This window comes from Duganella sp. Leaf61, from assembly GCF_001421905.1.
GTDB lineage: Bacteria > Pseudomonadota > Gammaproteobacteria > Burkholderiales > Burkholderiaceae_D > Rugamonas > Rugamonas zoogloeoides.
This window is the reverse complement of the sequence record NZ_LMLM01000032.1, coordinates 229,692-286,257: the sequence shown is the minus strand read 5'-3', so window position 1 is coordinate 286,257 and position 56,566 is coordinate 229,692. Positions and strand designations below refer to the sequence as shown.

Genomic DNA, 56,566 nt, shown 5'->3' with positions numbered 1-56,566 from the left:
TCGCCAGGGCGTTTTGTGCGGACAGGGCAGCGTTGTTGGTGTGAAGGCTCAGCATTTTGTTACTCCTGGGTTGGGGATGTCAGTTTAGAGCATCGAGTTTTTCTTGCTCTCCCCTACACAAGGCGACAACCCCTGCGGCTTCATTAAATGCTTTTCAGAAATTTTCTGAATTTATTTTAAAACCAGTGATCGCAGCAGGAAGAACGGCCGGTTGAGGAATTCCCCCAGGCTGTCATCGCGGGCAATATTGTTGTCGTTCAGGTCATGATAGGCGATACCGGCGGCGCCGCCCGTAGCAATACCGATGTGGTCGATAGCCCAGCGACCGGCGGTGCCATCGCGAATGAAGGCGATCATCTCGGCCTTGGTCCCGCTGTCGAACAACGGCAGCGTGCGGTCGCCTTTCCAGTTGAAACCGAGCTGGAACGCCATGTGCCGGCACGATCCGGCCAGTCGGTTCAGCGTCTCGAGTACGCTCTGGCGGGCGCGCTCGCGCGACAGGCCAGGATCGCCGTAATCGTCACCGATGTGGTGCAATACATTGAGCAGCAGGCACAGGTCGATGGCAGGCGCAAAGTCTTGCTGGAAGTCGAGATAGCGGGCCTCGGTCTTGACGACCTGCGCAAGTCCCAGTTCCTGCGCGGCAGCGTTGACGAATTCTGCATGAGCGGCGTTGCCTTCGAAATACAGCACTTCGGCGGCGCCCTGACTGGCGCATTCGAGCGTGAAAAAGCCGGTGTTGCCGCCGATGTCGGCCAGGCGCAGACCGCGTACCGGCTGGCGCGCCAGCAAGTAGGCGAGGCGTGCTTCTTCGTGGCGCGAACTGATGGCCAACTGATCCTGGGCCAGCAGCGCTCGCAGCGGCCGCGCCAGCACCTGGTAGTTGCTGTGTTTGCTATTTCGGCTGTACAGCTCGGCTAGGGTCGGGGTGAGAATGGTCATGACAGGGCCTGTTCGTGTCGGTAAAGCGGCATGCTGTCATGCCGCTGGAATATGTCGTAGGCAGCGATGGCCGCTTGTTGCGCTGCCAGCGCGGCCGCACTGAAATTGTGATAGCTGGGCGGACCGGCCTGCAAGCCGCCGGACCAGTAGTAACAGGGCACGGCGGCAGTGCCAGCGGTCGCCACTGTGGGCTCTGGCGCGGCGGTGGCAAAACCGTAGTCGGCCAGAAAGGCGTCGAAGATGCCGGTGGGGTGGTCCACCACCAGTTGCATCGGACCCCACAGGCGTGGATTGGCTTCGATCATATAACACGTCCCATCGGCTGCGCGCCGCACTTCGATCATGATCAGGCCATGGAAACCGGCCTGCGCAAGCAGCGCCAGGTAGGGTAGGGCGTCGGCGTGCAAATGAAAATCGTCGGCACGCGCCAGGATCACCGAGCCGCCTTCGGGTTGCTGCACCAGGTTCTCTTGGGAAAACAGCACCGGCGCCCCTGCGCGCGGCAGACAGGCGAGCAGATACAGGCTGCGACCTTCGACGTATTGCTGGTAATAGAAATCCGCGCTGTCTTCCTGCGACAGAAAACGTTCGCGCTCGGCCGGGCCATAAACCAGGTGCGGCTTGAGCTGGCGAGTACCGATGCCGGCATAGCTGCGCGGCTTGGCGACAAACGGAAAGTGATCCGGCAGGATGTTGTATTCGGCCGGCACAGCGATGCCGGCTTCGCCGCACAGGCGGCCGAAGCTGTATTTGTCCGACAACTGGCAATACAACGCCTGGTCCACCAGCGGCACCATGCAACCGGCTTGCTCCAGCGCTGCACGGTGGGCCAGCATGAAGCGGTTGAGGAACTCGGTCGAGGGCAGCAGCAGCACCCGCGCGTAACCGTGCCGCGTGCGCAGCAAGCCGGCCCAGTACAGCACCTGGGCCAAGTCCAGTTTGGGGCTGTCGCGTGTGAGCAGCACCTGGGCGGCGTAATCGGTCAGGAAAATCGGGTCGGACGGATCGCGCGCGACAAGGTGGAACGGCACCCCGCGCGCTGTGGCCCAGCGGCAAAACGCCACCACTGCGCGGATGTTATAACCAGACAGTATCAGCACGCCCTGCGCCATGGTGGGCTCCACTCAGCCCAGCTCTTGAATGCGCATGCGCATGATCTGCACCACGGTGGCGATCATTTCGGCATCCATGGTCTGACCTGTAGGCAGTACGATCACGCGCGCCGCCACCACGCCCGTGTGCGGCAACATCAGCCCTGCATGCGGAAACAGGCTGCGGTACGGTTCCATGTTGTGGCAGCCTGGCCAGAAATAGCGGCGCGCAATCACGTTTTCCGCCTGCAGGGCGTCGATCAGCTGGTCGCGCGAGGCGGGGCATTCGGGGCCGACTTCCACCACCACGTATTGGTAGTTGTGGCGCTCGCCTGTCTCCATCGACAACAGGCGCAGGCCGCGCACGTCGCGCAGGGCGTCGCGGTAGGCGTGATAGTTGCGCTGGTTGGCTTCCACCACGCTATCGAGCGCCTGCAGGTTGACCAGGCCCATGGCGGCGTTGATCTCCACCATTTTGCCGTTGGTCCCGGGATGGATCACGCGGTCGAAGCCGGCAAAGCCGAAGTTGCGCATCAGGCGCATGGTTTGCGCCAGTTCGTCGTCGTTGGTCACCACGGCGCCGCCTTCGAAGGTGTTGAAAAACTTGGTGGCGTGGAAGCTCAGCACCTCGCACGCACCGAAGTTGCCGATCATCCGACCCTGGTGCATGCAAGAGAACGCGTGGGCGGCATCGAACATCAGTTTCAGGCCGTGCTCGTCGGCGATGGCTTGCAGCTCGCGCACCGGCGCCGCGCGCCCCCACAAGTGCACGCCGATGATGCCGGTGGTGCGCGGAGTGATCATGCGCCGCACTGCGTCGGGCGAGAGCAGGTGGGTGACCGGATCGATGTCGGCAAACACCGGCGTGATCGATTGCCATTGCAGCGCGTGGGCGGTGGCGACGAAGGTGTAGGAGGGCACGATGACCTCGCCTTCCATGCCGAGGGCGCGGATGGCGATTTCCAGCGCGATGGTGCCGTTGCACATTGCCACGCAGTGCTTCACGCCGAGGTGGCCTTCGATCTCGCGCTCGAACTGCTGCACCAGCGGGCCATTGTTGCTGAGCCAGCGGCGGTCGAAGATGTCGTTGGCGTACTGCATGAAAGCAGCGCGATCGCCCATGTTGGGGCGGCCCACGTGCAGCGATTCGGCAAACGCCGGAGCGGCGCCGTGGATGGCGAGGTCTCGCGGAGTATTGATGTTCTTCATGCGGCAGGCTCCTCGCTGGAAGGCATGAGGTCATCAAGGTCGACGCGGATGGGGCCGGGGGCAATGTTGGCGCACCAGCGTTGCCACATGATGCGGAAGGCCCGTTCCAGCCCAGCCGCAGCCACCGCAGGCTGGCCGACTACGGAATCGTTGTAGCGCTGGCGCAGCGTGATGCGCAACGTGGCCAGGAAGGCCAGGTTGTCGGCCAGGAAGACCGCGCGCTGCACGAACAATTGCTCGTCCTCTGTTACAAAGGCTTCCAGCCCCAGGTGCGTCAGGTACGAGGCGCTGCCGTGGCTGGGCATGGTGGGGCCGGTCATGGTCAGGGTCGGCACACCCATCCACAAGCCGTGCAGCAACGTGGTGGCGCCCGTGTACGGGAAGGGATTGAGCAGCACATCGACTTCGCTGTGCAACAGCAGGTAGTCCTTCATTGAGCCGCGCGGGCGAATGTCGAGTCGTTCGGCGGCAATGCCTTCAGCGGCAAACCACGCTAGCACGGTGTCGGTCGCGCGCCCCGCGCCCAGGCCACCGAGCAGCATACGGGCGCTGGGCACCGCGTGCAGCACGCGCGACCAGAGTGCGATGACTTCGCGACTGAGCTTGTTGGCGCGGCTGAAGCTGCCGAATGTCATGTAACCGCGCTCCAGCGCTGGCAGGCTGGTGACGGCCGGCGCGTACGGTTCGGGCAAGAACGGCCCGCTTAGCGGCAGGCGCACGATGTGTTCGGTGAAGTGGCTGTCATAACGCCCTGCGGGCATGCGCACGCTGTCGCTCAAGTAGTAATCGACCCCCAGCAGACCGGTGGTGCCAGCGTAGCCAAGCCAACTGGCCTGAATCGGCGCCGGCCGGCGCGCAAACAGGGTCAGGCGGTTGGCGGCCGAATGGCCGGCCAGGTCTATCAGGATGTCGATCTGTTGCTCGCGGATCAGCTGCTCGGCCGGTTCGTCATGCAGGTCGCAGATATTGTGCCAATGTGCAAAGCTGGCCTTCATCCGCAGCGTCATGTTGTCTTCCTTGAACTTGGTATAGAACGCGTGCAGTTCCAGGCCGGGTTCGCGCCCCAGCAGGATTGCCACCGGCTCGAAGAAATTGGCCAGCGCATGATTGTTGAAGTCGCCCGAGACAAACCCCACCCGTATCACGCGGTCGGGGTCGGCCTGGTTGGAGTGGCGCTGCCAGCCCGGCCGCAGCGCCGCTTCGAACTGGTCGCCAAAACGGCAATGCTCCTCGAACAGCAGTTCGGGATCGGTAGTGATATGGCTGAGCAGAAACACCAGGTTGCTGTGCAACGGCGCCGAGTCGGGGTCGCGCACCAGTGCCGTGCGCGCCGCCTGCACCGCTTCGGCGATGCGGCCTTCGTCGAGCAGCAGCGGCACCATATTGGTCAACGCATCAGGATAGCCGGGGTCGAGTTCGAGCGCCCGTTCGTAGGCGTGCATGGCGTCGTCGGACTGCTTGAGATTGCTGTAGCAATTGCCGAGGTCGAAGTACAGGGGGGCTTGGTCCGGTGCCAGGTCCAGCCCGATCCGGCAATGTTCGAGCGCCTCCTGGTAGCGGTCTTGCTTTTGCAAGATGGAAATCAGGTTGCGGCGCGCCGGCAGAAAATCGGGGCGCGTGGCCAGTGCCTGTTCTGCGTGGCGCGTGGCCGCGACAAAGTCGCGCTGGTCGTGGTACGCCGCGCTCAGGTTGGTGTGGGCGAGCGCCAGCTCGGGCGCCAGGTCGAGCGCATGGCGGTGTTGGGCGACCGCTTCGTCGAGCCGGCCCAGCCGGTGCAGCGTGACGCCCATGCTGGTGTGGCCGTTTGGGTTGTCCGGTTGCAGCGCCAGTCCGCGCTGGTAATGGTGCAGCGCGTCGTCGTAATGGCCCGCCTCCTGCAAGGCGATCGCCTTGTTGAGCCAGGCTTCCGGGTAGTCGGGCTGGCGCGCCAGGATCTGGTCATAGCTGCTGGCGGCGCCCACATAGTCGCCCAGGCCTTGCTGGGCGGCGGCCCGCACGAAATACACCTGGGTTCGCTCGGGATCGAGTGCAATGGCCAGCTCGCACTCGGCCAGGCAGTCGTCATAGGCAAAGCGCTGGTAGAGCAGATCTGCCAAGCCCGCGTGCAGCGTCGGATCCTCTGGCTGCAGCGCCAGCGCAGCGCGAAAATGCGGCTCGGCCTGCTGGTGGCGCTGCAGCGAATGCAGCGCCATTGCCACGTTGGCGTGCAAGGCATTGAGCCCGGCATCGAGCGCGAGCGCGTGCAATTGCGCCGTGACCGCGTCTTCGAGCTGGCCCGCGCTTTGCAAGGTCGTGCCCAGGTTGGCCCAGGCTTCGCCGTGCTCCGGCAGCAGTTCCGTCACTTGCCGGTACAGCGGCAGCGCCTCGTCGTAGCGCTGCATGGCGCGCAGGGTGTCTGCCAGGTAAGTCAGCAATTGCGGGTCTTGTGGCGCCAGAGCCAGCGCGGCGCGGTAGCTGCCGGCTGCCTCCTCGTGCTCGCCGCCATCGCGCAGGCTGTTGCCAAGATTGAAGTGGGCGGCCAGGTCGTCCGGATTGACGCTGATGGCGCGGCGGTAGCTTTGCTGCGCCTCGGTGTGGCGGCCCAGCGCATCGAGCGCCGAACCCAGGTTGCAATGGGCGGTGGCGTACTGCGGCGCCAGTTCAATTGCACGCAGGTACAAGGGCAGCGACGCTTGCGGGTCGCCGGCATTTTGCAGGGCGTCGCCCAGGTGGGTGTGGGCTTCCGCATCGTGCGGCGCCAGTGCGATCAAGCGCTGCCAGGCGTCGATCGGGCTCTTTCCTTGCAATTGCAGGGCTGTGCCCAGCACGCTCCAGCCAAAGGTCGATTGCGGGTGACGCGCCAGCAGCGCTTGCGTGGCTTGCTCCATGTCGGCGTGGCGGCCGGCGTTGTAGAGATCGATAATGGCTTGCCGGGCGGCGTCGTTCGGTTCTAACGGCAGGGCGGCGCTGGCCTGCGCCACCAGTTGTTCGATGGTGGGGCTTTGATAACCGCGCGACTGCACGTGGTCAACGATATCGAGCGCTTCGCCCGGCTCGCCCGTTTGCACCAGGCCGCGCGCCAGCGATAACCAGAATTCACCCTCGTCGGGCGCCAGTTGCACAGCCCGACGCAAGTCAAGCACCGCTTGCGCATGCCGTCCCAGCCGTCCCTGCAGCAAGCCGCGATTGTGCAGCACCAGCGCATGGTCGGGCACGCTGGCGAGGATGGCGTCATAGTCTTTCAGCGCCTCCTCGAGCCGGCCGGCCTGGTGGTGGGCGATCGCCTGCGCCAGCAGGGCGTCCGGCGTAGAGGTGGAATCGTATGCATCCATGGGGCGAAGAACGTTAATTTTATGATGACCAATTGTAACGCCTATTCTTTGCCCCAGGATAGAGTATTTCCCGAAAGAATTACGGGGCGTCGTTGGACGCCCCGTAGAGTGTTGTAAGTGATGTTGTAACTGAGGATGCGCTTACATATTCGGGTAATTCGGCCCGCCGCCGCCTTCCGGCGTCACCCACACGATGTTCTGGGTAGGATCCTTGATATCGCAGGTTTTACAGTGCACGCAGTTCTGGGCATTGATCTGCAGGCGGTCGGCGCCGGCGTCGGTCTTAACGAACTCGTACACGCCGGCCGGACAGTAGCGCGCTTCCGGGCCCGCATACTGGGCCAGGTTCACATCGACCGGCACGCTCGGGTTTTTCAGTGTCAGGTGGATCGGCTGGTCTTCGGCGTGGTTGGTGTTGGAGATGAACACCGACGACAAGCGGTCGAACGTCAGCTTGCCATCGGGCTTCGGATACACGATCGGCGCAAACTGCGACGCCGGTTTCAGGCACTCGTGGTCGGCGTGCGAGTGATGCAGGGTCCACGGCGCCTTGCCACGGAATACGATCTGGTCAATGCCGGTCATCAGCGCGCCGATATATAACCCCTTGTTGAGCCACGGCTTGACGTTGCGCGCAACGTGCAGCTCTTCGTGCAGCCACGATTGCTCGAACGCGGTAGAGAAGGTGGCCAGTTCGTCGTGCTGACGGCCGGCGCCCAGCGCAGCGACTGCCGCTTCGGCAGCCAGCATGCCGGACTTGATGGCGGCGTGGCTGCCCTTGATACGGCTCATGTTGAGGAAGCCGGCGTCGCAGCCGATCAGCGCGCCACCGGCAAACACCAGCTTGGGCAACGATTGCAGGCCGCCGGCCGTGATCGCGCGGGCGCCGTACGAAACACGCTTGCCGCCTTCGAGAAACTGGCGGATTTCCGGGTGGGTTTTGTAGCGCTGGAATTCCTCGTACGGCGACAGGTACGGGTTCTCGTAGTTCAGGCCGACCACGTAGCCGACCATCACCTGGTTGTTTTCCATGTGGTACAGGAAGGAGCCGCCGTAGGTTTTGCTGTCGAGCGGCCAGCCGGTGGTGTGAATCACCAGGCCGGGCTGGTGCTTGGCCGGATCGATTTCCCACAGTTCCTTGATGCCGATGCCGTACGACTGCGGGTCCTTGCCCTTGCTGAGGTCGTACTTGGCGATCAGCTGCTTGCCCAGGTGGCCGCGCGAGCCTTCCGCGAACAGCGTGTACTTGCCATGTAACTCCATGCCAAGCTGGAAGTCGGGGCCGGCTTCGCCGTCGCGCTTGACACCCATGTTGCCGGTGGCCACGCCCTTGACCGAGCCGTCGTCGTTGTACAGGATTTCGGCGGCCGGGAAGCCGGGGAAAATTTCCACGCCCAGGCCTTCGGCCTGCTCGCCCAGCCAGCGCACCACGTTGCCGAGCGAGATCACGTAATTGCCGTGGTTCTCGAAGCAGGCGGGCAGGGCGAAGTTGGGCGTCTGGTAGGACTTGGTTTCGGTGAGGAACAGCACGCGGTCTTCGGTGACGGCGGTGTTGAGCGGTGCGCCTTTCTCTTTCCAGTCGGGGATCAGCTCGGTGAGCGCGCGCGGGTCTATGACGGCGCCCGACAGGATGTGCGCACCGAGTTCTCCGCCTTTTTCCAGCACGACCACCGAGGTGTCGGGCGAGAGTTGCTTGATCTTGATTGCCGCCGACAAGCCTGCCGGACCGCCGCCGACGATGACGACGTCGTACTCCATCGCCTCGCGTGGACCGTACTGTTCGATGAGATTCTGGGGCTGTGTCATATTTTTATAGTGTCTTGTAGTGATGGGGAAAATTTTAGCACGAGTGTGCTTCTTTTTCGGCCCGATTGCAATGGTGGCGCTATTCTGAGGGACATTATTAGACATCGCAATCTAATCTGGCATTTTGTGTAATGATTGCGATCAGACAGTGCGAGCAGAAAAGCGCTGTGGATTTCGTGATCGTCATACAGAGGAGCTGCCGTGGGCATAGAAGTCAATTTTGAGGGAAAAATCGCGTTGGTGACCGGCGCCTCGAGCGGCCTCGGCGCCAGGTTTGCCAAGGTGTTGGCCCAGGCCGGCGCGCAGGTGGTACTCGCTTCGCGCAGCACCGAGCGCCTGAAAGAGTTGCGTGCCGAGATAGAAGCCGACGGTGGTGCCGCCCACGTGGTGAGCCTCGATGTGACCGACTACGCCAGCATCAAGTCGGCCATTGCCCATGCTGAAACCGAGGCCGGCCCGATCGATATCCTGGTCAACAATTCTGGCGTTTCCACCACCCAGCGCCTGGTGGATGTGACGCCGGACGATTACGACTTCGTGATGGACACCAATTTGCGCGGCGCCTTTTTTGTAGCGCAGCAAACTGCCAAGCGCATGATCGCGCGCGCCAAGGGCGACCCCACCAAGAAACACCGCATCATCAATATCGCCTCGGTAGCCGGCCTGCGCGTGATGCCGCAGATCGGCGTGTACTGCACCAGCAAGGCCGGCGTGGTGCAGATGACCAAGGCGATGGCGGTGGAGTGGGGCAAATACGGCATCAATACCAATGCCATTTGTCCCGGTTACATTTCCACCGAGATCAACGAAGCATATTTCGCCAGCGAACAGGGCCAGCGCCTGATCGACTTGCTGCCACGCAAACGGCCGGGCAAGCCCGAGGATCTTGATGGCTTGTTGTTGCTGTTGGCGGGAGAAGATGCCAATTTTATTAACGGCGCTATTATCTCCGCAGACGATGGAATGACGGCAATGTAGCGCCCGCTAAAACCGGCGCCAGCTTCGTTGCCGCTCCTTGCCGTGCCAGCGCACTGTCTTCGTCGCGGCGCCTCGCTGGCACCGGTTTTAGCGAGCGCTATCGGCTATTTGCTATTAAAAGCGCATTCCAACTAATTTGTGGACCAGTTCGGAAGATGTTGCCGCTGAAAACTTGCGCATTAATTTGGCGCGGTGCATTTCGACGGTGCGGGGGCTGAGGTCGATCTGGCGGGCGATGGTTTTGCTGGTTTTGCCTTCCACCAGCAGTGCGGCGATTTCGCGTTCGCGCGGGGTGAGGTCGGCGGTGACCGGGCGTTTTTCGCTGACGTCCTCGAAGGTCCAGATGCCGGCGCCCAGCGGTTCTTCGCCGTGCATCGGATTGCCGGTAACGTGGCACCAGAACAGCTCACCGTCGGCTCGGCGCATGATGCGCTCGTCGGAATAACGGCCCCTGGCCGTCATGATGGGGATGATGCGGTCGCCCGTGCGCAGGAATTCGTCCATGGTCGGATACAGTGCCAGGAAGGACATGCCCTGCAACTGCGCTCGCGTGTAGCCGAACATGGCAGCCAGGGTGTCGTTGGCATTCTGGATCACGCGGTTTTCCGAGATACACATGCCGACCGGCGCTTGCAGGAAGATGGATTCGTAGTCGATAACGGTGGATGGATTCATGGCGTAATGACGGACAGATTAACTGCGATCAATTGGCGGTAGTTCTACGGTATTGTGCTTTTATTTAGGCTATTCTATGCTCAGACTCCGTACAACAAAAAAAGTTTAGTATTGAGTCGTTTTGATTGAGCGAATTGAGATAACAAGGGACAATATGAACAAAATCTACCCCGATGCCGCCAGCGCGCTGGCCGGTATCGTGCAAGACGGTCAAACCATTGCCGTGGGCGGCTTCGGCCTGTGCGGCATCCCCGAAGCCCTGATCGGGGCGCTGCGCGACTCCGGCGTCACGGGCCTGACCGCCATTTCCAACAACGCCGGCGTGGACGGCTTCGGCCTCGGCCAGTTGCTGGAAACTCGCCAGATCAAGAAAATGATCGCCTCCTACGTGGGCGAAAACAAGGAGTTCGCCCGCCAGTACCTGGCCGGCGAACTGGAGCTCGAATTTACGCCGCAAGGCACGCTGGCCGAAAAACTGCGCGCCGGCGGCGCCGGCATCCCGGCCTTCTTCACCAAGACCGGCGTGGGCACCATCGTCGCAGACGGCAAGGAAATCCGCGAGTTCGACGGCGAACAATATGTCATGGAACGCAGCCTGGTGGCCGATGTGGCGCTGGTCAAGGCCTGGAAGGCCGACAAGGCCGGCAACCTGGTGTTCCGCAAAACCGCGCGCAACTTCAACCCGAACGCCGCCATGGCCGGCAAGATCACCATTGTCGAAGTCGAGCAGCTGGTGGAAATCGGCGAGATCGACCCGGACGCCGTGCACCTGCCCAGCATCTTCGTGCACCGCATCGTGGTCAACGCCACGCCGGAAAAACGCATCGAGCAGCGCACGGTCCGCGCCAACCCGGCATCGAACTAATAACGGAGAAAAACATGGCATGGACTCGTGATGAAATGGCCGCGCGCGCGGCCAAGGAACTGCAAGACGGATATTACGTCAACCTCGGCATCGGTTTGCCCACGCTGGTGGCCAACTATGTACCGGAGGGCATGGAAGTATTCCTGCAATCGGAAAATGGCTTGCTGGGCATCGGCCCGTTCCCCACCGACGATGAAGTCGACGCCGACCTGATCAATGCCGGCAAGCAGACGGTCACCGCGCTGCCGGGCGCAGCGTACTTCAGCTCGGCCGATTCGTTTGGCATGATCCGGGGCGGCAAGATCAACCTGGCCATCCTCGGCGCGATGCAAGTGTCCGAGCGCGGCGACCTGGCCAACTGGATGATTCCAGGCAAAATGGTCAAGGGCATGGGCGGCGCCATGGACCTGGTGGCCGGCGTCAAGCGGGTAGTGGTGCTGATGGAGCACGTGGCCACCGCCAAGGATGGCACCACGTCGCACAAGCTGCTGAAAAAATGCGACCTGCCGCTGACCGGCGTGGGCGTGGTGGACCTGATCGTCACCGACCTCGGCGTGCTGGAAGTCGGCGACACCGGCCTCAAGGTGATCGAACTGGCGCCGGGCGTGAGCAGGGACCAGATCGTTGCCGCCACAGGCGTGGAACTGGACCTGACCGCATTGTAAGACCGCTTCAACGTCTTGGCAGTCGCGACGCACGCAAACATGGTCGCGGCTGCAGCTCGACGATCTGGCGCACTGGCTGCGCCACTCTGCAACCTCGGCGCCGTCGTGATCGTTAGCTCAGCGGCCAATCGCGCCCTGACTGGCGAGGTAATCGGCCGCTGTTCATGCCAGACTTGCCGGGATGGCAAGTCTCAGTATCCCTTTCTTCATCGGCGCTTTCCTGGCGGGCGCTGTGCTAATTGCCGTGCGTGGTTGAAGGACAGGGGCTGAGCTCGAGGACCGTGCGTTGTCATCAAGTTTGAACACGCCCACCACCTTTGCCAATTGTTCCGCCTGTTCTTCAAGCGCGGCCGTGGCCGCAGCTGCCTCTTCCACCAGCGCTGCGTTCTGCTGGGTGACCGCATCCATCTCCGTGACCGCCTGGTTGATCTGCTCGATGCCCGCTACCTGCTCGTGGCCGGCAGCGGTGATTTCGCTGATGATGTCGGTGACGCGCTCGATGCTGCTGACCACCTGGACCATGGTGCTGCCGGCGTTCGACACGAGGTCGTTACCGATCTTGACCTTGTCCAGCGAATCGCCGATCAGGTTTTTGATTTCCTTGGCGGCGGCGGCCGAACGTTGCGCCAGGTTGCGGACTTCGGAAGCTACCACCGCGAAGCCCCGCCCCTGTTCACCAGCGCGGGCAGCTTCGACGGCAGCGTTGAGGGCCAGGATGTTGGTCTGGAAAGCGATGCCATCGATCACGCCGATGATGTCGACTATCTTGTTGGATGAGGTATTAATCGCTTCCATCGTCACCACCACGTCGGCCACGACGGTGCCGCCCTTGCGCGCGATCTCCGTGGCCGATTGCGCCAGCTGATTGGCCTGCCGAACGTTGTCGCCGTTCTGCTTGACAGTCGAGGTCAGTTCTTCCATGGACGAAGCAGTTTCCTCCAGCGCGCTGGCTTGCTGCTCGGTGCGCGACGACAGATCCAGATTGCCCTTGGCGATCTCGGTGCTGGCCGTGGCGATTTCGTCGGTACCAGTGCGCACCTGTCTGACGATATCCTGCAGGTTGCCGCTCATTTTCTTCAGTGCTTGCAGCAGTTGACCGATTTCATCGGTGCGGGTGGCATCGATTTGCTGGCTCAGATCGCCTGCAGCCACCGCTTCGGCCAGCATGACGGCGCGGTTCACCGGGCGGGTGATCGAGCGTGCCGTCAGTATGCCGATGATAACCGCCGTGACGCAGGCGAAGACTGCCAGCGTCGTCATCAGGACGATGGCGGACTTGCTGCTTGCTTCTGCCAGGTTCCCATCCTGCCGCATACGCTCTTGCTGGAAGTCGGACATGGTTGCCAGCGCGGCGAAGAATTCGTTCTGCGGCGGACGCAATTCCTTCAGCAAATAGGTACCTGCAGCCGCCATCTTCCCTTCCTTAACAAGTTGGACAGTAACATTGCGCTTTGCGGCGTAATTTGCGCGCTTGTCCGTCACGGCCTTGAACAGCTCGCGTCCCTTGGCGGTATTGATCATGCTGTCCAGTTTCTGTCCATAGACATCGTTTTTTTTGACCGACTCCGCAATCTTGTCCAGGAACTCTGTGACAGTGGCCTTGTCGTCGCCAGCGATAATGGCGTTGCGCAGATAACGCGCCTGCACGTTCACCTCGAACTGCATTGAGTGCGCCAGCATTACCTTGACGTAGCGATCATCAAGGATCTGCGTAATGGTTTCGTTGTTGGTGTTAAGTCGGCTAATAGCCAATACAGTCAGCGAGATCAGCAGTACCAGCAGTATGCCGAAGCCCAGCGCGAGGCGGGTGCCCAGTTTCCAGTTAGACGGTTTCATACCATTCCCTTTTTCCGGTTTAGATGGAACATCGAAATTGACTCGGCAGGGGCGGGGCAGAGCAAGGCAAGAATTTATTTCCTGTGGGTAATACCATATCGTTATGGTCACCATGTTGCTATTGGACTTTGGTCCTACGCGCTCGAGCTGCGGCAGGCGCCTACGCTGCGGCGGTAGCGCGCGTCAGTTCAGGCGTGACCATGGCTGGCGCCCGCCACCACGCTGTGGTTGTTGATGTCGGTGGCGTAACTGACCTGGCCGCCCAGGGTGCCGAGATCGACCGGGCCGTGCACGCCGTCGCTGCGAAAGGCGTGGAAAGTGCCATCGGCCGTATCGGCAAATCCCACGACATGGCCGGCGTCGTTGATGGCCGCGCCGTGGCTGCTGCATCCGCCCAAGGTGCCGAGGTCGCGCATGGCGAATGCATTCCCGGCGCGGGCTGCTGGTGCGACGAAAGCGCGCCAGTAGCCGTCGGCGTTTTTCGCCGTGCCGACCACGTCCCCGGCGTTGTTGATGCCGCCCGCGTAGCTGTCGCTGCTGCCGAGCGTGCCCAGTTCGACCATGTCCTTGCGATACAGTACCGCGCGGCGCACGCCGTGTTCATTCTCGATGGTGCCGGCCACCTTGCCGCTGCTGTTGATGGCGACGGCAAAGCTGGCGTCGGTTTTGCTGGTAGGAAGTGTTACGGGGGTGAGGGCCGGCATGCTGTCTCCTTGGTCTTTGAATGACGGGAGCAGCGCAAGAGCCATGCCATGGCGGTGTCAGGGGCTGGGCGGGCCCGGATAAAAAAAACCCCGCACATCGCTGTGCGGGGTTTTTTCGCGACACTACCGGTGATCAGTGTGCTGGTACGGGTACCACCGCAGGTGGCAGGTCGTTCTTGACCAGGGTCGAACCAGGGTTGTTCAGCTCAGCATGCATGGTTTCCATGTTCAGCTCTTTTTCCCATTTCGAGACAACTACCGCTGCCACGCCATTGCCGACAAAGTTGGTCAGTGCACGGCATTCGCTCATGAAGCGGTCGATACCGAGGATCAGCGCCATGCCGGCCACTGGAATCGTTGGTACCACGGCCAGGGTGGCGGCCAGGGTGATGAAGCCGGCGCCGGTAATGCCGGAAGCGCCTTTCGAGGTCAGCATGGCAACGCCGAGGATGGTCAGCTCTTGCATCAGGGTCAGCTCGGTGTTGGTTGCCTGGGCAACGAACAGGGCGGCCATGGTCATGTAGATGTTGGTGCCGTCCAGGTTGAACGAGTAGCCGGTTGGTACCACCAGGCCCACGACTGGCTTGGAGCAGCCCAGGCGTTCCAGCTTGGTCATCAGCGAAGGCAGCGCGCTTTCCGACGAGCTGGTACCGAGTACGATCAGCAGTTCTTCCTTGATGTACTTGATGAACTTGAAGATCGAGAAGCCGGTGTAGCGGGCGATCAGGCCCAGCACAACGAACACGAACAGGCCGCAAGTCAGGTAGAACGAACCCATCAGTTTAGCCAGCGGGATCAGCGAAGCCAGGCCGTATTTACCGATGGTGAAGGCCATCGCGCCGAAGGCACCGATTGGAGCAACCTTCATGATGATGTTGACGACACCGAAGATCACGTGCGACAGCTCGTCGATCAGCTTGGTGATCGGACGGCCACGCTCGCCCAGCAGCGACAGCGAGAAGCCGAACAGGATGGCGATCAGCAGTACTTGCAGAATGTCACCCTTGGCGAACGCATCCACGAAAGTCTTCGGGATGATGTTCATGATGAAGTCGGTGGTAGTCAAGCCTTCGGCGTGCGTGTATTGCTCGATCGACTTGGCGTCCAGGTGGGCTGGATCGGCGTTGAAGCCGGCGCCTGGTTTCAGAACGTTGGCAACGACCAGGCCGATGGCCAGAGCGAAGGTGGAGACCACTTCGAAGTACAGCAGCGCTTTGCCGCCGACGCGACCGATTTTTTTCACGTCCTGCATGCCGGCGATACCGGACACAACAGTACAGAAAATCACGGGGGCGATGATCATCTTGATCAGTTTGATGAAGCCGTCGCCGAGCGGCTTCATGGCGACGGCATCTTTGGGCAGGAATATGCCGAGCAGGATGCCGCACGCAATGGCGAACAGTACCTGGACGTACAGTACCTTATAGAATGGTTTTTTCACGGGGTCTCCTCGCGTTCAGTTGAGGAGGTCATCATCCGTGAAAATAACAGTTATCACTATTGTGGAAAACCGCAGGTGTTGCAGTTCCATCCGTTTTAGTGATAACCCGGTAAGCCGCCGCTTATGAGAAGGGCGTAGATATTACTGCGCGACCCAGCCGCCATCCATATTCCACGCCGCGCCGCGTACCTGGCGGGCCGCGTCGCTGGCCAGGAACACCGCCAGCGCACCGAGTTCTTCCGGCGTGACGAACTCGCCTGATGGTTGTTTATCCGACAGCAATGCCTTTTTGGCTTCGTCGTTGCTGATGCCGTCCTTGGCGGCGCGGTCGTCCACCTGCTTCTGGACCAGCGGCGTGAGCACGAAGCCCGGGCAGATGGCGTTGACGGTGACGCCGGTGCTGGCGGTTTCCAGTGCGCCCACCTTGGTCAGGCCCAGCAAGCCGTGCTTGGCTGCCACGTACGCCGACTTGCCGGCCGAACCGACCAGGCCGTGGGTGGAGGCGAGGTTGATGATGCGGCCCCAGTTTTTCTTGCGCATGCCAGGCAGCACCAGGCGCGACGTGTGGAAGGCCGAGCTCAGGTTGATGGCGATGATGGCGTCCCATTTCTCGATCGGGAAATCTTCGATATTGGCGACGAACTGGATGCCGGCGTTGTTGACCAGGATATCGACGCCGCCCAGCTTGTCGTCGGCAAAGGTGATCATCGCTGCGATGTCGGCCGGCTTGGACATGTCGGCGTTGTGATACAGCACCTGCACACCGAACTCCTTGGCCAGGTCCGCTTGCAGGCGATCGATCTCGGCGGCGTCGCCAAAGCCGTTCAGTATCACGTTGGCGCCTTCGGCCGCGAAGCTGCGCGCGATGCCGAGGCCGATGCCCGATGTTGAGCCTGTTACCAGTGCCGTTTTGCCGGTTAAACTTTTGTTCGTCATGGTGTCCTCTGGAGGGTTGGAGATAGAAGGCGTGCTGCGCTACACTGCGTTAGGATTTAAGCACATCGCCCGGTAAAATGTCATTAGAACCAACTTAAAAAATGATCAAGGAAACCGCATGACCGACGCCACCTCGAACTTTGTCACCTGCGTGTCACCTGCCGGCCTGCACCGGATGGCGTACAAGGAGTGGGGCGACCGCGACAATCCGCGTGTACTCATCTGCGTCCACGGCGTCACACGCGTCGGCGACGACTTCGACCACCTGGCGCGCGCCTTGTGCGATGAGTACCGCGTGATCTGTCCCGACGTGGTCGGCCGTGGCCGTTCCGGCCGCTTGCAGAACCCGCAGTTCTACCGCATCCCCCAGTATGTCAGCGATATGGTGACCTTGCTCGCGCGTGTGACCAATGGCAGAGAGGATCAGACGGTGGACTGGTTCGGCACGTCGATGGGCGGCTTGATTGGCCTGGGCCTGGCGTCATTGCCGGGCAACCCGATCCGCAAGCTGGTGCTCAACGATATCGGCCCGGTGCTCGAGCCGGTCGCGCTGCAGCGCATCGGCGACTATATCGGCCAGGACTTGCGGTTCAACTCTTTCGATGAAGGCGCGCAGTTCATCCGCGATGTGTCGGCCTCGTTCGGCCCGCATACCGAGCAGGAATGGCACAAGCTGGCCACCGACGTGCTGCGCCAGGATGCCGACGGCAAATGGGTGCGCCACTACGATATGGGCCTGGCGCTGCCGTTCCGTTCGGTCACGCCGGAGTCCGCCAAGGCCGACGAGGCCATGCTGTGGGCCGCCTACGACGCGGTGCAGTGCCCGACCTTGCTGGTGCGCGGCGCCAACTCCGACCTGCTCACGCGCGATACCGCGCAGTTGATGACGCAGCGCGGACCCAAGGCCACGCTGGTGGAAATCGCCGAGGTGGGCCACGCGCCCACCTTCATCCACGACGACCAGATTGCGATTGCCCGCGCGTTTTTGCTCGGCAAATAAAATACTAATTAAATACTAAGCAAGCAACCACATAATAATAATTTTTAGGAAACCACTATGGAAATTACACGACTGCACGTCGGCCCCCGCCTATCCGAAGCGGCCATCCACAATAACACCGTCTACCTGGCCGGCCAGGTGCCTGACGACACCAGCCTCGACATCGTCGGTCAAACCCGCGAAGTGCTGGCCCACATCGACCGCCTGCTGGCCGAGTGCGGCAGCGACAAGACCTGCATTCTCAGCTGCCAGATCTACCTGGCCGACCTGGCCGACTTCGACGGCATGAACCAGGAGTACGACGCCTGGGTGCCCGGCGCCCACTCGCCGCCGCGCGCCACCGTGCAAGCCAAACTGGCCAATCCCGATTGGCGCATCGAAATCGTCGTCGTCGCTGCCCAGCGCTAGGAGCATCATGGTTTCAACCACCGCGCTGGCTGGCGCCACGTCCGCCACCACCGATCCCTTGTTGTCGGGCCTGTCGCCCGACGACAGCATCCGCATGCAGTCCGCGCTCGACTTTGCCGGCGAGGCCTATGCCGGCCGCGTCACCAGCAACGGCCAGGGCGCTCTTGAATTTGCCACCGGCGTGGCCGCCACGCTGGCCTATATGCGCAGCGACGTCGAAACCCGCATCGCCGGCCTGGTGTTCGAGCTGACCTTGCTCGACCCGGCCCAGGCGCCGCTGGTCGAGCCGCGTTTCGGGTCCGAAGTCGGCGACCTGGTGGCTGGCGTGCGCCAGCTGATCCGGCTGCGCGAACTGACGCAAAGCCAGGCCCCGGCCCAGTCTGCCACCGGTGGTCCGGCGCGCGGCCGCAACGCGGCCCAGCAGGCCGTGGCGCAAGTGGAAACGCTGCGCAAGATGCTGCTGGCGATGGCGTCCGACATGCGCGTGGTGCTGGTGCGGCTCGCGTCGTGCGTGACCACCTTGCGCTATTTCGCCGACATCAAGCTGTTCAACGACATGACCTGCGCTTACGGGCGCGAGACGCTGGACCTGTACGCGCCGCTGGCCAACCGGCTCGGCATCTGGCAACTGAAATGGGAGCTGGAAGACCTGTCGTTCCGTTTCATCGAGCCCGATGCGTACAAGCGCATCGCCAAGATGCTCGAAGAAAAGCGCATGATGCGCGAAGGGTTTGTCACCAACGCGATTGCCCGCCTGCAATCAGAGATGGCAGCGGCTGGCATCGAAGCCGAAGTGTTCGGCCGGCCCAAGCACATCTACTCGATCTGGAGCAAGATGAAGGGCAAGGAGCTCGACTTTACCGACCTCTACGATGTGCGCGCGTTCCGCGTGATCGTGGCCGACGTCAAGACCTGCTACACGGTGCTGGGCGTGGTCCACAATATCTGGACCCCGATTCCCAAGGAATTCGACGACTATATTTCGCGGCCCAAACCCAACGGTTACCAGTCGCTGCACACGGTGGTGACGGCCGAAGACGGCCGGCCGCTGGAAGTGCAGATCCGCACCCAGGAAATGCACAGCTTTGCCGAGTACGGCGTGGCCGCGCACTGGCGCTACAAGGAAGGCGGCGCCAACTCGGTCGGCCAGAAGTACGAGGAAAAGATCGCCTGGCTGCGCCAGCTGCTGGCGTGGAAAACCGATGTGGCCGAATCGGTGGTGGGCGAGGAAGACCAGCAGCGCGAATGGGTGGAAAAACTCAAGTCGGCCGCACTGGACGACCGCATTTTCGTGCTGACGCCGCAAGCGCGCGTGATCGAACTGCCGGTGGGCGCCACCCCGATCGACTTCGCCTACTATTTGCACAGCGACGTGGGCCACCGCTGCCGGGGCGCGCGCGTCGATGGCATCATGGTGCCGTTGAATACGCAACTGAAAAACGGCCAGACCTGCGAGGTGATCACGGCCAAGGGCGCGCCGGGCACGGCCGGACCGTCGCGCGACTGGCTCAGCGACGAATACACGGTTGCCACCCGTACGCGCTCGAAAATCCGCGCCTGGTTCCACGCAATCGACATGCAGGAAACCCTGTCGCACGGCCGCTCGATGGTGGAAAAGACTTTGCAGCGCGAAGGCAAGACCGCAGTCAACCTGGAGGCCCTGGCCAACAAGCTGGGCTTTGCCAAGGTCGATGACCTGTTCCTGTCGGTGGGCAAGGACGAATTCAGCCTGCGCCAGATCGAACACGCGTTGCACGACAGCGGCGAGCCGGTTGAACCGGTCGATGAGGTGTTCCTCGGTAAAAGCCGGGCATCGAGCACGGAGCAGGGCGCCAAGTCCGGCGTGCTGGTGGTGGGCACCGAAGGCTTGATGACGCAGCTGGCCAAGTGCTGCAAGCCGGCGCCGCCGGACGGCATTGTCGGGTTTGTTACGCGCGGCAAGGGCGTCTCGATCCACCGCGCCACCTGCAAGAATTTTGCCGAAATGCGCGCTAAGGCGCCCGAGCGCGTGATCGTCACCGAGTGGGGCCGCGCCGTCACCGACACGGTCTACCCGGTCGATATTTTCGTGCTGGCCAACGACCGCCAGGGCCTGCTGCGCGATATCTCGGAGGTGTTTTCGCGCGAGAAAATCAACGTCATCGGCGTCAACACCCAAAGTACCAAGGGCTTCGCGCGCATGACCTTTACGGCCGAAATCGGCGCCACGGCCCAGCTGCAAAAAGCCCTGAACGCCATTGCCGAAGTGGCCGGTGTGCAGGAGGCACGGCGCAGTTAACCACGACGCCACACCAGGTTTAGTGGCGGGGGACGTCGGTGGTGGAGCAGTTGTTGCGCGGCCCCCAGGCGGTGTCGTGGGTTACACAGACTGTCAGCCTGTTGTGTGCAGTGCCGTTGTCGACCAGGTTCACCACCGTACCGCCCCCAGCCCAGCCGCATAGTTCGCCATGCGGTATGTTCGTGCACTGACCATCGAGTACGGTGCGCTGCCAGGGTTGGTCGGCCGCTGGCGATGGCTTGGCCAGCGGCGGCGGCAGGCGGTGCAACATGGCGGTCAGCTGCGCATGGTCGCGCACCAGCGTCAACCGGTAGCCGGCTTCGCGTAACAGCCGCAGCAAACCTGGTCCTGCCGGCGTGTCCGGCAGGTGGGCAGCGCCCAGCACCATGAACGGCAAGCGCTGGCCGGCGGTCATCTGCGGCAGGCGCGCCAGCCACTCGCGGTTGCGGGCGGCCAGCAGGTAGCGATCGCTGTCGAGCCGGTTCTGTTCGATGGTCGGCGCATCCGCAGCTGCTGCACGGACCGCGCCGTTGCTCGACTTCACCGCCAACGCGATGCGCTGCACCCATAGCCAGTAGTTGGCATCCATCTTGGCAGCCTTTTCCTCCAGTTCACGGCGCTCGATCGCTGCAGCATCTTCAGGCTTGCCCAGTTGATCGAGCGGCGGCGCATGGCCGGCCTGGCGCAGTCGCATCTGCAATGCAGCCCGCGCCAGCGCAGTGCGTTGCGCCGGCGCCAGCGAGCAATACGCATGGTAGCTGCTGGCCGGCGTATCGACCGACGCAAACGGACGCGGATCGTCCAGCATCAGGCGGGTCGCATAATTGGCGGTTAGCCGGGCAGGCAACTCCGGTGCTGGCTGCGGCTGCCACGGCGGCGTGTTTCGTCCTGTCGAGTTGAAGTAGGCGTCTTCGAATACCAGCTGGAACCGCATGAAGCGGCTGAAGCCGGTCACTGGCGCCGATGGCGGAAACACGCCCCAGTACGAAGTGGGCAGCACTTCGGGCAACGCCGCGTTCAGTGCGGGGTCCACCTGGGCTTCGTCCGGCTGTTCGTCGGGGCAGGCCTGGTAGCGCAGGCTGGACTCGGCCTGGATTGGAGACGAGCGTTCGCTGAGCAACAGGCTGGAGGCGAGGAACGCTGGCGCGATCACGGTCTTGAAATAGCGGTCGTACTGGCTGCGCATGCCCGTATGCGTTTCAGGCAGCAGGAAGATCAACTGGCCGTTGCGTTCGGCAGCAACCAGGCGCGGCGGCAGCGGCCCGGCACCGGTTGCGTGCGCAGCACCAGCAAAGCACATGGCGCACAGCGTTAAAATCATCGACAGATTCCGCACAATGCCTCCTCAAGCATGAATGTGGTTTCATCTTACCGTTGAATTCCGGCATTCGTGTATCGAAGTGTAAGGAGCGACAACGTTATTTGATGATGACCTTCAGGGCTTGTTCGGCCGCCTGGCGCTCAACGTCAGGCAGGGGTCTTGTCAGCAGTAGGCGCAGGGTGGGCGCAAGCGGGCGGGCTGTTGCACCGGCCTTGGCGACGAGCTCAAGGTAGAATTGCAAGTGAGTCATGCCGTCGTAGAGCAACACCGTCGATAGCGCGGTCGCGATTTCTGGCTCGCCTTGCCATACATGGAGCAGGGAGCTGAAAACACCATAGGTTTGGCCGCCAAGCAGCTCGCGCTGCAGGCGCCGCAGCAGGGCCGGGACGGCGGCGTTCGACGGTTCGCTGTCACGCGCAACGGCAAACAGCGCATCGCGGCTGCCGGCATCGATGGCTTTTGCCAGCAGCAGGTTGACTTCGGGCCGCTCGGCCGGCGTGGCCACCTCGGCGAACTGCACAGCGGCGGTTTCCAGCAGCACTGGTTGGCGGGCGGCGTGGCGCAACAGCACGCGCAGGCGTTGGTCTTGCGGTATCAGGCGGGTCAGGGCAATCAGGGCGGGGCGCGCCGAGGGTGCTGGACGACGGCCGGCGGCGATCAGCGCCGGCACGTATGCCTGGCTGTGCTGTGCATGCTGTCCCAGTATCCGCGCCAGCTGATCGGCGTTGCGGTCCCTGCCATCAATGACCACGCCCGCAATGGCGGGCAACATCGGCTGCCAGAAAGCTTCGACGCGCTGCTGGCGCACGGCGATCGGCAACTCGCGCCGGTTCAGCTCGCGCGCTATCCCGGATGCCACCTGATCTGCTGCACCGATGCGCTGTTCGTCACCCGATGCAAAATCCTCGGCCAGGAAGCGGCCCAGGTCGTCCGGTGGTTCGCCGGTTTGCGCCACGATACGCGCAACGCTGCGGGCGATGCATGCGCGCGGCGGCGGCTGTTCGCGCTTGACCAGTGCAAACAAGGCCGATGGCGTGGCCAGTGCTTCGGTGGCCAGTTTTCTCCCCCACAAGTGGGTCGGAAAGCCACACACGACACTGTGGATGCGTTCGGCATCGTCGCTGGCCAGCGCCTCGCGCAACATGCCTGCCGGATCGCAGGCAGCGCCGGCCGCGTTGGCCAGGTCAAGCGTGACCGGTTCGGTGGGTTGCAAATCGTCTTCCACTTCGAGCAGGCCGGCGCGGCCGCGCACTTGCAGCAGCGCTGGTGGCGCTGTGCAGCTGGCATGGACCAGGTCGCGACCGTCGCCGCGCGCGGTCACGCCCAGCTTGCGGCGTTCGCATAACGACGACGCATATTCGATCGCCTCATACGCTGCGCCCGGCGTGCGCGACTGCGATTGGTACATGACGATGCTGCGGTACGGCGCGTAACTGTCGGGCAGTTCGTAGTGAAAATTGCCGACCACGACTGCTACGATGTCGGAACAGCTTGCGCCGGCCCGCATGGGCAGCATCGTGCGCGCCAGGGCGCCGTTCATCGCCAGGGCAATTGGGCCTGGCGCCAGCGGCGTGGCGTCGATGGTGAACTGCGTGGACGTCCGCATGCCTATGGCGGGCTCACCGGTATAGCGTATGGTGTAGCGCGCACCGGGCTTGAAGCCGCCAGCCGGTCCCACCCGAGCCAGGGACGGATATGCACCGTCGTTGTCGTCGAAGCGGGGCCAGGTCACCTGCGCCGGCCGCGGTGCGTCGTCGCGATCGGACGTGATGCTGAACGAATCGGGCGCCACCGTGCCCTGGTGTCGGCGCGGGACCAGGAACAACGCGCCACGCGCATTCGACGGCAGGCGCTCCAGGTCCGCATGGATGAAGCCCGAGCGCGGGTGATTGACACAACTGCAGGCCAGCGCCGCCTCACTCCACAGCAGCGCACCGAGCGCCAACAGCGCCATCAGTATCCGCATTGCATACTGGACTGCTGTGGCGTATCGTGGCATGGCCGCTCCCGGTTGTCGATATGACTATCTTACTGCCGGGAATAAATGAATGGCATGGCTACCGACGAATAGTCATCGCGCCGATTATTCCTGCTGCGCCATGAGGTTTCGTGCGCGCGCGGCGATCGATTGCGTCAGCAGATGCACGTGGTAGCCATCGACAAAACCATGGTGCGCCTGCACCGAAAACGGCACCATCATCATGCCATCGGCCTGGGCGTCGCCGAAGCGGCCCCAGGCCAGCGAGGGGATATCGTAGTCGGCATGGCGGTAGATCGGATGCTCGACCGAGGTGAGCTTGAACCACGGCATGCAGGTGATGTGGACATTCTGCTTCTGCTCGAGCGGCGTCATCAACGGCCCCATATTGGCCAGCTCGGTGCGCGCCTCGGCGGCCTGCTTGGCCGCCAGGCTGCGCGCGATGAACGTGGGCAGATCGTCGGTCATCTCGAACTTGGTGATATTGAGATCGTTGTTATGGTTGATCACCGTGTACGACGCGGCAAAGTTGTCGAGCTTGATCACCTCGCCATCGAGCACGCGGTACATGAAATTGTCGATGCCCTTGACGGCATTGAGCACGCAATACAGGAAGAAGTGGAACGGCGGCAGGCCGTTGGCCTTGCAATAAGGCCGGAAGTCCGGCATCGGCAGTTCGAAGCTGAGGTTGACGAGCGGTTTTTCAAAGGACGCAAACAGTTCATAACGGTCGCGGCGTTTTTCGAAGTTGTGCATGGTGCTGTATATGGTGCTAGTTGGTGGAGGAGCCAGGAGTGGCCGGCGACACGGCGTCGGAAAGCTTGTCGATGAGGTAGAGCAGGTGTGTGCGCACGTTGTCGGCAACGCGCACCGCCGGCCCCAGGGTGGGACCGACTGCGTATTGCAGTTCCTGGCTCCACTTGTCAGACAGCATGTCGAGACACCTGGTCTGCAACTGGCCGCGCATGCGAAACAGCGTCATCAGCGTGTCCATGCTGGGCCAGGATGGGCGCTGCGCAGTGTCCTCACGCGATGGCTCGAAACCTGCCTTGCAGACCAGCTCCTTGACGCGCACGGTGTCGACGCGCGCGACAGCGTCGTTCAGCATGGCCGTGGCGGTGCAGGCGCCGGCAGCAGCCCGGTTGAAGTCGATCCGCAAGTCATTGGTCACTTGCAGGCGGTCTTCCACTTCGAGCAGTCCGGCACGGCCGCGCACCGTCACCGGCAACCCCGGTTGCTCGCAGCTGGCGTGCAGCAGGTCGCGTCCCTGGCGAGCGGTGATGGCGTCCAGCGCCCATGGCTGGCACAGCGAGGGCTCGTACGCGATCAGGCTGGCCGAGCCGTCGGCATTGCGGGTTTCGGACGCGTAAATCATGGCGCTGCGGTAATGCGCGTAGTGGTCGGGAAGTCGATAGTCGAACTCGGCCACGACAGCCGCTTGCTGGGTGGAGCACAGGCCGCCATCATTACTCAATCGGAGCAGTCGGCGCACCGGTGTGCCGGCCTCAGCCAGTCGATAGGTGCCCACCTCGAGCGCGGTGGCATCGATGGTGAATGAGGTGCTCGCCGGAAAACGCCAGAAGTCAGTCTTGCCTTTGTAGCTGATTGTATAGCGTGCGCCGGGGCGGAATCCGCCTGCCGGACCCACCCGCGCCAACCTGCGCTGCGACAACTGGCCGGGCTGCTTGATACCGAGTTCGGGCCAGGTGATCAGCACCTTGAGCGGCGACTTTTGTCGGTCGGAGACGATTGTAAACGAGGCCGGGACCAGCGTGGCACCGGTTGTCGGCGGCAGCTGGAACAAGGCGCCGCGCGCATTGGCGGGCAGGCGCTCGAGGCTGGCGTGGATGAAGCCGGCGTCTTCGCCAAACTCGCAGGAGCAGGCCGATGCATTGCCTGCCGAAAATGTCAGCAACCCTGCCAACCACACTGCTAGCAGCGCCCACATCATGGCTGACGCCCGGGCGCCTGCGCCACCTCCGCCTGCAAGGTAATATGGTCGATCCCATGCTTATCGAGCAGCATCGCCTTGATCGCCTGCAGGATCTCCGGCCAGCGCTGCAACTCGACGATCTCCACGTGGCCGATCAGCGCCGGTTCGCCTGGCGACATGTCCCACACGTGCAGGTCGTGCACCGAGCACACGCCGTCGATGTGCTCGAGGTCGGCGCCCACGGCCAGGTAGTCGATCGGCTCGGGCACGCCGCCCATCAGGAAGTGGTACGACTCGCGCAGCACGCCGATGGTCGAGCGCAGGATCAGCAGCGCGACGAACAGCGACAGCAGCGGGTCGATCTGCATCCACCCCGTGTAATAGATCACCGCGCCCGAGACCAGCGCCGCGACCGAACCGAGCAGATCGCCCATGACATTCACGAGGGCGGCGCGCGTATTCATATTGCTGTCGCCGCGCGACAGCATCCAGGCCAGCACCAGGTTGATCAGCAAGCCGATGCCGGCCACGACAAATACGGTGGAACCGTGCACTTCCTCGGGCGTGGAAAAACGCTGCGCCGCTTCATACACAATCCACGCCACCAGGACCAGCAGCACCAGGCTGTTGACGAAAGCGGCCAGCGCCTCGGCGCGGCCGAAGCCGAACGAGTGGCGCGCCGACGGCGGCCGCTTGGAAATCATTTGCGCCAGCAGCGCCAGGCCCAGCGCGGCGGCGTCGGTCACCATGTGGCCGGCGTCGGAGATCAGGGCCAGCGAGTTGGCCATGAAACCGGTGACCGCTTCCACCACGGCAAAGCTGAGCGTGAGCAGCAGCGCCCAGGCCAGCACCTTCTGGCTGCGCTGCACGCTGACGTGCTTGTATTTGGCATCGTCGCTGCGGTGCTCGTGCAGATGGGCGGATGGGGAGGCGGCGCGAGTTTCTAAGGACATGGCTGTTCTTGTGTATGAATAGATACAGGCAGTTTACTGGAAGCAGGGACAGCGTGCGCTATCGTCATAGTGCTAATCGTAAATCTTTCCTATGAAGCCCCTTGTCATTCTGCTTTTCGCTCTCTATAATGCTGGTCTTCGGGCGGTTAGTTCAGCTGGTTAGAATACTTGGTCGACATCCAAGGGGTCGGGGATTCGAATTCCTCACCGCCCACCAGAATTCGCAGTATCGCAGTAAAGAGTAGTAAAAAGCGCAGTAAAATGCAGTACAAAAGGGCGGTTAGTTCAGCTGGTTAGAATACTTGGTCGACATCCAAGGGGTCGGGGATTCGAATTCCTCACCGCCCACCAGAATTCATGTAAGAGCGAGAAAGGCATCCCGGTTATGACACCGCGAACTACTACCAAGCTTTGGGAGTGACGCTAGTCGAACGGGAACCTTTTTGCTCAAAAAAAGAGAAAACGCGGCTAGTCCGCGTTTTTTTTCGTCCGCGTTTTTTAATTCAATGTACCAACAGGCGCGCCATGCGCCCACAGGGAGAAATTCATGATTTCAGTCCGCCTTCCAGATGGCTCCGCCCGCGAGTTCGAGGGTCCCGTCACCGTAGCCCAAGTGGCGTCCAGCATTGCCACCAGCCTCGGCAAAGCCGCGCTGGCCGGCAAGGTCGACGGCAAAGTCGTGGATACTTCCCACTTGATCGAGAAAAACGTCGACCTGGCCATCATCACCGACAAGGACCCCGAGGGTCTGGACGTGATCCGTCACTCGACCGCCCACTTGCTGGCCTACGCTGTCAAGGAGCTGTTCCCCGATGCGCAAGTAACCATCGGCCCGGTGATCGACAACGGCTTCTACTACGACTTCTCGTACAAGCGTCCGTTTACGCCCGACGACCTGGTGGCGATCGAAAAGAAAATGACGGAACTGGCCAAGAAGGACGAGCCGGTCACGCGCAAGGTATTGCCGCGCGACGAAGCTGTAGCCTACTTCAAGTCGATCGGCGAAGCGTACAAGGCGGAGATCATCGCCTCGATTCCGGCCGACCAGGATGTGTCGCTGTACAGCGAAGGCGGTTTCACCGACCTGTGCCGTGGTCCGCACGTGCCATCGACCGGCAAACTGAAAGTGTTCAAATTGATGAAGCTGGCCGGCGCCTACTGGCGCGGCGACAGCAAGAACGAAATGCTGCAGCGCGTGTACGGCACGGCCTGGGCCAAGAAGGAAGACCAGGAGCAGTACCTGTTCCAGCTGGAAGAGGCGGAAAAACGCGACCACCGCAAGCTGGGCAAGCAGCTCGACTTCTTCCATTTCCAGGACGAGGCGCCTGGCCTGGTGTTCTGGCATCCGAAAGGCTGGACCATCTGGCAGCAAGTGGAGCAATACATGCGCCACAAGTACCAGGTCAATGGCTATCAAGAGGTCAAGGCGCCGCAGATTCTCGACGCCAGCCTGTGGGGCAAGACCGGTCACTGGGATAACTATCGCGAAAACATGTTCGTCACCGAGTCGGAAAACCGCTCGTATGCACTGAAGCCGATGAACTGCCCGGGCCACGTGCAGATCTTCAACAGCAATATGCGTTCGTACCGCGACCTGCCGCTGCGTTACGGCGAGTTCGGCCAGTGCCACCGCAACGAGCCGTCGGGCGCGCTGCACGGCATCATGCGCGTGCGCGGCTTTACGCAAGATGACGGCCACATTTTCTGCACCCACGAGCAGATCGAGCCGGAAGTGGTGTCGTTCCACACGCAGGCGATGGAAGTGTATGCCGATTTCCACTTCCATAATATCGAAGTGAAACTGGCGCTGCGTCCGGACAACCGCATCGGTACCGACGAAGTGTGGGACGAGGCCGAAGAAGCGTTGCGCTCGGGCTTGCGCGCCTGCGGCGTGACCTGGACCGAATTGCCGGGCGAGGGCGCGTTCTATGGTCCGAAAATCGAGTACCACTTGAAGGATTCGCTGGGCCGTCCATGGCAAGTGGGCACCATGCAGGTCGACTTCTTCATGCCGGAGCGTTTGGGCGCCGAATACGTGGCAGCGGACAACACGCGCCAGGTGCCGGTCATGCTGCACCGGGCGATCGTCGGTTCGATGGAACGTTTCATCGGCATCCTGATCGAAAACTATGCGGGCGCGCTGCCGGCATGGCTGGCGCCGGTGCAGGTATCGGTCCTCAATATCTCGGATGCGCAGGCCGAATATGTGCAACAAGTGGCTGAAAAGCTGCGCCGCAGCGGGTTCCGCGTACAGACGGATTTGCGTAATGAGAAAATAAACTATAAAATACGTGAACATTCCGTCCAAAAACTGCCGTACATCCTCGTGGTGGGCGACAAGGAGCGGGATGCCAACACTGTGGCCGTGCGGGCCCGGGGTAATGTCGATTTGGGCGTCATGTCCATCGATGCCCTGATCGAGCGTCTGTCGCAAGACATCGCCAACAAAGCCTGATCGCACGCGCCAGTTATCAAATTTTAAAAGGAATCACCATAGCTACTGACAAGTCGCATCGCATCAATGGCGAAATCACTGCCCCCGAAATGCGTTTGAGCGGGGTCGATAACGAAGCACTCGGTATCGTGACTTTGGCCGAAGCCTTCCGCCTGGCGGAAGAGGCAAACGTCGACCTGGTCGAGATCGCCCCTACGGCGGTCCCGCCGGTTTGCCGTTTGATGGACTACGGCAAATTCAAGTACTCGGAGCAGAAAAAGGCTCACGAGGCGAAATTGAAGCAGAAAATCATCTCCGTGAAGGAAGTCAAATTCCGTCCGGGTACCGATGATGGCGACTACAATATCAAGCTGCGCAACCTTATCAAGTTCCTCGAGGAAGGCGATAAGACCAAGATCACGCTGCGTTTCCGCGGTCGTGAAATGGCGCACCAGGATATTGGCTTCCGTATGCTGGAACGTCTGAAAGCCGACCTCGAGCCGCATGGCCAGGTCGAGCAGTTCCCGAAAATGGAAGGCCGCCAGATGATCATGGTCCTTGCTCCTAAGAAAAAGAAGTAAGTTGCCGTGACAATGTGGCAAAGAAGGGCGTCCACGCGGGCGCCTTTTTTATTTGCTGCATCTTGAATGAAAGTCGGCTATAATCGTCGGCTGTAGTAAATGTAGTGGACTCGCATCCGCTGCACAAACAAGTGAGAGCAGGCATCTAAGCGTAACGTAGTTACCACCTGTAATCCTGTTTCGATATGGAGCTGTCCGTAAAACGACAGAATATCTATGCCAAAAATGAAAACCAAAAGCTCCGCGAAAAAACGTTTTCGCGTACGCCCAGGTGGTACCGTTAAGAGTGGTCACGCTTTCAAGCGTCACATTCTGACCAAGAAAACCACCAAATCCAAGCGCCAGCTGCGCGGTATCACCAATGTCGATGCGGCAGACGTGAAATCGGTTCTGCGCATGATGCCATCGGCTTAATCTCACACTCAATTTAAGGAGTTACTATGCCTAGAGTAAAACGTGGGGTTACAGCTCGTGCCCGTCATAAAAAAGTCTTAAACCTGGCCAAGGGTTACCGTGGTCGTCGTAGCAAGGTTTACCGTGTTGCCAAGCAAGCAGTTATGCGCGCTGGCCAGTACGCCTACCGCGACCGTCGTAACAAGAAGCGCGTCTTCCGCCGCCTGTGGATCGCCCGTATCAACGCCGCTTCCCGTGAGCATGGCGTGACGTACAGCGTATTCATGAACGGTCTGAAGAAAGCTGCAATCGAACTGGACCGTAAAGTCCTGGCCGATATGGCAGTGATGGACAAGCCAGCATTCGCTGCGATTGTCAACGTAGTCAAAGCACAAATCGCTGCGTAAGCATTGATTGATGATGCGGCCCTTCGCGGGGCAGCGTAAAGGACGGGGCAAAGGTGTGAACCTGTGCCCCGTTTTTGATTGAGGATAAGAAACGCATGTACTCCCTGGAACAACTCGTTGCCTCAGCAGTGCAGGATTTCACGGTCGCGCAAGACGACGCCGCCGCACTGGAAAATGCCAAAGCCAAATACCTGGGCAAGACCGGCCAGATCACCGAATTGATGAAGGGCCTGGGCAAGCTCGACCCGGAAGCACGCAAGGCGCAAGGCGCCATGATCAATGCTGCCAAGCAGCAGATCGAAGCGGCCCTGACGGCCCGGCGCGACGCGCTGGCCGACGCCCAGCTGCAAGCCCGCTTGAACGCCGAGGCGATCGACGTCTCCCTGCCAGGCCGCGGACGCGCCGGCGGTGGACTGCACCCGGTGATGCGTACCTGGGAGCGGGTGGAAGAGATCTTCCGCTCGATCGGTTTCGACGTGGCCGACGGCCCCGAAATCGAAAACGACTGGACCAATTTTACTGCCCTGAACAGCCCGGAAAATCACCCGGCCCGTTCGATGCAAGACACTTTCTACATCGACGGCAACGACAGCGAAGGCAAGCCGCTGCTGCTGCGCACCCACACCAGCCCGATGCAGGTGCGCTACGCGCGCAGCCACACGCCGCCGATCAAGGTCATCGCGCCCGGCCGTACCTACCGCGTTGACAGCGATGCGACCCACTCGCCGATGTTCCACCAGGTTGAGGGCCTGTGGATCGCCGAGAACATCAGCTTTGCCGACTTGAAGGGCGTGTACCTGAACTTCGTCAAGGCCTTTTTCGAGACCGACGACCTGCAAGTGCGCTTCCGGCCGTCGTATTTCCCGTTTACCGAACCGTCCGCCGAGATCGATATCGCGTTCGGCTCGGGTCCGCTCAAGGGCCGCTGGCTCGAGATTTCCGGTTCCGGCCAGGTCCACCCGAGCGTGGTGCGCAATTTCGGTCTCGACCCGGAAAAATACATCGGCTTCGCGTTCGGCTCCGGCCTCGAGCGCCTGACCATGTTGCGTTACGGCGTGAACGACCTGCGGCTGTTCTACGAAGGCGATCTGCGCTTCCTCAAGCAGTTCAACTAACACCTCAGCGACGGTCGAGCGCCGCCCGTGCTGGCGCTCCCGTGGAACAATTCTTAGAAAGCTAGATTATGCAATTCTCCGAAAACTGGCTCCGCACCATGGTCGATCCGAAGATGACTTCGGACGAACTGGCCCACCTGCTGACGATGTCCGGCCTGGAAGTGGAAGAGGTCGAACCGGTCGCGCCGCCGTTCTCCAACGTGGTCGTCGGCCTGGTGCGCGACATGGCCAAGCACCCGAATGCCGACCGCCTCAACGTCTGCCAGGTTGACGTCGGTACCGGCACCTTGCTCACCATCGTGTGCGGCGCGCCAAATGTGCGTCCCGGCCTGCACGTGGTGTGCGCCATGGCTGGCGCCGTGCTGCCGCCCGGCGTCGATGGCAAACCGTTTGAAATCAAGGTGGGGCAATTGCGCGGCGTCGAGTCGCAAGGCATGTTGTGCTCGGCCAAGGAACTGAAATTATCGGAAGAGGGCAGTGGCCTGCTGGAATTGCCGGACGATGCGCCGGTGGGCCAGAACTTCCGCGACTACTACGCGCTCAACGACCTCAAGTTCACCATCAAGCTCACCCCGAACAAGGCGGACTGCCTGTCGGTGCTGGGCGTGGCGCGCGAAGTGTCGGCGCTGACCGGCACCGCGCTCAACGCGCCCAGGTTCAGCGCAGTGCCGGTCACCAGCGATGAAGTGTTGCCGGTTAAAATTTCGGCCCCGGACCTGTGCGGCCGTTTCGCCGGCCGCGTCATCCGCAACCTCAACGCCAAAGCCGCCACGCCGGACTGGATGAAGCAGCGCCTCGAGCGCAGCGGCCAGCGTTCGGTGTCGGCACTGGTCGATATCTCCAACTACGTGATGCTGGAACTGGGCCGTCCGAGCCACGTGTTCGACCTGGCCAAGATCCACGGCAGCCTCGACGTGCGCTGGGCGAAGGAAGGCGAAACCCTCAAGCTGTTGAACGGCAACACTGTTGCGCTCAACGAATGGGTAGGCGTGATTGCCGACGAACAGGAAATCGAATCGCTGGCCGGCATCATGGGCGGCGATGCCACGGCTGTGTCGCTCGAGACCGAGTCGATCTACCTGGAAGCGGCGTTCTGGTGGCCGAGCGCCATCCAGGGCCGTGCCCGCAAGTTCAACTTCTCCACCGACGCGGCGCACCGCTTCGAGCGCGGCGTCGATTACGCCACCGTGGTTGAGCATATCGAACGCATCACCGCGCTGCTGGTGGAGATCTGCGGCACCGCCGCCACGCAAGTGGGCCCGGTCGATGACCAGATCGTCAACCTGCCGCAACGCACCCCGGTGCAATTGCGTACCGCGCGCGCCCAGAAAGTCATCGGCGTGCCGCTCGACGATCAAGTCATTGCCGACATCTTCACCCGCCTGGCGCTGCCGTTCACCTTGGCTGACGGCGTATTCTCGGTGACCGCACCAAGCTACCGCTTCGACATCGAGATCGAGGAAGACCTGATCGAGGAAGTGGCGCGCGTGTACGGCTTCGAGAACATCCCGGCCGTGGCGCCGGTCGCTGCCAACACCATGGTGATCGCGCCGGAAAACACCCGTTCGCTGTTCGCCGTGCGCCACCAGCTGGCCGACCTGGGCTTCCAGGAAGTGGTCAACATGAGCTTTGTGGAAGCGGCGTGGGAGCAGGACTTCGGTGGCAACGCCAATCCGATCAAGCTGCAAAACCCGATCGCCAGCCAGATGAGCGTAATGCGCTCGACCCTGGTGGGCAGCCTGGTGGCCAACGTCCGTTACAACCTCAACCGCAAAACCAACCGCGTGCGAGTGTTTGAAGTGGGCGCCATCTACCAGCGCGACGACAGCGTGGCCGACGGTCCGCTGGCGGTCGCTGGCTACCGGCAACCGAAGCGCGTGGCTGCGATGGCGTACGGCAGCAATGCTGACGAGCAGTGGGGCCAGGACAGCCGCGCGGTCGATTTCTTCGACCTGAAAGCCGACCTCGAGCACCTGTTCGCACCGCAAACGCTGCGCTTCGAAAAAGCGGAACACCCGGCGCTGCACCCTGGCCGCTCTGCCAACGTGCTGCTGGGCGGCCAGGTGATCGGTTTCATCGGCGAGCTGCACCCGCGCTGGATGCAAAAGTACGAGCTGCCGAATGCACCGGTCGTGTTCGAAGTCGATGCAGTTGCTTTGCAGCAACGCACTGTGCCAGAATACGTCGAGATCTCCAAGTTCCCGGGCGCCACGCGCGACTTGGCCGTGGTGGTTAAGCAGGACGTGGCCGCGCAGGATGTACTCGATGCTTTCCATGCCGCAGTGCAGGCGAGTCCGCAGGCCAAGTTGGTGCAAGCCATTGTTTTGTTTGATGAATATCGCGGCAAGGGCCTCGAAGCGGACGAGAAATCGCTTGCTTTCCGGTTTAGCTTACAAGATACTCAAAACACCCTGCAAGACGATGTGGTCGAGGCCATCATGACCGCAGTGGGGAGTGCCGCGCAGCAGAAACATGGTGCGCGCCTGCGGGCGTGATAGCATAGCGGGCTGGCAAAAAGCTTGGCTAAGCTGTAGCTGAGCCAGCACAAACTTTTCTTTTTATCATCCGGGAGTCCGGCCATTTGGTCGGGCTCATGCGTTTTTAAAGGCAGGGCAGGAAAATTAATAATCACGACGTTGATTCCGCCGTACTCCAGTCAGCATTGGCTGCCGATTTGCACCGGGCCATGCAAGTGGCCAAGGTACGCCAGGATGCAGAAAAGGATTTGCCCACGCTGACCAAGGCGGAGCTTGCCGAACTGCTGTTCGAGCAAGTGGGCCTGAATAAGCGCGAGGCCAAAGACATGGTGGAAACCTTCTTTGATGAAATCCGCAACGCGCTTGAGCGCGGCGAGGCGGTCAAGCTGTCCGGCTTCGGCAACTTCCAGTTGCGCGACAAGCCGCAGCGTCCTGGCCGCAACCCCAAGACCGGGGAAGAAATTCCCATCACGGCGCGTCGCGTCGTGACCTTCCATGCCAGCCAAAAACTCAAGGGCATGGTCGAAGAGAGCAATCCGATGGCGCGCGCCGCCTGACCGGAGCTGATTCTTGATAAACGATCGTCCCGCCAAATCCGAGCTGGTGGCTTTGCCACCGATCCCCGCCAAACGCTACTTCACCATCGGCGAAGTGAGCGAACTGTGTGGCGTCAAGCCGCATGTGCTGCGTTATTGGGAGCAGGAGTTCACCCAGCTCAAGCCCGTCAAGCGGCGCGGCAACCGCCGCTATTATCAACACCACGAAGTGTTGCTGATACGCCGTATCCGCGAACTGCTGTATGAACAAGGGTTCACGATCAGCGGTGCGCGCAATAAACTCGACAGCCGTGCCTACGGCGGCATCCAGGAAGAGTATGATGCACAAGCGTCTGTCAACGACATTGCCCCGGTGGACGTTCCTGCTCCGCTGGACCGCGAGTTGATACGTAGCGAACTGCTCGATATTCTCGGTCTGCTCAGGCAAGGGCAATAACACCGCGTGGTGCGCACCGCTGGCGAACGATACGTCAAAAGTGTGATTGCTGATATACTTTCAATATTATTTAATAAGTCAGCGACTGCTGAAATACGGTGGCGTGAAGTCCGGCCCGCGCCCAAGGCGCGTATGCCGGACACGACGAGAGGAAACAATGATACGCGTTGCCATTTGTGACGACCATCAAATAGTAAGAGCAGGTTTCAAACAGATTTTTTCGTCTTCGGACGATTTCGATGTGGTGGCGGAAGCCGGTACCGGGCGTGAAGCGCTCGACATTGCGCGCCGCGAAATCTGCGATGTGCTGTTGCTCGATATCGCCATGCCAGATCAAAGCGGCATCGATACCCTGCGCACCATCCGACAAGGCCAGCCCGACCTTCCGGTGCTGATCCTGTCCGGCTATCCGGCGCAGCAGTACGCACTCAACCTGTTCAAGATGGGCGCTAACGGATATCTGAACAAGGAATGCGAAGCGGACGAGCTGATGACCGCCGTGCGCACCGTGTACCAGGGTCGTCGTTATGTCAGTTCCACCGTCGGCGAACTGCTGGCGCAAAGCTTCGACCGCGACCCCAACACGGCGCTGCATACCGAGTTGTCGGACCGCGAGTTCCAGGTGTTTCTGCGCCTGGCACGTGGCGCCACCGTGTCCGATATCGGTGTGGCGCTGTCGCTCAGCATCAAGACCGTGAGTACTTACCGTACCCGCATCATGGAAAAAATGGGCATGCAGTCCAATAGCGACTTGACCTATTACGCCATGAAAAACAATCTGCTTGACTAACAAACCACGCCTGATTCCGCAGGGAAATTCCTTGTGGTGCGGGCGGGCATCTATCTTTTCTTTGCGCACTGTTGCAGTGCGCACTCATCTTACTTCCCGTCTATAATTGATTGGCTTGGGCGTGCTGTCGCCTTACTGATTGAAGGAAGAGGATGTATTTCACCGTCGATTCAGCGCCGCATCGTCGCTTGCCGCTGTACAAGACTGTCCTGTGCGTCACCTGCGCCTTATTGTTGATCGTTAACGGGTTCAGCCTGTTCCACAACCTGCAGGCGCTGCGCGGCGCCCAGGTCCTGATCGGTCAGACCGCCCGCGTCGCCGACCGTCTCCAATACCTGAATGTGCTGGTGCTCGACGCCGAGAGCAGCATGCGAGGCTATTTCCTGTCCGACCATGACGCCTACCTGGGCCCCACGCGCACCGCGCTGGCCGAGAGCGAAGCGGAGTTCCGCGAGCTGGAAAAGCTGCTGGCCGATAATCCCAACCAGCTGAAAAACCTGGCGCAATTAAAAACCCTGGTGCGTCGTCGCCTGACCATCATGACCCAGTCGCTCGACGTCTATCGAGAAGGCGGGCTCAGCGAAATCGTCAAGATCGCGCGCGTGAGCGACGGCCGCGCCAGCATGGATGAAATCCGCCTGCAGGTGGTCATCATGGAGCAGGAGCAGAACGAAACGCTCAAGGCCCGCAGCGCCATGTTCTACGAGGAATACCAGAAGGCCGTGATACTGGGCATGGGCATCAATGCGGTCGCCATCGTGGTGCTGATCATGTTCTACCAGCTGGTGGGGCGCAGCTTCGCCACCCGCGCCGAGGCCGAACATGCGCTGAAAATTGCCAACGAAAACCTGGAATCGCAGGTCGAGCAGCGTACCGAGCAGCTGTCGGTATTGTCGCGCCACCTGATCAGTATCAGCGAAGAGGAAAAGGTCAGGCTGTCACGCGAGCTGCACGATGAAATCGGCGCCCATTTGACGTCCATCAACATGGACATCGCGGCGGTCACCATGAAGTTGCAAAAGACCGATCCCGAACTGGCGGCCCAGCTCAAGCGTGCGCGCGGTTCGCTGGTGGAAGTGGTGGAAATGAAGCGCCGCATCGTCGAGAACCTGCGCCCGAGCCTGCTGGACAACCTGGGCCTGTGCGCGGCGATTGAAAGCTATTGCCAGGAATTTTCCCGCATGGCGACGGTGCGCTGCGACTGCGATGTGGACGACGAGATCGAATTGCTGACGCGCGATGCCGGCGACCTGTCGATCGCCTTGTTCCGCATTGTCCAGGAATCGCTGAACAATATCCGCAAATACGCCAAGGCCAGCCGGGTTTCGGTCATGCTCAATCGTAACCAGGAAGGCCTGATGCTGCGCATCATCGATGATGGCGTGGGGATTTCCGCCGCTAACATCGAAAAGCCGATGTCGCACGGCTTGCTGGGCATGCGCGAACGCGCCTTGCTGCTCGGCGGCACCCTGAATATCCGGCGCGGCCGCAATGACTGCGGGACCTGTATCGAAGTGGCGATACCCGTGCATGACAATGTGGCGCCGCAAGAAGAAAAACGGGCCGCGCCCGCTTTCATGATGGAAGAGCGCCGGGCTGCGCCGGCGGCTTAAAACCCTATATCGGTAAGGAATGAGGTGCTGCTTGCGCGCCACCTGTTTAGACGGGTAATTCCTGAAATCGTGCTGCGCGGTTCGTTACCGCCGGTGGTAGCGCAAGCGCAGGTGAGCTGAACAACGGAGTAGCGGCGATAACGGCATGCGATCAGCAGCGGCCGACATCGACCAGCAGGCGATCGTATTCGGTCTTGGCGACCTTGTAGCATTCACCAGCATACGCTTCCAGTGCCGAGCGGTCGAGCACGGTGATATTGCCGCGGCGGTAGGTGATCAGGCCTTCGTCCTGCAGCTTGCCGGCTGCGGCGGTAATGCTCTCGCGACGTACGCCGAGCATGATGGAAATCATTTCCTGCGTAACTTTCAGCGCATTGCCTGGCGAACGGTCGAGGCGGTCGAGCAGCCAGCGGCACAGTTTCTGTTCGATCGAGCTGTGGCGGCCACCGACGGCGTTTTGCGCCATCTGGGCGAACAGCGCCGTGTTGTAGCGCATCAGCAATGCAGGCAGGGCGCCGCCCTGGCTGAACGCTGCGCGCAGGTGCTGGGTTTTCATGCGATAGCCGTAACCGGCCGCTTGCGTCACGGCGCTGCACATGGCGCGCTCGCCATCGAACAACGACACGCCGATCACGCCTTCGTGGCCGACCACGGCAATCTCGGTGGTGGCGCCGTCTTCCATGACGTACAGCAACGAGACGATGGCGGTGGTGGGGAAATACACATAATCCATGGCGCCGCCGAATTCGAACAGTTCCTTGCCGAAGGGCAGGGTCACCAGTTCCAGGTGCTCGAACAGCGATTCGAGAACATCGCGCGGCAGCGCGGCCAGCAATTCATTTTGCTGGGTGCCGCTGTAAGTGACCACGGGCCGCGACGACGCCTTGACGTGGTCGGCGCCGACTGAAAGACGGCGCGGTACCGGTGCGACGGTGGCGTTGCTTGGGACGTTGATCATATTTTTCCTCGCTGATGTCTGACTAATTCGATGTTTCAGGCGTTACTTTGAAAGCTTTGTGTGAGTTACCTCACGTATAGGCCCCATCGTATGGGCAATGTTAATTCCCGAACATAAGACGAGGGGGCGCCCCTCTGTAGGCATGGGCTACACAGTCTTGTAGGTCTGGTCCTACGTCGCACTGTAGGTTTCTGAGCGGCGTGGGCGCATAATGCATATATCCAACAAATACGGCGCACACCATGCAGATACTGGTAGTGGAGGACGACAGCGTGATTGCCGACGGCTTGTGCCGCGTGATGACAGCGCAGGGCATGACGGTGCAGGTGGTCGATAACGGTAACGCTGCCGACCAGCTGTTGCAGCGCGCCGATGCCGCCGAGGTGGTGGTGCTCGATATCGGCCTGCCCGGCATGGACGGCTTCGAAGTGGTGCGGCGGTTGCGCGCGCGCGGCGGCCGGGTGCCGGTGCTGCTGCTCACCGCGCGTGACGCCATCGAAGACCGCGTGCGCGGGCTGGAAACCGGCGCCGACGACTACCTGGTCAAACCGTTTGCCAGCGCCGAGCTGGTGGCGCGCGTGCGGGCACTGGCGCGGCGCCACGGCGAGCCGCCGGCGGTGCTGGCCATGGGCGAGCTCACGCTCGACTGCGCCACCCGCCGCGCCCGCGTGCGCGACCGTGTGGTGGACCTGTCGGTGCGCGAATGGACCGTGCTCGAGTACCTGCTCCAGCACGGCGCGCGGGTTGTTTCGAAGCAGCAGATCATCGAAGCCATCTTGCCCTGGGGTGACGACCTGACGCTCAACGCGGTGGAAGTCTATGTGTCGCGCCTGCGGCTGAAAATTGCCGACGCCGGGGTGGCGATTCGCACCATCCGTGGCTTCGGTTACATGCTTGAACCGGCTCCGATTCCGCTTCCGTCAGCCGACGCCGCGCCATGACCAGCATCCGGCTGCGGTTGCTCAAGTGGCTGATCGGTCCGATCCTGTTGATCAACCTGGCCGGCGGCTTGTTGGCCTACAAGCTGGCCTCGCTGCCGGCGCCCCTGGCGGCGCCCACAGCGGCCACCACGCAGGCTCCCGCCGACACCTTGCGCAAGCAGGAGCAGTTGCGCCAGGCCGTGCTGCGCGCGCTGCTGTTGATGGAAGGCGTGTTTGCCGTCGCCAGCATAGGCCTGATCTGGTTCTCGGTCAGCAACGGCTTGCGGCCATTGAATCGGCTGCGCGCCGACCTGAGCGCACGCGAAGCCGACGAACTGGCGCCGCTCGACCCGTCGCGGGTGCCGTACGAGCTCGAACCGGTGGTGTCCGCCATGAACGGCTTGCTGGAAAAAGTGGGCGAGGGCGCCAAGGCACGGCAGGATTTCCTGGCCAACGTGGCGCACCAGTTGCGCACGCCGCTGGCCGGCCTGAAAACCCAGCTCGAATGGCTGGGCGCGCGCCACGCTGAACCTGAGACGGCGCAATCGGTGCGCCTGATGCAGGCCGCGACCGAGCGCATGATCAGGCAGACCAACCAGCTGCTGTCACTGGCGCGCGCCGAACCGCACCACTTTGAAAAGGCCAGGCTCGAACCGCTGGCGTTGGAGGCCCTGGTAGGCGAAGCGATCCAGCTGTTCGTCGAGCAAGCAGCACGCAAGGGCATCGACCTCGGTTTCGAACTGCAGCCGGCACCGGTGACGGGCGACCGCTTCCTGCTGCGCGACCTGATCGACAACCTGATTGACAACGCGCTGCGCTACACGCCGTCGGGCGGGGCGGTGACGGTGCGCTGCGGCAGTGCAGAGGAGCGTGTTTTTCTCGCGGTAGAGGACAACGGTCCCGGCATTCCTGCCGCACGTCGGGCCGATATCTTCAGCCGCTACGTGCGGCTCGATGATAAATCGCACGGTAGCGGCCTGGGCCTGGCGATCGTGCGCGATATCGCCCGGGTACATGGGGCGGCGTTGACGGTAGGCGACGGGATTGAGGGGCGGGGGGCGGTGTTCGAGGTACATTTCCCGTAAGCCTTAAGCTGTTGGGTAGATTTTTGAATTCAGACAAGAAAGTGACATGGGCGACTACAATCAAGCGATTATCGACGTTGAAGTGACAACTGCCGAGCATGCACGCGAGTTGGCAAGCGACGTTCTGGCATGGCTTATCGCCGAGCAGATCATCGAAGACCGGCTATGCGATGGCTGCCTGGGCGAGGGCGCCTGCTATCCGCCGGGACCACGCTTCATGCAGGCGTGCGGTGGGAAAGAAGATGCCGCCTTGAATGGAAATTATGCGGAGTTCTCCCGGATGGCCACCAACGGCCTGAAGGTACTGACCGGCCGGTCGGTAGTGTGCAATCACCAGGGAGAGTTTGGCCCGGTCGCCTGTCCCGAATGCACAGCGCTCTCTCCCATCGACAATTTATGGGAGGCCGGCGAAATGTGGTTCGAGCATAAGGGCGACACCATGATCTGTGACAGTTGCGGCCGCGCCATTATGCTGTCGCGCTGGATCCACCCGGACGTCGGTTTCGTCGTGCTGGCGTTTCAATTCTGGAACTGGTCGCCGCTATCGGACGAATTTATCGCCGCTGTCAGCGCCAGGCTGGGGCATCGTGTCGCCACGATCACTGGCAAGGTGTAGTGATGGCGGATACGTAACGCTGACTCATGGAACTGAGCGTTCATTCTTTTAACCGTGGGGCAAGATTACGCCGTCGGCGCAGCCAGAACCGTCGAGCGGCTATCGACACCAGCATCCAGAACAAAGCGGTGATTGCCAACCGCCCCCACAAAATATCATCCTCACCGATCAATACTGATAACGGGTCTCTGGCGACTGAACCAACCGGCGAGATACCCTGGCTATCTGCCAGGAATGGCAACGGAAAGCCGTAGGCAAGCACTGGACAATAGATTGGCTTGCCCACGTTGGCGCAAACCGCGCTTACGCGCCCAGGCACTGCCAGGGAAACGTAGGTCAGGGTAGCGGCAAGCATGCTGACCACTCCAATTGACGTCAGGTACGAAGCCAGTTTGCGCAACAGTGCCTCCATTCTCGCCATCCACAAATTTTGAACCACGTGAGGTGCAACTCTATCCACTTATATCTTGGCCGTCAGCAATTTGTCAGCATTCCCTCAGGGAAATGCAAGCTTGCCGCACTACAATGTTTCCAGGAACCACTGCCCGGAGATAGTCATGCACCAACGCTCGCCACGCGGCTTCACCCTGATCGAACTGATGGTCAGCGTTGCCATTATTGGCATTTTGCTGGCGGTCGCGATTCCGTTGTACACCGACTACGTCACCCGCAGCCGCCTGAGCGAAGCGTTCTCCGCGCTCGGTGGCGCCCAGCCGGCCGCCGAACAGTTCTGGTCCAACAACCGTACTTATGATGGCTTTGCCGCCGCGACCGGTTTCCCGGCCAATACGGCCAACTTCACCTACACCCTGACCGACGCCAGCGCTTCCGGTTACAAGCTTACCGCTACCGGCGCCGGCAAGACTGCCGGCTTCGTCTATACGGTGGACCAGAACGGTACCCGCGCCACCACCGGCAGCCCGGCCGGCTGGGGCACCAGTACTTCGTGCTGGGTCGATCACAAGGGCGGCACATGTTCCAACTGAGCGCTGTCAGCGCCAGCCAGCACGGCTTGACCATGATCGAGCTGCTGGTGACGGTGTCGATTATCGGCATCATGCTGGCGGTCGGTATTCCGAACGCCAGCCACTGGCTGCTGGCCAACCGCGCCCGTGCCGCCAGCGAATTTTACGCCGACGGCTTCAGCCTGGCGCGGCGGCAGGCCATCGCTCACAACAGCCACAGCCGCATCTCGCTCACGCCGAATGTGACAACCGGCCAGATGGACTGGCAAGTCGATATCTGTTTCCCGACACCCGACGCGCGCTGCACCGACGCCGAAGGCGCCTGGTCCACCACGGCGGCCGCCTCTTCTGCCGATCCACAGGGGCAGGGCGGCTGGAAGTCGGTGTTCCGCGCGGCGAGCGCACTGCCGCCGCACGAAGTGCTGGTGCCCAGCACCCGGCCCGATGGCGCCAGCCAGGTGTATTACAACGCGCTGGGCTGGGTCGATCCGGTGGTGGGCAACCGGCTGTCGAGCCTGCGCTTGACTCCGGCCAGCGCCTATGCCGCCGACGTGCCGCCAGTGGCGCTGGTCGTTACCCTCGCTGGGATGCCCACCAAGTGCAACCCGAGCGTGGCGAGTACGGATAGCCGGGGATGTCCGCCATGAAAACACCAGGTCGCCGTGCTACCGAGCTGACCACTTCGCCGGCGAAGCCAGGCGCCGCGTGGAAAGCGATAAAAGCCGTGCCTAAGCACGCCAGCGCGCCGCCGTCGCCATCGCATCCGGCCGCGCGCCAATCGGGCATCGCTTTACTGGAAGCGCTGATCGCCATCGTCATCCTCGGCATCGGCCTGCTCGGCATGATCGGCCTGCAGGCGCGCGCCTACGCGGCGCTGTCGGACGCCAGCATGCGTGCCGAAGCCACCATGGCGGCTGAAAAGCTGCTGGGTACGATGAATACCGACATTGCCAACCTGGCCAGCTACAACCTGGCCGAAGGCGCCACGCCCAACAGCTTTCTGGCGCCATGGGCGCAGGAAACACGGCGGGCGATTCCCGGCGCCAAACTGTCGGTGCGGGTGGTGGATCAAACCCAGCAGTCGCAGGTGAATATCGGCATCAGCTGGCAGCGCAAGGCTGCCGGCGAGCAGAATCGCCACGTCGTCACCGCCTACATTGCCAACTGAAGCCATGCTCAGCCACCGCCACGGATTTTCCATCGTCGAACTCATGGTCAGCATCGTGATCGGCATGCTGGCGATTACCTTTGCCACGCGGCTGGTGATCGGCGGCGAAAAGGCCAAGGATGCGGCGGTCGGTGGATCGGATGCGATGCAGAACGGCATGCTGGCGCTGTATTCGCTCAGCAACGACGCCGCCGATGCCGGCTGGGGCCTGAACGATCCCATGCTGGCCGGTTGCAATACCGAGTTCTCGGACAGCCGTGGCTTTCGGATGGCGGTCGCGCAGCGCGGCGGCCTCGACATCACGCCGCTCGCACCCGTGGTGATCGAATCGCGCGGGGCGGGCCCCGACCTGGTGACGTTCTACAGCGGTACGTCGCAGACCGGCATCGGCTCGGTCAAGCTCGCCGCCAACTACGCGCCGGGCGAAAGCTCGATTGCGGTGGACAGCCGCAATCCCTACGATTTCAATGTCGGCGATGTGCTGGTGGTTGCACCGCTGGCTGCCGCCGGCGCCCGCTGCACGCTGATGCAAATGTCGGGCGCCGGCAGCGGCGCGTCTTCCAACCGGTTGACGATTGCCACCGGCGGCCAGTTCCGCTTCAATCCCCAGGCAGGGCTGGGTTTGCCGTACGAGGTCAACCTGGCCTATTTGTACAACCTCGGCAGCGCGGACCGGCTGCACTTCCACACCTGGTCGGTGCGCGCCGGCGTGCTGCTGCTGCGCGCCACCGACATGCCGGGCTCGGAGGCCGATGGCGCGTCGGTGAGCGACAATATCGTCTCGCTCAAGGCACAGTACGGCTTCGACAACCGTACCGTACCGAATTACAACCCGAATACGCCCGGCAACAGCAGCTGGGGGGAGACCACCGCCACCGGCATGCGCATCGGCATCTGGAGCGCCACCATGATCGACGCCGACGGCGACGGCCTGGTCGGCGGCGCCGGCGACTACCAGCGGGTAGGGGCGGTGCGCCTGGCAGTAGTGGCGCGCAGCAAGACCACCGAGCGCCCCGGCGCCAACGGCGCGTGTACCGCCACCACCGTGCTGCCCACCGTGTTCGCGCAGGCGGCGCCAGCCAGCGTGGCGGCGGCGCCGATCCAGGTCAACGTGGCGGTGACCGGCGACCCGGTGGACTGGAAGTGCTACCGCTACCGCGTGTTCGAGACCATCGTCCCGATCCGCAATGCCCAGTGGCGGCCATGATGAACAAGCGCCAACAGGGGATTGCGCTGCCGATCATGCTGATCATGCTGACCGTGATGATGGTGAGCGGCATCTACCTGATCAAGTCCAGCACGTCGAGCGCGCTCACCACGGCCAACCTGGCCTACGATTCGGCGCTGGCCAAGGCAGCGGACGCCGGGCTGCACGCCGGCTTTGCCTACCTGCGCACGGTCGCCAACAAGGCCGACCTCGACACCAACCAGGCGGCGCACGGCTACGTCGCCACGCTCACGTCCACCTGGACCGTGAGCACGCCGGCGTTCTGGACCGGCTCGGTCACCATGGCGGCCAACGCTGCCGGCGACCGGGTCGAATACGTGATCCACCGCATGTGCGACTTCCCCGGCCCCTACAACGGCAACAACTGCATCAAGACGTCGGCCCGGCCGGACGCGCCGACGCCGGTGGCGTTCGGCAGTTCGCTGGCGCTGGGCAGCGCGCGCTACGCCACCCAGCCGCAGCTGCACTACGTGGTGACGGCACGCATCAACGGCCCGCGCGGCGGCAACGTGGTAACGCAGGCGGTGGTGCTGAAAGGACCATGATCATGAAACATTTACTTCGACTCCTGCTTCTGCTGGCGCTGGCGCCCTGGTCCGCGATGGCCGCGCAAACCCAGATCGCCCAGGTGCCGTTGCTCAACATCACTGGCACCGGTACGGTCAAGCCCAACCTGATGCTGTTGTTCGACAACTCCGGCTCGATGGACCAGACCTATACGCCCGACTACGTCAACGACAACATCTGTCGCAGCAGCTTCAGTCTCGCCTTTGGCGTGATGGCGTGCGCGGTCGGCCATCCGCCGTTCATGAGCCCGGACTTCAACAAGCAGTACTACAACCCGCAAATTCGCTACGCCGTGCCGGTGCGCGCCGACGGCAGCGCCTACCCGGTGCAAAACGCCGCCAATACCAGCAACTGGACATCGGTAAGCGGCGACGGCTATGGCGTCAGCCGCGCCGACCTGGCCGGCAACAGCGTCAACAGCAATATCAACCTGGTAACCGGTTTTCCCGACCTGCGCTGGTGCGTGGTCATCAACAATACGCTGACCTGCCAGACCAACACCTCCAGCTATACCTACCCGGACCTGCTGTACCAGACGCCGTACGCCACCACCACCGGCCCGTACTACTACACCATCGGCGTGGGCCAATACTGCGCCGACGACACCCTGCGCAGCTGCGTCTCGACCGCCATCGGCGCCAACGCGCCGCCCGGCTACCCGGTGCCGGTCAAGGTGCGCTGGTGCAGCGACCGCCAGTTGACGCAATGCCAGGGCAAGCGCGTGGGCAATTTTATCTATCCGTCCTATTCTCAGCCGACCGGGGCGCTGGCCGCCTACGGCACCATTTCGATCGGTGCGTCGGCCACGGCCACGTCGCTCGGCATCAGCGACGTGACGTTGACCGATTCCCAGGGCAACACCAGCGCCTTGATCGCCAACACCGTCACCGCACCCGCCGGCACCAACACCGCGTTCAAGCAGCAGACCATGGCCAGCGCCCTGGCGGCAGCCATCATCGCCACGCCCAACAACTCGTTGCGGCAGATGTATGCATGCGTGAAAACGCCGACCGGCCAGTCCACCGTGCCCGCGTGCAGCCTGTTCGGCATCACCATCGGCGCAGAGAATGTCGTGGCCGTCGTGCCCCTGATTTGCGTGGGCAACACCAAGAGCCTGACCAATTGCGTGGTGGTCAACGATCTCAGTCGCCAGGGGTGGGGATTGACGGTCGATGCGCCGCAGGTGCAGGTGTCGAGCGCCACGCCGGCGCGCTCGGTGATCACGTTTTCCGGCTCGAATACCTCGAACAGCCAGAACGCCGTGGTGCGCAACCTGTCGCTCGGTTCCACCACGCTGATCGGCAACAGCCTGTTTACCAACCCGAGCTACCTGGACCTGGGCCGCAACCGCAGCCCCGCTTACGTCGCCAATGCGATTGCCGGCAAAATCGGCACCAGCGGCAATATCCGCGCCTATATCGGCGGCAATGCGCTGTGCCCGGGCCTGTCCAGCACCAATGTCTGCCTGATCAACTACGGCGTCACGTCCAACAACGCGGCGATCAGCAATTTCACCATCGACAACCAGGGCGGCCTGAGCTGGGTGCGCGGCGCCACCAGCGGTTACGCGCCGGCCGTCAACGACGCCATACCCACCAGCACTGCGTCGATCTCGGGCGGCTTGGGCGCACCGAATCCGTTCGTGCGGGTCAACATCGTCAGCGGCCGTACCTATCCCAAGGCGGCCGACCGTATCGACTGTGCCGGCGCCAGTTGCACCTATGCCGAGGAGATGACCAACTTCGCCAACTGGTATGTGTACTACAAGAGCCGGCTGCAAATGATGAAGACGTCGCTGGGCATCGCGTTTTCGCCGATCACCAGCAATTACAAGGTGGGCTACGTCAAATTATCAACGGCGGGGGCGGGCGGCGCCATCGATCTGAAACCGGCAGACTTCACCGGCAGCGCGCGAGAGAGCTGGTATTCGCTGCTGTACAACACCACGTCGTCTGGCGCCACGCCGATCCGCACCGCGATGGACAACGTGGGCCGCATGTTCGCCAACCTGTCGCCGTATGCGTACGACAAGGGGGCCGAGGTGGTGCAGTACCCGTGCCAGCAGAATTTCTTGATACTGACTACCGACGGCTACTGGAACGGCAGCAGCACCGCCAACGTCCGCAACAACGACAACGTGGAAAACCCGTCGCGCTTCTGCACCCAGGCGCGCGGCTGCGTCGATGCGCGCACGCAGGCGCAACCGTCGATTTCTGACGTGGCGCTGCACTGGTATAACGGCGGATCGAGCACCGGCACCACGTCGCTGCGGCCGGAACTCGAAGACATGACCAAGCCCGGTTCGGTGCCGGCCGGCGCCGGCGAAAACACCCACCTGCACATGAACACCTACACGCTGGGCCTGGGCGTGGACGGCGTGATGACGTACGAGCCCAATTACGACAAGGCCCCCCGCACCGGCGGCGATTTTTACAACCTGATCACGGCCGCCGCCACCGGATGCCCTTGGAACAACAACGGCCCCTACGTGTGGCCCGATCCGCAAACCGGCGTGTCGGCCAACACGGTGCAGGAGCGCGTGGACGACCTGTGGCACGCCGCTATCAACGGCCATGGCAAATACTTCAGCGCACAGGAACCGCGCGACGTGGTCAATGGCTTGAGCGAAGCGCTGTCGAACATGCAGATCCGCACCGGGGCGGCAGCCGCTGCCGCCACGTCCACCCCCAACGTTACCCAGTCCGACAACGATATCTTTTCCAGCACCTTCACCACCGTCAAATGGTTCGGCGAACTGCTGGACCAGAAGATCGACATCACCGACGGCACGGCCAACACGGCCCCGGTCTGGAGCAGCCACAGCACGCTCGGGCGGCAGGTGGCCGCCGCCACCGACGCGCGCACCATCGTCATGATGAATGCCGGCGGCGCGGCCGGCAGCGACACGGTGCCGTTCACCTTTGCCAACATGAGCGGCGCCATGGCCGGCTGGTTCAGCAACAAGTGCGGCGTGCTGGCGCAATGCACGCAGCTGTCCACTGCCGACAAGGCCATCGTCAACGACGGCACCAACATGGTCAACTGGCTGCGCGGCCAGCAGCAGTATGCCGACGATATCCGCTACCGCGCCTATGGCATCACGCCCACCACGCCGGTTGGCGCCACCGGCCCGCTGCCGATCGTGCTCGGTGATATCGCCTCGTCGAAGCCGGCCTATGTGCGCGCGCCGCTGGCCGATTACCCGGACACCAGCTACGACGCCTTCAAGGACGCCCGCACCGACCCCGGCAACCCCCTGTTCCGGCGCGGCGCGGTGTTCGTCGCCGCCAACGACGGCATGGTCCACGCGTTCGATGGCGCCAGCGGCAACGAGCTGTGGGCGTACGTACCGCGCATTACCATGAAAAAGCTGCCCGGCCTGGCCAGCAGCACCTATGGCACCAACCACCAGTACACCACCGACGGCTCGCCCGAGGTGGCGGACATCAAGGTGACCATCGGCGCCGGCAAGCAGTGGCGCACGGTCCTGGTGGCGGGCCTGAACGCCGGTGGACGCGGCTACTATGCGCTCGACATCACCGATACGCATTCGGCGCCCAAGCAGCTATGGGAGTTCTGCGCCGATGCCAGCGTGTGTGCGCGCAGCGATGCCGATATCGGCCTCACTTTCGGTAATCCGCAATTCGGCACGCTGGCCGACGGCCGCTGGGTGGTGTTCCTTACGTCCGGCTACAACAACGTGCCGGGCATCGACGGCGTGGCCGGCGGCGACGGCAAGGGCTACCTGTACGTGCTCGATGCGTACACGGGCGAGCTGCTGAAAAAAATTCCCACCGGTTCGGGCGACACCACCACGCCTTCGGGGCTGGCGCGCATCACGGCAATCTCGAATGATCCGGCCACCGATCCGCGCGCGACCTATGTGTACGGCGGCGATCTGCTGGGCCAGATGTGGCGCTTCGATTTTACTGCCACCAGCGGCGCGGTGGCAGTGCTCAAGATGGGCGACGCCGGCGCGCTGAAACCGATCACCACCCGGCCCGACGTCACGCTGTGCGGCGTGCCCGCCACCAGCACCAGCAACGGCGTGACCAGCACCGTGCTGCAGGGCATGCGCATGGTCCTGTTCGGCACGGGGCGGCTGCTCGATATTCCCGATACGTCGAACACCGATCTCCAGAGCCTGTACGTGGTCAAGGATAGCGGCGCCACCGTCAACGTGCGCGGCTCGACCATGGTGCGGCAGTCCCTGAGTTTGTCCAATGACGGTACCAATTCCGCGACCTATGCGATCACCGACAACGCCGTGGACCTGGCCCAGCGCGATGGCTGGTACCTGGACTTTTCGCTCAACGCCGGCGAACGGATGAACCTTGACCCGCAGATCATCAGCGGCGTGGCCAACCTGGTCACCAATATGCCGACGTCGTCGTCTTCATGCTCGGTAGGCGGTTCGAGCAATCTGTACCAGCTCAACGTGTGCAACGGCCATTCGGTGCGCAGCTATCCGGCCGGTGTCACGCTGTCGAGCGCCTCGGCGGCGGTGGGGTACATCGTGGTGCGGCTGCCCGATGGCCAGCAAAAAATCATCACCACGCTGGCCGATGGCACCAAAAAGACCGATCGCGGGGTGGAGGAGGTGTCGGCCGAGGCTCACAGAGTTGGCTGGCGCCGGGTGAAAGGAGAATGACGGATCTGGAAAGTTCACACGGGGTGGCGAAGTATCGGTAAAATCGAGGGTTTTGCAGAACCCGCCCCAGATCGCGAACACATGTCCAACGATATCGAAAACGTAATGCCCGAGAATAACAGCGAGATTAACGACGACGGCGCCCCGTCTGCCAGCGCCGCCAGCGCCAAGACGCCGGCGCTGATCGCGCGCGAAGTGCTGCGCCGCCGCACCTTCGGCATCATCTCCCACCCGGATGCGGGTAAGACCACGCTGACCGAAAAGCTGCTGCTGTTCTCGGGCGCGATCCAGATGGCCGGTACCGTGAAAGCCCGTAAATCGGGCCGCCACGCCACGTCCGACTGGATGGAAATCGAGAAGCAGCGCGGCATTTCGGTCGCATCGTCGGTGATGCAGTTCGAGTTCCGCGACCACGTGGTCAACCTGCTCGACACGCCCGGCCACCAGGACTTCTCGGAAGATACCTATCGCGTACTGACGGCAGTCGACTCGGCGCTGATGGTGATCGATGCCGCCAAGGGCGTGGAAGCGCAGACCATCAAGCTGCTCGACGTGTGCCGCATGCGCAATACGCCGATCGTCACGTTCATGAACAAGATGGACCGCGAAACCCGCGATCCGCTGGAGCTGCTCGACGAGCTCGAATCGGTATTGAAAATCCAGTGCGCGCCGGTGACCTGGCCCATCGGCATGGGCAAGAACTTCCGCGGCGTGTACCACCTGCTCAACGACACCATCATGCTGTTCAAGGCCGGTGAAGAAAAGGCCGACGGCGCGTTCGAACTGATCGAAGGCATCGACAATCCGCGCCTGCAGGAGATGTTCCCGCTCGAGATGGACCAGCTGCGCATGGAAGTGGAACTGGTCAAGGGCGCATCGCACCCGTTCGACCTCGAAGAATTCCTGGCCGGCGTGCAGACGCCCGTGTTCTTCGGTTCCGCCATCAACAACTTCGGCGTGCGCGAGATTCTGTCGGCGCTGGTGGACTGGGCCCCGGCCCCGCGCGAGCGTAACGCCACCGTGCGTGAAGTCGATCCGAAAGAGCAGCCGTTCACCGGCTTCGTGTTCAAGATCCAGGCCAATATGGACCCGGCCCACCGCGACCGCATCGCCTTCCTGCGCGTATGCTCCGGACGTTTCGAGCGCGGCATGAAGGTCAAGCATTTGCGCCTGGGCCGCGAGATCAAGGTATCGTCGGTGGTGACCTTCATGGCATCGTCGCGCGAGCAGGTGGAAGAAGCGTACGCCGGCGACATCATCGGCCTGCCCAACCACGGCAACATGCAGATCGGCGACAGTTTTTCCGAAGGCGAGATGCTGACCTTCACCGGCATTCCGTACTTCGCGCCGGACTTCTTCCGCTCTGTGCGCATCCGTAATCCTTTGAAGATCAAGCAGCTGCACAAGGGTTTGCAGCAGTTGGGCGAGGAGGGCGCGGTACAGGTCTTCAAGCCGGTGCAGGGCGGCGAGCTGGTACTGGGCGCGGTCGGCGTGCTGCAGTTCGAGGTGGTAGCAAGCCGCCTGCTCAACGAATACGGCGTCGATGCCGTGTTCGAAGGCACGAGCATCAGCAGCGCGCGCTGGGTGTCGAGCGACGACAAGAAGGCGCTGGCCGACTTCGAAGACGCCTTGGGCCACAACGTCGCCTACGACGCCGCCGGCAACCTGGCCTACCTAGCCACGTCGGGCGTCAACCTGCGCCTGACTCAGGAGCGCTGGCCGAAGTTGCAGTTCCACGCCACGCGTGAGCATTCAGCCAAGCTGGTGTAATACCTCCCCTGCGGGCTTGGCGGTCGCCTAATGCGCCGACAACGCCCGCAGCAGCGCCGGCACCTCGGCGCTGATCTCGCGGGCCAGGTAGCCCAGCGGGCCGTGGCGCAGCGACAGTTGTTCGCCCGCCATTGCGTGCAAGGCCACGCCCCAGGCAGCCGCTTGTTCCAGCGTGGCGCCGCGTGCGGCCAGGCCGGCGATCAATCCTGCCAGTACATCCCCCGATCCCGATATCGCCAGCCCGGTATTGCCGCCCGTGTGGGTCCACGTGCCGCCATCGGGTGCGGTGATGATGGTCGTCGAGCCCTTGAGAGCTACCACCGCGCTTAGCCGCTGCGCCGCTGCGCGCGCTGCCGCCTGCGGATCGGCGGCGATGTGCAGTTTGTCTTCCCCGGTCAGCCCGGCCAGCTCCCCCGCGTGAGGCGTGAGCAGCACCGGCGTGTCGAAGCGCATGCAGTCGTCACCGCCGGCTACGCACATGGCGCCGGCGTCCAGAATCACCGGAGCCTTGCCGCAGCAAGGCAGCAGCGCGGCCACCAGCGCGGCGCAGGCCTGCTTGTCCTGCATGCCGGGACCCATCAGGATGGCGCTGGCGCGTTCGCACGCTTGCTGCAGCGCTGGCATCACTGTGGCGGCATCGGCTGCGTCGGTCGGAGATCGTGTACGCAGTCCGCCCTCCAGTGTTTCCTCCAGCCCGATCACCCGCGCTTCCGGCAGCGCCACGCCCAGCGCCGCCGTCACGCTGGCAGCGGTGGCGATGGTCAGCTTGCCGGCGCCCGCGCGCAGGGCGGCGGTGGCGGCCAGCAGCAGGGCGCCCGGCATTTCGCGCGAACCGGCCACGATCAGCACGTGGCCGCGCACTTCCTTGTCGGCGTGCGCGCCCGGCATGGGTAGCGGCCAGTCACGCAGCGTGCCGGCCGTGATGTCGTGCACCGCTTTGCTATCCGTGTCGGCATGGCTACCGGCACCGGAATTCCCGGCCGGGACGTTCATGACTTGGGCGCAGCCGGCATGTCCGGCTGGTCGGTGACGGGCGTGCCGGTGTCTTCGAGCGGCGCGACGAAATTGGCCTGTACCAGCACCAGCTTGCCGTGCTTGCCCAGGGCGGGATCGTAGCGATACTCGGTAATGCCGCAGTTGGGCACATCGGCCTCGCGGTCGATCGCCAGGATGGTTTCTTCATCCATGCGTTCGAGCAGGTAGCGGAAGCAGTTGACGATCACCTGGTGACCCACGATCAGCACCCGTTCGCCGCGGTACTCGCGGATGATGGTGTCGAGCGCGCTGCGCAGGCGCAGGATGACGTCGCACCAGCTCTCGCCGCCGGGCGGACGGAAATAGAATTTGCCCACGTGCTGGCGCTGCTCGGCCAGTTCCGGATACTTGTCGTGGATGCCCAGCGGCGTGAGCCGGTCGAGGATGCCGAACTCCTTTTCGCGCAAGCGTTCGTCCACCACCGACGCTACCAGGTTGTCGCGGCCCACCTTGGAGATGACCGCAGCGGCGGTGGCGCGGGCGCGCACGTAGGGCGAGTACAGCACCACGGTGGGCTGGCCGTCCGGGCCCAGTGCCCGGAACCAGTGGCTCATGGCCTCGGCCTGGCGCTCGCCCAGCTCGGACAGCGGCACGTCCATGTCGCGGTCGGCGATGTCGATCAGATGCAACTGCGCCGCTTCGGCCGCATCGCGCGCGACGTTGCCGGCGCTCTGGCCGTGGCGCACCAGCCAGATCTTCTGTGGCCATTTCTGCACCGGCGTGTCGGTAAAGAGGTCGGCGACGTCGTCATCCGGCTGGTCTGTGAGTATGCCCATCAATGGTCTCCGTCGAGGTCAAGTTCTATCCATACCGGTGCGTGGTCGCTGGGCTTTTCGCGGCCGCGGACGTCGCGGTCCACTTCGGCCTTTTTCAGGTACGGCGCCAGGCCCGGGCTCAGGAGCAAATGGTCGATGCGGATGCCGGCGTCGCGCCCGTACGCGTTGCGGAAGTAATCCCAGAACGTGTAGATTTTCTTGCCCGGGTGCACGGTGCGCAGGGCATCGGTCCAGCCTTGCGCCACCAGGCGGTGGAAGGCGTCGCGCGTTTCGGGGCGGAACAGCGCGTCATCGACCCAGCGCTCGGGCTTGTACACGTCGAGGTCGGTGGGCATGACATTGAAATCGCCGGCGATCACGGTAGGCGTGCCCGCTTCCATCAGGCCGGCCGCGTGCGTGATCAGGCGCTCGAACCATTTGAGCTTGTAATCGAACTTGGGGCCGGGCGCCGGGTTGCCGTTGGGCAGATACAGGCCGCAAATGAGCACGCCGTTGACCACCGCTTCGATATAGCGGCTCTGTTCGTCTTCAGGATCGCCGGGCAGCCCGCGTCCGACTTCGATCGGCTTGACGCCGCGCGCCAGAATGGCCACGCCGTTCCAGCTTTTCTGGCCGTGCCAGATGGCCTCGTAGCCGATTTCCTGAAGGGCCGCTTCGGGAAATTTTTCCTGCGGCGCTTTCAGCTCTTGCAGACAGACCGCGTCGGGCTGGGTTTCTTGCAGCCATTGCAGCAGGGCCGGCAGGCGGGCGCCGATGCCGTTGATGTTGAAGGTGGCGATGCGCATGGAGTTCCTTACGTGGATGATGACTCTTCCTGCAGCACGGTGATCTGGCCGTTCGCTTCGAGGAAGACATACTTCATTTTATCAAGAGGACAGTCCGCTTCGCGTAGCACCAGGACCCGCCAGGGCGGGGCAAGACCGCACATTCGATCTCCTCGCAATGACATGCATTATAGGCATCGTTTTCTCGGGTGAAAGTGGGTTCGCTAACAGTGCGCGGCCCGGCCAGCCGCTATGGTTGGGGCATGGACGACTGGATCAATCTGCTGCAATGGCCGGCGATGGCCGTCACCCTGCTGGCCGCCTGGCTGGTGGGTTCCGCGCATCACGGGCGCCGCAAGCTCGGCTTCTGGTGCTTCCTGGCGAGTAATGCCCTGTGGGTGACGTGGGGCGTGCACGACCAGGCCTGGGCGTTGATCATCCTGCAGCTGTGCCTGGTGGTGACCAATGTGCGCGGCGCATTCAAGAATACCGACGACTCCCCCGAAAAATAAAAACAGGTTGACGCAGTCTTATTTGGTGTTTACTGTATCACTGAATTAATACACCAATACAAGGCCTGATGACTTCCCATACCGCCACGCTGTTTTCGATCGCGACCGGCTCGTCCGAGCCGATCTACCGGCAGCTGATCGAGCAGGTGCGCCGCCTGGTCGCGGCCGGCATGCTGGCGCCCGGCGATGCGCTGCCGTCGGTGCGCGAGGTGGCGCTGACGCTGGCCGTCAACCCGATGACCGTCTCCAAGGCCTACAGCATGCTGGAAGCTGAAGGGGTGCTGTCGCGCGCCCGTGGCATCGGCATGCTGGTGGCCGAGCGCCGGTCCGCCGCGCCGAGCGAAGCCGAGCGACTGGCATTGATACACCCGACCATGGAGCGCCTGGCCGCAGAGGCGCGCCAGCTCGAACTCGATCCGGCCACCGTACTGGCCATGCTGCAAAAACTCCTGAAGGAATAATAATGAAGACACCCATCGTCCATGTCGCCGGTCTGCACAAGGCATTCGGCAAGCAGCCGGTGCTGCAAGGCGTCAACTGGACCATCGAACCCGGCACCATTGTCGGCTTGCTTGGCCGCAACGGCGCCGGTAAATCGACCCTGCTCGAGTGCCTGCTGGGCTTGCGCGAGGCAGATCGCGGTGCTTGCGCGCTACTGGGCGAACCGGTCGCCGCACTCAGCGATACCGTCCGCGCCAACATCGGCTATGTGCCGCAAAAGTCGGAACTGTTCGAGTGGATGACGCCGATCCAGATGCTCGACTACTTCAAGGGCGCGACTTCCTGCACGAGCTGGTAAACGACGTGATCGAGCGCGATACCACGGTGATCTTTTCCACCCACATCCTGTCCGACCTGGAACGGGTGGCGCTCGATGTCGCCTTCCTGCAGAACGGCCAGATCGCCTTGCAGGGTGCGCTCGACTAGTTGCTGGAAAGCGCGTCGCGCATCTCGGGCGACGCCGGCGCCATCGACGCGCTGCGCCTGCAACGCGAAGTGCGCCGCCACCGCCACGCCGACGGCAGCGTCACCGTGCTGGCGCGCCTGAGCGCCGAGGAAGACGAACAACTGCGCGCCCGCACCGGCCTCAAGGTCGATACCCTGAACCTGGAAGACCTGTTTGTCGAGGTGACCCGGTGACATCTCATCTGAGCCGCCCTGACGAAGATCGGCGCGCACGGCGTGTCCTGCTGCCGGCGTGGCGCTGGACACCGCCTCCGTATCGCATGTTGCAGCCGTGGGTATTGATGCTGGTGTTGTTGGTCACCGGCTTGCTGTACGCGATGGGGGCACTGTTCCGCCAGCCGGCCATGCTGATTGCCTTGTTCATCGCCGCTTGGTGCGCGCTATGGTTCGTGAGCGCCGGTCAGCAGAACGCGTCGGCTACTGCGGTATTGGCGCCGGGCTTGCGGCAGCGGTTGCTGCGCCACTGTTTCATGGCGGGCGTACTGGGCGCGGTGCTGATCGCCGTGGTCCTTGCAGCGGGGTTCGGCGGCCGGCATTTTGCCGCGCTGCTTCTGGGCACCGGTGCGCTGATGTGCGGGTTGTTGTTGCTGAGTGCGCGGTCCGCGCTGGTCCTGCTGGCGCCGCTGATGGTCGTCGGCTGGTTGATCCTGCGCCGCGTGATCGATGGCGGCCGCGAGATCTCCGCCACGGTGGAGCTGGCATGGACCGGCGCCGCAGTGCTGCTGGAACTGGCCGCGCTGGCGTGGGCGGCGCGCCTGGCGCTGCCGCGTGCAGGCGATCGCCACATGGCAGCCCGGCAAGCAAGCGCGGTGGTGGCCGGGCCGCAGGGGCCGTGGTTCGCTACCGGTGCCGGCCGGCTGGCCCGCGCCGCCAGGGCACTGCACGCCGTGGTGCTGCGCCGCGATATTGCCAGCGGCGACCAGGCGGCGTTGATGCTGCATGCCATGGGGGCAGGGCGGCACGTGTGGGTTTCCGTGCTGCTGGCGCTGGTGCCGACGGTGCTGATGCTGGGCACGATGGCGAGTGGCCTGGTGGATCGTGACTTGATTGCTGAAACCGCGACCGCGACGTTCATGATCCAGTTTCTGTTCTGGGCGCCGATGCTGTATGTAGCTTACGTGTTGAAGGCACTGCGCAGGTCCGGCCTGGAGCAGGGCCTGTTTCGTCTGGCGCCCCGCGCCCCGGATGCCGGTCAGCTGAACCGGGTGTGGGCAGGCATCGTGCTGCGCCGCTTCCTGCTGGTATGGACGGTGTCGGTGGCATGCCTGGTGGCGCTGGCCGTGGTTTCCGAGCAGGGTTGGCCTGCCAACGGCATGCGCGCCATGCAGGCGGCTTTATGGCTCCTGAGCGGCTTGCCCCTGCTGTGCAACCATGCGGCTGCGCCGAAGTCCAGGGGCGGCAGCTCATCGATCATCATCGTGGCGCCGATGTCGATGGTGCTGCTGTATTACG

The 56,566-nt window shown here is 62.6% G+C and carries 53 protein-coding genes and 2 tRNA genes (2 of these 55 only partly in view); 34 read left to right on the top strand and 21 right to left on the bottom strand.

Annotated features, from left to right (window positions below; genetic code table 11):
• The 6 genes from ASF04_RS24905 to ASF04_RS24880 form a co-directional block, all read right to left on the bottom strand.
• Positions 1 to 55, bottom strand: partial view of a flagellin gene (locus tag ASF04_RS24905; RefSeq protein WP_056147843.1) — the 5' portion only. Its footprint begins 815 nt before the window's first position; the window shows 55 of its 870 coding nt (coding positions 1-55); the start codon lies at positions 53 to 55; its stop codon lies beyond the left edge, outside the window.
• Between the two features lie 116 nt (positions 56 to 171).
• Positions 172 to 942 carry a bifunctional 2-polyprenyl-6-hydroxyphenol methylase/3-demethylubiquinol 3-O-methyltransferase UbiG gene (locus ASF04_RS24900; RefSeq protein WP_056147840.1) on the bottom strand — a complete coding sequence of 257 codons (771 nt, stop codon included), beginning with the start codon at positions 940 to 942 and terminating at the stop codon, positions 172 to 174.
• On the bottom strand, positions 939 to 2,054 hold the full coding sequence (locus ASF04_RS24895) for a hypothetical protein (protein ID WP_056147837.1): 1,116 nt from the start codon (positions 2,052 to 2,054) through the stop codon (positions 939 to 941). Before ASF04_RS24895 ends, ASF04_RS24900 begins: the two co-directional genes overlap by 4 nt.
• 12 nt (positions 2,055 to 2,066) lie before the next feature.
• Positions 2,067 to 3,242, bottom strand: coding sequence for a DegT/DnrJ/EryC1/StrS aminotransferase family protein (locus ASF04_RS24890; RefSeq protein WP_056147833.1), 1,176 nt, complete (start codon positions 3,240 to 3,242; stop codon positions 2,067 to 2,069).
• Complete coding sequence (locus ASF04_RS24885; RefSeq protein ID WP_056147830.1) at positions 3,239 to 6,553, bottom strand: tetratricopeptide repeat protein; 3,315 nt, start codon at positions 6,551 to 6,553, stop codon at positions 3,239 to 3,241. The genes ASF04_RS24890 and ASF04_RS24885 overlap by 4 nt, the downstream gene beginning before the upstream one ends.
• Positions 6,554 to 6,694: 141 nt before the next feature.
• Complete coding sequence (locus tag ASF04_RS24880) at positions 6,695 to 8,359, bottom strand: electron transfer flavoprotein-ubiquinone oxidoreductase (protein WP_200931139.1); 1,665 nt, start codon at positions 8,357 to 8,359, stop codon at positions 6,695 to 6,697.
• Positions 8,360 to 8,560: 201 nt separating this feature from the next.
• Between ASF04_RS24880 and ASF04_RS24875 the strand changes: the two genes are divergently transcribed.
• Positions 8,561 to 9,337, top strand: coding sequence for an SDR family oxidoreductase (locus ASF04_RS24875; RefSeq protein WP_056147827.1), 777 nt, complete (start codon positions 8,561 to 8,563; stop codon positions 9,335 to 9,337).
• Positions 9,338 to 9,451: 114 nt separating this feature from the next.
• Here the strand turns inward: ASF04_RS24875 and ASF04_RS24870 are convergent, their stop codons facing one another.
• Positions 9,452 to 10,012, bottom strand: a complete 561-nt coding sequence (locus ASF04_RS24870) for a LuxR C-terminal-related transcriptional regulator (RefSeq protein ID WP_056147824.1) — start codon at positions 10,010 to 10,012, stop codon at positions 9,452 to 9,454.
• A gap of 154 nt (positions 10,013 to 10,166) precedes the next feature.
• Here ASF04_RS24870 and ASF04_RS24865 point away from each other — a divergent pair, with 154 nt between their 5' ends.
• Together ASF04_RS24865 and ASF04_RS24860 are read left to right on the top strand one after the other, a co-directional pair.
• Complete coding sequence (locus ASF04_RS24865) at positions 10,167 to 10,877, top strand: CoA transferase subunit A (RefSeq protein WP_056147821.1); 711 nt, start codon at positions 10,167 to 10,169, stop codon at positions 10,875 to 10,877.
• A gap of 14 nt (positions 10,878 to 10,891) precedes the next feature.
• Positions 10,892 to 11,542: a CoA transferase subunit B gene (locus ASF04_RS24860; RefSeq protein WP_082489006.1), complete on the top strand. Its 651-nt coding sequence runs from the start codon at positions 10,892 to 10,894 to the stop codon at positions 11,540 to 11,542.
• A gap of 162 nt (positions 11,543 to 11,704) precedes the next feature.
• On the opposite strand, the gene ASF04_RS28540 is transcribed toward ASF04_RS24860, so the two are convergent.
• The 4 genes from ASF04_RS28540 to ASF04_RS24840 all read right to left on the bottom strand — a co-directional run bounded on the left by ASF04_RS28540 (position 11,705) and on the right by ASF04_RS24840 (position 16,459).
• Positions 11,705 to 13,378, bottom strand: a complete 1,674-nt coding sequence (locus ASF04_RS28540; protein ID WP_056147815.1) for a methyl-accepting chemotaxis protein — start codon at positions 13,376 to 13,378, stop codon at positions 11,705 to 11,707.
• 188 nt (positions 13,379 to 13,566) lie between these two features.
• Complete coding sequence (locus ASF04_RS24850) at positions 13,567 to 14,082, bottom strand: hypothetical protein (protein ID WP_229205195.1); 516 nt, start codon at positions 14,080 to 14,082, stop codon at positions 13,567 to 13,569.
• A gap of 133 nt (positions 14,083 to 14,215) precedes the next feature.
• Positions 14,216 to 15,523, bottom strand: coding sequence for a dicarboxylate/amino acid:cation symporter (locus tag ASF04_RS24845; protein WP_056147812.1), 1,308 nt, complete (start codon positions 15,521 to 15,523; stop codon positions 14,216 to 14,218).
• A gap of 141 nt (positions 15,524 to 15,664) precedes the next feature.
• Positions 15,665 to 16,459: a 3-hydroxybutyrate dehydrogenase gene (locus ASF04_RS24840; RefSeq protein ID WP_056147809.1), complete on the bottom strand. Its 795-nt coding sequence runs from the start codon at positions 16,457 to 16,459 to the stop codon at positions 15,665 to 15,667.
• Positions 16,460 to 16,577: 118 nt separating this feature from the next.
• Between ASF04_RS24840 and ASF04_RS24835 the strand changes: the two genes are divergently transcribed.
• From ASF04_RS24835 to ASF04_RS24825, 3 genes are read left to right on the top strand one after another with little or no spacing between them, the layout of a single operon-like run.
• Positions 16,578 to 17,459 (top strand): alpha/beta fold hydrolase, encoded by an 882-nt coding sequence (locus ASF04_RS24835; RefSeq protein ID WP_056147806.1) that lies wholly within the window; start codon positions 16,578 to 16,580, stop codon positions 17,457 to 17,459.
• Positions 17,460 to 17,516: 57 nt separating this feature from the next.
• On the top strand, positions 17,517 to 17,867 hold the full coding sequence (locus tag ASF04_RS24830) for a RidA family protein (protein ID WP_019919787.1): 351 nt from the start codon (positions 17,517 to 17,519) through the stop codon (positions 17,865 to 17,867).
• Between the two features lie 7 nt (positions 17,868 to 17,874).
• Entirely contained in the window at positions 17,875 to 20,145 is a 2,271-nt protein-coding gene (locus ASF04_RS24825) for a bifunctional (p)ppGpp synthetase/guanosine-3',5'-bis(diphosphate) 3'-pyrophosphohydrolase (protein ID WP_056147804.1), read from the top strand.
• A gap of 19 nt (positions 20,146 to 20,164) precedes the next feature.
• Here the strand turns inward: ASF04_RS24825 and ASF04_RS24820 are convergent, their stop codons facing one another.
• The 5 genes from ASF04_RS24820 to ASF04_RS24800 form a co-directional block, all read right to left on the bottom strand.
• On the bottom strand, positions 20,165 to 21,466 hold the full coding sequence (locus tag ASF04_RS24820; RefSeq protein ID WP_056147800.1) for a TraB/GumN family protein: 1,302 nt from the start codon (positions 21,464 to 21,466) through the stop codon (positions 20,165 to 20,167).
• 97 nt (positions 21,467 to 21,563) lie between these two features.
• Positions 21,564 to 23,465 (bottom strand): hypothetical protein, encoded by a 1,902-nt coding sequence (locus tag ASF04_RS24815; RefSeq protein ID WP_156368763.1) that lies wholly within the window; start codon positions 23,463 to 23,465, stop codon positions 21,564 to 21,566.
• 84 nt (positions 23,466 to 23,549) lie between these two features.
• The gene (locus ASF04_RS24810; protein WP_056147795.1) at positions 23,550 to 24,200 is read right to left on the bottom strand and encodes a CatA-like O-acetyltransferase; all 651 of its coding nucleotides are present in this window, start codon (positions 24,198 to 24,200) and stop codon (positions 23,550 to 23,552) included.
• A gap of 16 nt (positions 24,201 to 24,216) precedes the next feature.
• Complete coding sequence (locus tag ASF04_RS24805) at positions 24,217 to 25,395, bottom strand: hypothetical protein (protein ID WP_056147792.1); 1,179 nt, start codon at positions 25,393 to 25,395, stop codon at positions 24,217 to 24,219.
• Positions 25,392 to 26,330 carry a cation diffusion facilitator family transporter gene (locus ASF04_RS24800; protein ID WP_056147790.1) on the bottom strand — a complete coding sequence of 313 codons (939 nt, stop codon included), beginning with the start codon at positions 26,328 to 26,330 and terminating at the stop codon, positions 25,392 to 25,394. Before ASF04_RS24800 ends, ASF04_RS24805 begins: the two co-directional genes overlap by 4 nt.
• A 140-nt stretch (positions 26,331 to 26,470) precedes the next feature.
• Between ASF04_RS24800 and ASF04_RS24795 the strand changes: the two genes are divergently transcribed.
• The 12 genes from ASF04_RS24795 (at position 26,471) to ASF04_RS24740 (ending at position 37,133) form a co-directional block, all read left to right on the top strand.
• Positions 26,471 to 26,547: transfer RNA gene (locus ASF04_RS24795), tRNA-Val, on the top strand.
• A 57-nt stretch (positions 26,548 to 26,604) separates the two neighbouring features.
• Positions 26,605 to 26,681 (top strand) — tRNA-Val (locus ASF04_RS24790).
• A 196-nt stretch (positions 26,682 to 26,877) separates the two neighbouring features.
• Positions 26,878 to 28,785 carry a threonine--tRNA ligase gene (gene thrS, locus ASF04_RS24785; protein WP_019919778.1) on the top strand — a complete coding sequence of 636 codons (1,908 nt, stop codon included), beginning with the start codon at positions 26,878 to 26,880 and terminating at the stop codon, positions 28,783 to 28,785.
• Between the two features lie 20 nt (positions 28,786 to 28,805).
• Positions 28,806 to 29,345, top strand: a complete 540-nt coding sequence (infC, locus tag ASF04_RS24780) for a translation initiation factor IF-3 (RefSeq protein ID WP_255360930.1) — start codon at positions 28,806 to 28,808, stop codon at positions 29,343 to 29,345.
• Positions 29,346 to 29,561: 216 nt separating this feature from the next.
• Positions 29,562 to 29,759, top strand: coding sequence for a 50S ribosomal protein L35 (gene rpmI, locus ASF04_RS24775; RefSeq protein WP_026636906.1), 198 nt, complete (start codon positions 29,562 to 29,564; stop codon positions 29,757 to 29,759).
• A gap of 26 nt (positions 29,760 to 29,785) precedes the next feature.
• The gene (gene rplT, locus ASF04_RS24770) at positions 29,786 to 30,145 is read left to right on the top strand and encodes a 50S ribosomal protein L20 (protein ID WP_026636905.1); all 360 of its coding nucleotides are present in this window, start codon (positions 29,786 to 29,788) and stop codon (positions 30,143 to 30,145) included.
• 95 nt (positions 30,146 to 30,240) lie between these two features.
• Positions 30,241 to 31,260, top strand: a complete 1,020-nt coding sequence (gene pheS, locus ASF04_RS24765) for a phenylalanine--tRNA ligase subunit alpha (protein ID WP_056147787.1) — start codon at positions 30,241 to 30,243, stop codon at positions 31,258 to 31,260.
• Positions 31,261 to 31,328: 68 nt separating this feature from the next.
• Positions 31,329 to 33,755: a phenylalanine--tRNA ligase subunit beta gene (pheT, locus tag ASF04_RS24760; RefSeq protein ID WP_056147784.1), complete on the top strand. Its 2,427-nt coding sequence runs from the start codon at positions 31,329 to 31,331 to the stop codon at positions 33,753 to 33,755.
• Between the two features lie 191 nt (positions 33,756 to 33,946).
• Entirely contained in the window at positions 33,947 to 34,294 is a 348-nt protein-coding gene (locus ASF04_RS24755; RefSeq protein WP_019919772.1) for an integration host factor subunit alpha, read from the top strand.
• 16 nt (positions 34,295 to 34,310) lie between these two features.
• Positions 34,311 to 34,730 carry a MerR family transcriptional regulator gene (locus ASF04_RS24750; protein ID WP_026636904.1) on the top strand — a complete coding sequence of 140 codons (420 nt, stop codon included), beginning with the start codon at positions 34,311 to 34,313 and terminating at the stop codon, positions 34,728 to 34,730.
• A 157-nt stretch (positions 34,731 to 34,887) separates the two neighbouring features.
• Positions 34,888 to 35,520 (top strand): response regulator transcription factor, encoded by a 633-nt coding sequence (locus ASF04_RS24745; protein ID WP_026636903.1) that lies wholly within the window; start codon positions 34,888 to 34,890, stop codon positions 35,518 to 35,520.
• Positions 35,521 to 35,672: 152 nt separating this feature from the next.
• Positions 35,673 to 37,133, top strand: a complete 1,461-nt coding sequence (locus ASF04_RS24740; protein WP_056147780.1) for a CHASE3 domain-containing protein — start codon at positions 35,673 to 35,675, stop codon at positions 37,131 to 37,133.
• Positions 37,134 to 37,284: 151 nt separating this feature from the next.
• On the opposite strand, the gene ASF04_RS24735 is transcribed toward ASF04_RS24740, so the two are convergent.
• Positions 37,285 to 38,091, bottom strand: coding sequence for a Crp/Fnr family transcriptional regulator (locus tag ASF04_RS24735; protein WP_056147778.1), 807 nt, complete (start codon positions 38,089 to 38,091; stop codon positions 37,285 to 37,287).
• Positions 38,092 to 38,333: 242 nt separating this feature from the next.
• Between ASF04_RS24735 and ASF04_RS24730 the strand changes: the two genes are divergently transcribed.
• The 3 genes from ASF04_RS24730 to ASF04_RS24720 are packed head-to-tail and all read left to right on the top strand — an operon-like array spanning position 38,334 to position 40,712.
• The gene (locus ASF04_RS24730) at positions 38,334 to 39,032 is read left to right on the top strand and encodes a response regulator transcription factor (RefSeq protein WP_056147775.1); all 699 of its coding nucleotides are present in this window, start codon (positions 38,334 to 38,336) and stop codon (positions 39,030 to 39,032) included.
• Positions 39,029 to 40,096, top strand: a complete 1,068-nt coding sequence (locus ASF04_RS24725; protein WP_056147773.1) for a HAMP domain-containing sensor histidine kinase — start codon at positions 39,029 to 39,031, stop codon at positions 40,094 to 40,096. Before ASF04_RS24730 ends, ASF04_RS24725 begins: the two co-directional genes overlap by 4 nt.
• Before the next feature lie 46 nt (positions 40,097 to 40,142).
• Entirely contained in the window at positions 40,143 to 40,712 is a 570-nt protein-coding gene (locus ASF04_RS24720) for a hypothetical protein (RefSeq protein ID WP_056147770.1), read from the top strand.
• Between the two features lie 40 nt (positions 40,713 to 40,752).
• Here the strand turns inward: ASF04_RS24720 and ASF04_RS27690 are convergent, their stop codons facing one another.
• A complete protein-coding gene (locus ASF04_RS27690) occupies positions 40,753 to 41,124 on the bottom strand; it encodes a hypothetical protein (protein ID WP_156368762.1) in 372 nt (123 codons plus the stop codon).
• Between the two features lie 145 nt (positions 41,125 to 41,269).
• Between ASF04_RS27690 and ASF04_RS24715 the strand changes: the two genes are divergently transcribed.
• The 7 genes from ASF04_RS24715 (at position 41,270) to ASF04_RS24685 (ending at position 51,061) form a co-directional block, all read left to right on the top strand.
• Complete coding sequence (locus ASF04_RS24715; RefSeq protein ID WP_056147768.1) at positions 41,270 to 41,698, top strand: type IV pilin protein; 429 nt, start codon at positions 41,270 to 41,272, stop codon at positions 41,696 to 41,698.
• Positions 41,686 to 42,324, top strand: coding sequence for a Tfp pilus assembly protein FimT/FimU (locus tag ASF04_RS24710; RefSeq protein WP_056147765.1), 639 nt, complete (start codon positions 41,686 to 41,688; stop codon positions 42,322 to 42,324). The genes ASF04_RS24715 and ASF04_RS24710 overlap by 13 nt, the downstream gene beginning before the upstream one ends.
• On the top strand, positions 42,321 to 42,845 hold the full coding sequence (locus ASF04_RS24705; RefSeq protein ID WP_229205194.1) for a hypothetical protein: 525 nt from the start codon (positions 42,321 to 42,323) through the stop codon (positions 42,843 to 42,845). The genes ASF04_RS24710 and ASF04_RS24705 overlap by 4 nt, the downstream gene beginning before the upstream one ends.
• A gap of 4 nt (positions 42,846 to 42,849) precedes the next feature.
• A complete protein-coding gene (locus tag ASF04_RS24700) occupies positions 42,850 to 44,052 on the top strand; it encodes a PilW family protein (protein WP_056147764.1) in 1,203 nt (400 codons plus the stop codon).
• The gene (locus tag ASF04_RS24695; protein WP_229205193.1) at positions 44,052 to 44,618 is read left to right on the top strand and encodes a pilus assembly PilX N-terminal domain-containing protein; all 567 of its coding nucleotides are present in this window, start codon (positions 44,052 to 44,054) and stop codon (positions 44,616 to 44,618) included. Before ASF04_RS24700 ends, ASF04_RS24695 begins: the two co-directional genes overlap by 1 nt.
• A 2-nt stretch (positions 44,619 to 44,620) precedes the next feature.
• Positions 44,621 to 49,291, top strand: a complete 4,671-nt coding sequence (locus tag ASF04_RS24690) for a pilus assembly protein (RefSeq protein ID WP_056148017.1) — start codon at positions 44,621 to 44,623, stop codon at positions 49,289 to 49,291.
• A gap of 81 nt (positions 49,292 to 49,372) precedes the next feature.
• Positions 49,373 to 51,061, top strand: coding sequence for a peptide chain release factor 3 (locus ASF04_RS24685; RefSeq protein WP_056147758.1), 1,689 nt, complete (start codon positions 49,373 to 49,375; stop codon positions 51,059 to 51,061).
• A 27-nt stretch (positions 51,062 to 51,088) separates the two neighbouring features.
• On the opposite strand, the gene ASF04_RS24680 is transcribed toward ASF04_RS24685, so the two are convergent.
• The 3 genes from ASF04_RS24680 to xth are packed head-to-tail and all read right to left on the bottom strand — an operon-like array spanning position 51,089 to position 53,657.
• Positions 51,089 to 52,054 carry an NAD(P)H-hydrate dehydratase gene (locus tag ASF04_RS24680; protein ID WP_056147755.1) on the bottom strand — a complete coding sequence of 322 codons (966 nt, stop codon included), beginning with the start codon at positions 52,052 to 52,054 and terminating at the stop codon, positions 51,089 to 51,091.
• A complete protein-coding gene (locus ASF04_RS24675; protein ID WP_082489003.1) occupies positions 52,051 to 52,872 on the bottom strand; it encodes a histidine phosphatase family protein in 822 nt (273 codons plus the stop codon). Before ASF04_RS24675 ends, ASF04_RS24680 begins: the two co-directional genes overlap by 4 nt.
• Positions 52,872 to 53,657, bottom strand: a complete 786-nt coding sequence (gene xth, locus ASF04_RS24670; protein WP_056147752.1) for an exodeoxyribonuclease III — start codon at positions 53,655 to 53,657, stop codon at positions 52,872 to 52,874. The genes ASF04_RS24675 and xth overlap by 1 nt, the downstream gene beginning before the upstream one ends.
• A gap of 194 nt (positions 53,658 to 53,851) precedes the next feature.
• On the opposite strand from xth, the gene ASF04_RS24665 reads away from it, so the two are divergent.
• The 6 genes from ASF04_RS24665 to ASF04_RS24650 form a co-directional block, all read left to right on the top strand.
• Positions 53,852 to 54,148: a hypothetical protein gene (locus ASF04_RS24665; protein WP_307141614.1), complete on the top strand. Its 297-nt coding sequence runs from the start codon at positions 53,852 to 53,854 to the stop codon at positions 54,146 to 54,148.
• A gap of 68 nt (positions 54,149 to 54,216) precedes the next feature.
• A complete protein-coding gene (locus ASF04_RS24660) occupies positions 54,217 to 54,609 on the top strand; it encodes a GntR family transcriptional regulator (RefSeq protein WP_056147749.1) in 393 nt (130 codons plus the stop codon).
• Between the two features lie 2 nt (positions 54,610 to 54,611).
• Positions 54,612 to 54,947: an ATP-binding cassette domain-containing protein gene (locus tag ASF04_RS28385; RefSeq protein ID WP_229205192.1), complete on the top strand. Its 336-nt coding sequence runs from the start codon at positions 54,612 to 54,614 to the stop codon at positions 54,945 to 54,947.
• 5 nt (positions 54,948 to 54,952) lie between these two features.
• A complete protein-coding gene (locus ASF04_RS28535) occupies positions 54,953 to 55,075 on the top strand; it encodes a hypothetical protein (protein ID WP_255360928.1) in 123 nt (40 codons plus the stop codon).
• Positions 55,076 to 55,288 carry a hypothetical protein gene (locus tag ASF04_RS28380; RefSeq protein ID WP_229205191.1) on the top strand — a complete coding sequence of 71 codons (213 nt, stop codon included), beginning with the start codon at positions 55,076 to 55,078 and terminating at the stop codon, positions 55,286 to 55,288.
• Positions 55,285 to 56,566, top strand: the 5' portion of a protein-coding gene (locus tag ASF04_RS24650) for a hypothetical protein (protein WP_156368761.1). Its footprint extends 152 nt past the window's final position; 1,282 of the gene's 1,434 nt are visible here — the first part of the coding sequence; it begins with the start codon at positions 55,285 to 55,287; its stop codon lies off the right edge, out of view. The genes ASF04_RS28380 and ASF04_RS24650 overlap by 4 nt, the downstream gene beginning before the upstream one ends.

Excerpts from the sequence above, each read along its gene's own strand:
- ASF04_RS24735 (WP_056147778.1), bottom strand. The coding sequence starts at position 38,091 with ATGATCAACGTCCCAAGCAACGCCACCGTCGCACCGGTACCGCGCCGT.
- ASF04_RS24730 (WP_056147775.1), top strand. The coding sequence starts at position 38,334 with ATGCAGATACTGGTAGTGGAGGACGACAGCGTGATTGCCGACGGCTTG.
- thrS (WP_019919778.1), top strand. The coding sequence starts at position 26,878 with ATGATTTCAGTCCGCCTTCCAGATGGCTCCGCCCGCGAGTTCGAGGGT.
- ASF04_RS27690 (WP_156368762.1), bottom strand. The coding sequence starts at position 41,124 with ATGGAGGCACTGTTGCGCAAACTGGCTTCGTACCTGACGTCAATTGGA.
- ASF04_RS24835 (WP_056147806.1), top strand. The coding sequence starts at position 16,578 with ATGACCGACGCCACCTCGAACTTTGTCACCTGCGTGTCACCTGCCGGC.
- ASF04_RS24755 (WP_019919772.1), top strand. The coding sequence starts at position 33,947 with ATGCAAGTGGCCAAGGTACGCCAGGATGCAGAAAAGGATTTGCCCACG.
- ASF04_RS24660 (WP_056147749.1), top strand. The coding sequence starts at position 54,217 with ATGACTTCCCATACCGCCACGCTGTTTTCGATCGCGACCGGCTCGTCC.
- ASF04_RS24710 (WP_056147765.1), top strand. The coding sequence starts at position 41,686 with ATGTTCCAACTGAGCGCTGTCAGCGCCAGCCAGCACGGCTTGACCATG.
- ASF04_RS24695 (WP_229205193.1), top strand. The coding sequence starts at position 44,052 with ATGAACAAGCGCCAACAGGGGATTGCGCTGCCGATCATGCTGATCATG.
- ASF04_RS24870 (WP_056147824.1), bottom strand. The coding sequence starts at position 10,012 with ATGAATCCATCCACCGTTATCGACTACGAATCCATCTTCCTGCAAGCG.
- ASF04_RS24860 (WP_082489006.1), top strand. The coding sequence starts at position 10,892 with ATGGCATGGACTCGTGATGAAATGGCCGCGCGCGCGGCCAAGGAACTG.
- ASF04_RS24825 (WP_056147804.1), top strand. The coding sequence starts at position 17,875 with ATGGTTTCAACCACCGCGCTGGCTGGCGCCACGTCCGCCACCACCGAT.
- ASF04_RS24715 (WP_056147768.1), top strand. The coding sequence starts at position 41,270 with ATGCACCAACGCTCGCCACGCGGCTTCACCCTGATCGAACTGATGGTC.
- ASF04_RS24895 (WP_056147837.1), bottom strand. The coding sequence starts at position 2,054 with ATGGCGCAGGGCGTGCTGATACTGTCTGGTTATAACATCCGCGCAGTG.
- ASF04_RS24885 (WP_056147830.1), bottom strand. The coding sequence starts at position 6,553 with ATGGATGCATACGATTCCACCTCTACGCCGGACGCCCTGCTGGCGCAG.
- ASF04_RS24880 (WP_200931139.1), bottom strand. The coding sequence starts at position 8,359 with ATGACACAGCCCCAGAATCTCATCGAACAGTACGGTCCACGCGAGGCG.
- ASF04_RS24740 (WP_056147780.1), top strand. The coding sequence starts at position 35,673 with ATGTATTTCACCGTCGATTCAGCGCCGCATCGTCGCTTGCCGCTGTAC.
- ASF04_RS24840 (WP_056147809.1), bottom strand. The coding sequence starts at position 16,459 with ATGACGAACAAAAGTTTAACCGGCAAAACGGCACTGGTAACAGGCTCA.
- ASF04_RS24690 (WP_056148017.1), top strand. The coding sequence starts at position 44,621 with ATGAAACATTTACTTCGACTCCTGCTTCTGCTGGCGCTGGCGCCCTGG.
- ASF04_RS24890 (WP_056147833.1), bottom strand. The coding sequence starts at position 3,242 with ATGAAGAACATCAATACTCCGCGAGACCTCGCCATCCACGGCGCCGCT.
- ASF04_RS24900 (WP_056147840.1), bottom strand. The coding sequence starts at position 942 with ATGACCATTCTCACCCCGACCCTAGCCGAGCTGTACAGCCGAAATAGC.
- ASF04_RS24815 (WP_156368763.1), bottom strand. The coding sequence starts at position 23,465 with ATGCCACGATACGCCACAGCAGTCCAGTATGCAATGCGGATACTGATG.
- pheT (WP_056147784.1), top strand. The coding sequence starts at position 31,329 with ATGCAATTCTCCGAAAACTGGCTCCGCACCATGGTCGATCCGAAGATG.
- ASF04_RS24865 (WP_056147821.1), top strand. The coding sequence starts at position 10,167 with ATGAACAAAATCTACCCCGATGCCGCCAGCGCGCTGGCCGGTATCGTG.
- ASF04_RS24800 (WP_056147790.1), bottom strand. The coding sequence starts at position 26,330 with ATGTCCTTAGAAACTCGCGCCGCCTCCCCATCCGCCCATCTGCACGAG.
- ASF04_RS24820 (WP_056147800.1), bottom strand. The coding sequence starts at position 21,466 with ATGATTTTAACGCTGTGCGCCATGTGCTTTGCTGGTGCTGCGCACGCA.
- ASF04_RS24810 (WP_056147795.1), bottom strand. The coding sequence starts at position 24,200 with ATGCACAACTTCGAAAAACGCCGCGACCGTTATGAACTGTTTGCGTCC.
- ASF04_RS24705 (WP_229205194.1), top strand. The coding sequence starts at position 42,321 with ATGAAAACACCAGGTCGCCGTGCTACCGAGCTGACCACTTCGCCGGCG.
- ASF04_RS24680 (WP_056147755.1), bottom strand. The coding sequence starts at position 52,054 with ATGAACGTCCCGGCCGGGAATTCCGGTGCCGGTAGCCATGCCGACACG.
- ASF04_RS24745 (WP_026636903.1), top strand. The coding sequence starts at position 34,888 with ATGATACGCGTTGCCATTTGTGACGACCATCAAATAGTAAGAGCAGGT.
- pheS (WP_056147787.1), top strand. The coding sequence starts at position 30,241 with ATGTACTCCCTGGAACAACTCGTTGCCTCAGCAGTGCAGGATTTCACG.
- ASF04_RS28540 (WP_056147815.1), bottom strand. The coding sequence starts at position 13,378 with ATGAAACCGTCTAACTGGAAACTGGGCACCCGCCTCGCGCTGGGCTTC.
- ASF04_RS24850 (WP_229205195.1), bottom strand. The coding sequence starts at position 14,082 with ATGCCGGCCCTCACCCCCGTAACACTTCCTACCAGCAAAACCGACGCC.
- rplT (WP_026636905.1), top strand. The coding sequence starts at position 29,786 with ATGCCTAGAGTAAAACGTGGGGTTACAGCTCGTGCCCGTCATAAAAAA.
- xth (WP_056147752.1), bottom strand. The coding sequence starts at position 53,657 with ATGCGCATCGCCACCTTCAACATCAACGGCATCGGCGCCCGCCTGCCG.
- ASF04_RS24830 (WP_019919787.1), top strand. The coding sequence starts at position 17,517 with ATGGAAATTACACGACTGCACGTCGGCCCCCGCCTATCCGAAGCGGCC.
- ASF04_RS24675 (WP_082489003.1), bottom strand. The coding sequence starts at position 52,872 with ATGGGCATACTCACAGACCAGCCGGATGACGACGTCGCCGACCTCTTT.
- ASF04_RS24805 (WP_056147792.1), bottom strand. The coding sequence starts at position 25,395 with ATGATGTGGGCGCTGCTAGCAGTGTGGTTGGCAGGGTTGCTGACATTT.
- ASF04_RS24700 (WP_056147764.1), top strand. The coding sequence starts at position 42,850 with ATGCTCAGCCACCGCCACGGATTTTCCATCGTCGAACTCATGGTCAGC.
- ASF04_RS28385 (WP_229205192.1), top strand. The coding sequence starts at position 54,612 with ATGAAGACACCCATCGTCCATGTCGCCGGTCTGCACAAGGCATTCGGC.
- ASF04_RS24720 (WP_056147770.1), top strand. The coding sequence starts at position 40,143 with ATGGGCGACTACAATCAAGCGATTATCGACGTTGAAGTGACAACTGCC.
- ASF04_RS24685 (WP_056147758.1), top strand. The coding sequence starts at position 49,373 with ATGTCCAACGATATCGAAAACGTAATGCCCGAGAATAACAGCGAGATT.
- rpmI (WP_026636906.1), top strand. The coding sequence starts at position 29,562 with ATGCCAAAAATGAAAACCAAAAGCTCCGCGAAAAAACGTTTTCGCGTA.
- ASF04_RS24725 (WP_056147773.1), top strand. The coding sequence starts at position 39,029 with ATGACCAGCATCCGGCTGCGGTTGCTCAAGTGGCTGATCGGTCCGATC.